The organism is Gracilibacillus sp. Marseille-QA3620 (assembly GCF_054950035.1).
Window position 1 is genome coordinate 1,880,344 of record NZ_CM143102.1, and the last position, 57,671, is coordinate 1,938,014.

Annotated in this window: 52 protein-coding genes and 16 tRNA genes (2 of these 68 only partly in view); 58 read left to right on the plus strand and 10 right to left on the minus strand. The window is 40.6% G+C overall.

The genetic code is table 11. From position 1 onward, the window contains the following. Nucleotides 1–737 carry the 5' portion of a hypothetical protein gene (locus tag ACY8DX_RS09515; RefSeq protein ID WP_462406692.1) on the minus strand. The gene continues 238 nt to the left of window position 1, outside the view, so only the first 737 of its 975 coding nucleotides appear in the window; the start codon lies at nt 735–737; the stop codon falls past the left edge of the window. A 418-nt stretch (nt 738–1,155) separates the two neighbouring features. Here ACY8DX_RS09515 and ACY8DX_RS09520 point away from each other — a divergent pair, with 418 nt between their 5' ends. The 25 genes from ACY8DX_RS09520 (at nt 1,156) to ACY8DX_RS09640 (ending at nt 15,789) form a co-directional block, all read left to right on the plus strand. After that, nucleotides 1,156–1,965 carry a hypothetical protein gene (locus tag ACY8DX_RS09520; RefSeq protein WP_462406693.1) on the plus strand — a complete coding sequence of 270 codons (810 nt, stop codon included), beginning with the start codon at nt 1,156–1,158 and terminating at the stop codon, nt 1,963–1,965. A 338-nt stretch (nt 1,966–2,303) separates the two neighbouring features. Continuing rightward, nucleotides 2,304–3,317, plus strand: a complete 1,014-nt coding sequence (locus tag ACY8DX_RS09525) for a hypothetical protein (protein WP_462406694.1) — start codon at nt 2,304–2,306, stop codon at nt 3,315–3,317. 70 nt (nt 3,318–3,387) lie between these two features. Then, nucleotides 3,388–4,482 carry a S8 family serine peptidase gene (locus ACY8DX_RS09530; protein ID WP_462406695.1) on the plus strand — a complete coding sequence of 365 codons (1,095 nt, stop codon included), beginning with the start codon at nt 3,388–3,390 and terminating at the stop codon, nt 4,480–4,482. Between the two features lie 813 nt (nt 4,483–5,295). Continuing rightward, nucleotides 5,296–5,377 (plus strand) — tRNA-Leu (locus ACY8DX_RS09535). Between the two features lie 8 nt (nt 5,378–5,385). Further along, a tRNA-Gly gene (locus tag ACY8DX_RS09540) sits at nt 5,386–5,460 on the plus strand. Nucleotides 5,461–5,474: 14 nt separating this feature from the next. Continuing rightward, nucleotides 5,475–5,560, plus strand: a tRNA-Leu gene (locus tag ACY8DX_RS09545). Nucleotides 5,561–5,581: 21 nt separating this feature from the next. After that, nucleotides 5,582–5,658: transfer RNA gene (locus ACY8DX_RS09550), tRNA-Arg, on the plus strand. A gap of 7 nt (nt 5,659–5,665) precedes the next feature. Continuing rightward, nucleotides 5,666–5,742: transfer RNA gene (locus ACY8DX_RS09555), tRNA-Pro, on the plus strand. 15 nt (nt 5,743–5,757) lie between these two features. After that, nucleotides 5,758–5,833 (plus strand) — tRNA-Ala (locus tag ACY8DX_RS09560). Nucleotides 5,834–5,840: 7 nt separating this feature from the next. Continuing rightward, nucleotides 5,841–5,933, plus strand: a tRNA-Ser gene (locus ACY8DX_RS09565). Nucleotides 5,934–5,948: 15 nt separating this feature from the next. Then, nucleotides 5,949–6,025: transfer RNA gene (locus ACY8DX_RS09570), tRNA-Asp, on the plus strand. A gap of 47 nt (nt 6,026–6,072) precedes the next feature. After that, nucleotides 6,073–6,145: transfer RNA gene (locus ACY8DX_RS09575), tRNA-Thr, on the plus strand. A gap of 11 nt (nt 6,146–6,156) precedes the next feature. Then, nucleotides 6,157–6,240: transfer RNA gene (locus tag ACY8DX_RS09580), tRNA-Tyr, on the plus strand. A gap of 7 nt (nt 6,241–6,247) precedes the next feature. Continuing rightward, nucleotides 6,248–6,321 (plus strand) — tRNA-Trp (locus tag ACY8DX_RS09585). A gap of 5 nt (nt 6,322–6,326) precedes the next feature. Continuing rightward, nucleotides 6,327–6,402: transfer RNA gene (locus ACY8DX_RS09590), tRNA-His, on the plus strand. A 5-nt stretch (nt 6,403–6,407) separates the two neighbouring features. Next, a tRNA-Gly gene (locus ACY8DX_RS09595) sits at nt 6,408–6,481 on the plus strand. 15 nt (nt 6,482–6,496) lie between these two features. Then, nucleotides 6,497–6,570, plus strand: a tRNA-Ile gene (locus ACY8DX_RS09600). 9 nt (nt 6,571–6,579) lie between these two features. Beyond that, nucleotides 6,580–6,654 (plus strand) — tRNA-Asn (locus ACY8DX_RS09605). Between the two features lie 3 nt (nt 6,655–6,657). Further along, nucleotides 6,658–6,729: transfer RNA gene (locus tag ACY8DX_RS09610), tRNA-Glu, on the plus strand. Nucleotides 6,730–7,077: 348 nt separating this feature from the next. Further along, entirely contained in the window at nt 7,078–11,373 is a 4,296-nt protein-coding gene (locus ACY8DX_RS09615) for an AAA domain-containing protein (RefSeq protein WP_462406696.1), read from the plus strand. A gap of 233 nt (nt 11,374–11,606) precedes the next feature. Further along, the gene (locus tag ACY8DX_RS09620; RefSeq protein WP_462406697.1) at nt 11,607–12,626 is read left to right on the plus strand and encodes a restriction endonuclease; all 1,020 of its coding nucleotides are present in this window, start codon (nt 11,607–11,609) and stop codon (nt 12,624–12,626) included. A gap of 196 nt (nt 12,627–12,822) precedes the next feature. After that, entirely contained in the window at nt 12,823–13,026 is a 204-nt protein-coding gene (locus tag ACY8DX_RS09625; protein ID WP_462406698.1) for a DUF7695 domain-containing protein, read from the plus strand. 976 nt (nt 13,027–14,002) lie between these two features. Beyond that, on the plus strand, nt 14,003–14,245 hold the full coding sequence (locus ACY8DX_RS09630) for a hypothetical protein (RefSeq protein ID WP_462406699.1): 243 nt from the start codon (nt 14,003–14,005) through the stop codon (nt 14,243–14,245). A 65-nt stretch (nt 14,246–14,310) separates the two neighbouring features. Then, entirely contained in the window at nt 14,311–14,805 is a 495-nt protein-coding gene (locus tag ACY8DX_RS09635; protein ID WP_462406700.1) for a hypothetical protein, read from the plus strand. Between the two features lie 87 nt (nt 14,806–14,892). Then, a complete protein-coding gene (locus ACY8DX_RS09640) occupies nt 14,893–15,789 on the plus strand; it encodes an HD domain-containing protein (RefSeq protein WP_462406701.1) in 897 nt (298 codons plus the stop codon). Between the two features lie 366 nt (nt 15,790–16,155). On the opposite strand, the gene ACY8DX_RS09645 is transcribed toward ACY8DX_RS09640, so the two are convergent. Next, entirely contained in the window at nt 16,156–16,653 is a 498-nt protein-coding gene (locus ACY8DX_RS09645) for a hypothetical protein (RefSeq protein WP_462406702.1), read from the minus strand. Nucleotides 16,654–16,838: 185 nt separating this feature from the next. Between ACY8DX_RS09645 and ACY8DX_RS09650 the strand changes: the two genes are divergently transcribed. The 11 genes from ACY8DX_RS09650 to ACY8DX_RS09700 all read left to right on the plus strand — a co-directional run bounded on the left by ACY8DX_RS09650 (nt 16,839) and on the right by ACY8DX_RS09700 (nt 26,925). Next, the gene (locus ACY8DX_RS09650; protein WP_049671118.1) at nt 16,839–17,138 is read left to right on the plus strand and encodes a DUF2089 family protein; all 300 of its coding nucleotides are present in this window, start codon (nt 16,839–16,841) and stop codon (nt 17,136–17,138) included. Beyond that, the gene (locus ACY8DX_RS09655) at nt 17,135–17,419 is read left to right on the plus strand and encodes a hypothetical protein (protein WP_049671117.1); all 285 of its coding nucleotides are present in this window, start codon (nt 17,135–17,137) and stop codon (nt 17,417–17,419) included. Before ACY8DX_RS09650 ends, ACY8DX_RS09655 begins: the two co-directional genes overlap by 4 nt. 23 nt (nt 17,420–17,442) lie before the next feature. Further along, the gene (locus ACY8DX_RS09660) at nt 17,443–18,624 is read left to right on the plus strand and encodes a DUF418 domain-containing protein (RefSeq protein WP_462406703.1); all 1,182 of its coding nucleotides are present in this window, start codon (nt 17,443–17,445) and stop codon (nt 18,622–18,624) included. 877 nt (nt 18,625–19,501) lie between these two features. Beyond that, the gene (locus ACY8DX_RS09665) at nt 19,502–20,482 is read left to right on the plus strand and encodes a LacI family DNA-binding transcriptional regulator (RefSeq protein ID WP_462406704.1); all 981 of its coding nucleotides are present in this window, start codon (nt 19,502–19,504) and stop codon (nt 20,480–20,482) included. Then, complete coding sequence (gene rbsK / locus ACY8DX_RS09670; protein WP_462406705.1) at nt 20,479–21,360, plus strand: ribokinase; 882 nt, start codon at nt 20,479–20,481, stop codon at nt 21,358–21,360. Before ACY8DX_RS09665 ends, rbsK begins: the two co-directional genes overlap by 4 nt. Then, a complete protein-coding gene (gene rbsD / locus ACY8DX_RS09675; RefSeq protein WP_462406706.1) occupies nt 21,357–21,746 on the plus strand; it encodes a D-ribose pyranase in 390 nt (129 codons plus the stop codon). The genes rbsK and rbsD overlap by 4 nt, the downstream gene beginning before the upstream one ends. 21 nt (nt 21,747–21,767) lie before the next feature. After that, nucleotides 21,768–23,267, plus strand: a complete 1,500-nt coding sequence (locus ACY8DX_RS09680; protein ID WP_462406707.1) for a sugar ABC transporter ATP-binding protein — start codon at nt 21,768–21,770, stop codon at nt 23,265–23,267. Continuing rightward, a complete protein-coding gene (locus ACY8DX_RS09685; protein WP_462406708.1) occupies nt 23,248–24,189 on the plus strand; it encodes an ABC transporter permease subunit in 942 nt (313 codons plus the stop codon). The genes ACY8DX_RS09680 and ACY8DX_RS09685 overlap by 20 nt, the downstream gene beginning before the upstream one ends. Before the next feature lie 19 nt (nt 24,190–24,208). Continuing rightward, nucleotides 24,209–25,132 carry a D-ribose ABC transporter substrate-binding protein gene (locus tag ACY8DX_RS09690; RefSeq protein ID WP_462406709.1) on the plus strand — a complete coding sequence of 308 codons (924 nt, stop codon included), beginning with the start codon at nt 24,209–24,211 and terminating at the stop codon, nt 25,130–25,132. Between the two features lie 418 nt (nt 25,133–25,550). Further along, a complete protein-coding gene (locus ACY8DX_RS09695; protein WP_462406710.1) occupies nt 25,551–26,300 on the plus strand; it encodes a GNAT family N-acetyltransferase in 750 nt (249 codons plus the stop codon). 88 nt (nt 26,301–26,388) lie between these two features. After that, nucleotides 26,389–26,925 (plus strand): hypothetical protein, encoded by a 537-nt coding sequence (locus ACY8DX_RS09700; protein WP_462406711.1) that lies wholly within the window; start codon nt 26,389–26,391, stop codon nt 26,923–26,925. Nucleotides 26,926–27,037: 112 nt separating this feature from the next. Here the strand turns inward: ACY8DX_RS09700 and ACY8DX_RS09705 are convergent, their stop codons facing one another. Further along, the gene (locus ACY8DX_RS09705) at nt 27,038–28,192 is read right to left on the minus strand and encodes a S1C family serine protease (RefSeq protein ID WP_462406712.1); all 1,155 of its coding nucleotides are present in this window, start codon (nt 28,190–28,192) and stop codon (nt 27,038–27,040) included. A gap of 402 nt (nt 28,193–28,594) precedes the next feature. Between ACY8DX_RS09705 and ACY8DX_RS09710 the strand changes: the two genes are divergently transcribed. From ACY8DX_RS09710 to ACY8DX_RS09745, 8 genes are all read left to right on the plus strand, one after another. Next, on the plus strand, nt 28,595–28,783 hold the full coding sequence (locus tag ACY8DX_RS09710) for a hypothetical protein (RefSeq protein WP_462406713.1): 189 nt from the start codon (nt 28,595–28,597) through the stop codon (nt 28,781–28,783). Between the two features lie 470 nt (nt 28,784–29,253). Continuing rightward, nucleotides 29,254–29,802 (plus strand): HD domain-containing protein, encoded by a 549-nt coding sequence (locus ACY8DX_RS09715; RefSeq protein WP_462406714.1) that lies wholly within the window; start codon nt 29,254–29,256, stop codon nt 29,800–29,802. 379 nt (nt 29,803–30,181) lie between these two features. Continuing rightward, nucleotides 30,182–31,471 carry an ABC transporter substrate-binding protein gene (locus ACY8DX_RS09720; protein WP_462406715.1) on the plus strand — a complete coding sequence of 430 codons (1,290 nt, stop codon included), beginning with the start codon at nt 30,182–30,184 and terminating at the stop codon, nt 31,469–31,471. Nucleotides 31,472–31,590: 119 nt separating this feature from the next. Continuing rightward, nucleotides 31,591–32,451: a carbohydrate ABC transporter permease gene (locus ACY8DX_RS09725; RefSeq protein WP_439802709.1), complete on the plus strand. Its 861-nt coding sequence runs from the start codon at nt 31,591–31,593 to the stop codon at nt 32,449–32,451. Then, nucleotides 32,451–33,266, plus strand: coding sequence for a carbohydrate ABC transporter permease (locus ACY8DX_RS09730; RefSeq protein ID WP_049671102.1), 816 nt, complete (start codon nt 32,451–32,453; stop codon nt 33,264–33,266). The genes ACY8DX_RS09725 and ACY8DX_RS09730 overlap by 1 nt, the downstream gene beginning before the upstream one ends. 24 nt (nt 33,267–33,290) lie before the next feature. Further along, nucleotides 33,291–34,316 (plus strand): LacI family DNA-binding transcriptional regulator, encoded by a 1,026-nt coding sequence (locus ACY8DX_RS09735; protein ID WP_462406716.1) that lies wholly within the window; start codon nt 33,291–33,293, stop codon nt 34,314–34,316. A 446-nt stretch (nt 34,317–34,762) separates the two neighbouring features. After that, on the plus strand, nt 34,763–37,156 hold the full coding sequence (locus ACY8DX_RS09740) for a M14 family metallopeptidase (RefSeq protein ID WP_462406717.1): 2,394 nt from the start codon (nt 34,763–34,765) through the stop codon (nt 37,154–37,156). 254 nt (nt 37,157–37,410) lie between these two features. Then, nucleotides 37,411–37,707 (plus strand): hypothetical protein, encoded by a 297-nt coding sequence (locus ACY8DX_RS09745; RefSeq protein WP_462406718.1) that lies wholly within the window; start codon nt 37,411–37,413, stop codon nt 37,705–37,707. Between the two features lie 142 nt (nt 37,708–37,849). On the opposite strand, the gene ACY8DX_RS09750 is transcribed toward ACY8DX_RS09745, so the two are convergent. After that, complete coding sequence (locus ACY8DX_RS09750) at nt 37,850–38,455, minus strand: CAP domain-containing protein (RefSeq protein WP_049671098.1); 606 nt, start codon at nt 38,453–38,455, stop codon at nt 37,850–37,852. Between the two features lie 1,072 nt (nt 38,456–39,527). After that, on the minus strand, nt 39,528–40,097 hold the full coding sequence (locus ACY8DX_RS09755; RefSeq protein WP_462406719.1) for a hypothetical protein: 570 nt from the start codon (nt 40,095–40,097) through the stop codon (nt 39,528–39,530). A 386-nt stretch (nt 40,098–40,483) separates the two neighbouring features. Here ACY8DX_RS09755 and ACY8DX_RS09760 point away from each other — a divergent pair, with 386 nt between their 5' ends. The 9 genes from ACY8DX_RS09760 (at nt 40,484) to ACY8DX_RS09800 (ending at nt 51,370) form a co-directional block, all read left to right on the plus strand. Next, nucleotides 40,484–42,460, plus strand: coding sequence for a helix-turn-helix domain-containing protein (locus tag ACY8DX_RS09760; protein ID WP_462406720.1), 1,977 nt, complete (start codon nt 40,484–40,486; stop codon nt 42,458–42,460). Between the two features lie 281 nt (nt 42,461–42,741). Then, a complete protein-coding gene (locus ACY8DX_RS09765) occupies nt 42,742–44,916 on the plus strand; it encodes an acetate--CoA ligase family protein (RefSeq protein WP_462406721.1) in 2,175 nt (724 codons plus the stop codon). A 6-nt stretch (nt 44,917–44,922) separates the two neighbouring features. Next, complete coding sequence (locus ACY8DX_RS09770) at nt 44,923–45,393, plus strand: MaoC family dehydratase N-terminal domain-containing protein (protein ID WP_462406722.1); 471 nt, start codon at nt 44,923–44,925, stop codon at nt 45,391–45,393. Next, nucleotides 45,390–45,848, plus strand: a complete 459-nt coding sequence (locus ACY8DX_RS09775) for a MaoC/PaaZ C-terminal domain-containing protein (RefSeq protein WP_462406723.1) — start codon at nt 45,390–45,392, stop codon at nt 45,846–45,848. The genes ACY8DX_RS09770 and ACY8DX_RS09775 overlap by 4 nt, the downstream gene beginning before the upstream one ends. A 29-nt stretch (nt 45,849–45,877) precedes the next feature. After that, nucleotides 45,878–47,041, plus strand: coding sequence for a thiolase C-terminal domain-containing protein (locus tag ACY8DX_RS09780; protein WP_462406724.1), 1,164 nt, complete (start codon nt 45,878–45,880; stop codon nt 47,039–47,041). A 14-nt stretch (nt 47,042–47,055) separates the two neighbouring features. Beyond that, complete coding sequence (locus ACY8DX_RS09785) at nt 47,056–47,472, plus strand: Zn-ribbon domain-containing OB-fold protein (RefSeq protein ID WP_049671093.1); 417 nt, start codon at nt 47,056–47,058, stop codon at nt 47,470–47,472. Between the two features lie 19 nt (nt 47,473–47,491). Next, on the plus strand, nt 47,492–48,682 hold the full coding sequence (locus ACY8DX_RS09790) for an acyl-CoA dehydrogenase family protein (protein WP_462406725.1): 1,191 nt from the start codon (nt 47,492–47,494) through the stop codon (nt 48,680–48,682). A gap of 24 nt (nt 48,683–48,706) precedes the next feature. After that, nucleotides 48,707–49,864: an acyl-CoA dehydrogenase family protein gene (locus ACY8DX_RS09795; RefSeq protein WP_462406726.1), complete on the plus strand. Its 1,158-nt coding sequence runs from the start codon at nt 48,707–48,709 to the stop codon at nt 49,862–49,864. Nucleotides 49,865–49,891: 27 nt separating this feature from the next. Next, nucleotides 49,892–51,370, plus strand: a complete 1,479-nt coding sequence (locus ACY8DX_RS09800) for an aldehyde dehydrogenase family protein (protein ID WP_462406727.1) — start codon at nt 49,892–49,894, stop codon at nt 51,368–51,370. A gap of 288 nt (nt 51,371–51,658) precedes the next feature. Here ACY8DX_RS09800 and ACY8DX_RS09805 read toward each other — a convergent pair whose 3' ends face one another. The 3 genes from ACY8DX_RS09805 to ACY8DX_RS09815 all read right to left on the minus strand — a co-directional run bounded on the left by ACY8DX_RS09805 (nt 51,659) and on the right by ACY8DX_RS09815 (nt 53,409). Further along, a complete protein-coding gene (locus tag ACY8DX_RS09805; protein ID WP_462406728.1) occupies nt 51,659–52,105 on the minus strand; it encodes an OmpH/Skp family outer membrane protein in 447 nt (148 codons plus the stop codon). A gap of 65 nt (nt 52,106–52,170) precedes the next feature. Next, nucleotides 52,171–52,941 (minus strand): hypothetical protein, encoded by a 771-nt coding sequence (locus ACY8DX_RS09810; protein WP_462406729.1) that lies wholly within the window; start codon nt 52,939–52,941, stop codon nt 52,171–52,173. A gap of 57 nt (nt 52,942–52,998) precedes the next feature. After that, entirely contained in the window at nt 52,999–53,409 is a 411-nt protein-coding gene (locus tag ACY8DX_RS09815) for a hypothetical protein (RefSeq protein ID WP_462406730.1), read from the minus strand. Between the two features lie 185 nt (nt 53,410–53,594). On the opposite strand from ACY8DX_RS09815, the gene ACY8DX_RS09820 reads away from it, so the two are divergent. Then, entirely contained in the window at nt 53,595–53,888 is a 294-nt protein-coding gene (locus tag ACY8DX_RS09820; protein WP_049671086.1) for a hypothetical protein, read from the plus strand. 149 nt (nt 53,889–54,037) lie between these two features. On the opposite strand, the gene ACY8DX_RS09825 is transcribed toward ACY8DX_RS09820, so the two are convergent. Together ACY8DX_RS09825 and ACY8DX_RS09830 are read right to left on the minus strand one after the other, a co-directional pair. After that, on the minus strand, nt 54,038–54,931 hold the full coding sequence (locus ACY8DX_RS09825; protein ID WP_462406731.1) for an SMI1/KNR4 family protein: 894 nt from the start codon (nt 54,929–54,931) through the stop codon (nt 54,038–54,040). Further along, on the minus strand, nt 54,888–54,995 hold the full coding sequence (locus ACY8DX_RS09830; protein ID WP_442853816.1) for an SMI1/KNR4 family protein: 108 nt from the start codon (nt 54,993–54,995) through the stop codon (nt 54,888–54,890). Before ACY8DX_RS09830 ends, ACY8DX_RS09825 begins: the two co-directional genes overlap by 44 nt. 304 nt (nt 54,996–55,299) lie before the next feature. Between ACY8DX_RS09830 and ACY8DX_RS09835 the strand changes: the two genes are divergently transcribed. The 4 genes from ACY8DX_RS09835 to ACY8DX_RS09850 form a co-directional block, all read left to right on the plus strand. Next, complete coding sequence (locus tag ACY8DX_RS09835) at nt 55,300–55,710, plus strand: hypothetical protein (protein ID WP_462406732.1); 411 nt, start codon at nt 55,300–55,302, stop codon at nt 55,708–55,710. Nucleotides 55,711–55,806: 96 nt separating this feature from the next. Continuing rightward, nucleotides 55,807–56,676, plus strand: coding sequence for a GNAT family N-acetyltransferase (locus tag ACY8DX_RS09840; protein WP_462406733.1), 870 nt, complete (start codon nt 55,807–55,809; stop codon nt 56,674–56,676). A gap of 146 nt (nt 56,677–56,822) precedes the next feature. Next, nucleotides 56,823–57,053: a DUF3953 domain-containing protein gene (locus ACY8DX_RS09845; RefSeq protein WP_462406734.1), complete on the plus strand. Its 231-nt coding sequence runs from the start codon at nt 56,823–56,825 to the stop codon at nt 57,051–57,053. A gap of 215 nt (nt 57,054–57,268) precedes the next feature. Beyond that, on the plus strand, nt 57,269–57,671 hold the 5' portion of the coding sequence (locus tag ACY8DX_RS09850; RefSeq protein WP_462406735.1) for a DUF4261 domain-containing protein. Its footprint extends 314 nt past the window's final position; only the first 403 of its 717 coding nucleotides appear in the window; it begins with the start codon at nt 57,269–57,271; its stop codon lies off the right edge, out of view.

Genomic DNA, 57,671 nt, shown 5'->3' on the forward strand with positions numbered 1-57,671 from the left:
TCTTTCACATAGGGTTTTACTAATTTAAAAGAATAGTATGTTCTACCTTTTGTATCTGTCTTACACTCATAGCCCTTTACTACTCCTTCTATACAAACAGGGTGTTTCGGTTTTGGATTACTCCTAAAATATTTTGATAGTTCTAGGAAATCAACGTGTTCTGGACCATAGTAGAATTTATCCCAACTAATCATCTTGTTATTATATTCTAATTTTAGATATTTTTTGATATCGCTATTTTTTTCCATACTAGAACGCAGTATCATGATATCCTTCATTCGGCTGAGATAAGGAGCCATTGTTCCTACATTTTTATATTCTATTTCTGGGGTATCTTTTTTATCTTTTGGTTTTGAATTTATGTTCTCTTCCTCTTCTACAGGTGCTTCTGCCATTGCATCCTTAACTACTTGCAGCCTTATCGCATATTGATTTGGTTTCTTTTTTTTCATAAATTCTTTCAATGTCATTGGTTTACGTGCGATAATTTCTATCTGTCCAAATGTATTGTACTTACAATTTTCTCCGTGTTCTCTTCCCTTAACTAAATAAAAATAAGGAGATATATCTATTGTCCTATCTTCTAATCTTCTCTTTCCTGATACTCTAAATTTTAGTTCTTTCTCACAATCAACGCAGGTGAACTTTTCTTTGTTTAGTTCTCGCTTATCTGCTTCAATATGTGTTATCTCTTCTTTTGTTTTAGTGTAAATTGCTTTATCTATTTTAACACCCATATAAATAATTCCTTTCTATTATTATATTATTTACATTTTATTCCATCGCAACTCGTTTTTCAATCTAATCTGATTACCGATAAAAATAGTAATGTAAACACTGGAATAAAGTGGTTCTTGCGCTACTTTGGTGAAATGTACTAAATAACCGATACTAAACTAGCTGGAGCAAACCATAAAATTAATTTTTTATGGTCCCGCTGATATTGAAAACTCGTATATGGCTATTAGAGGCTAAGGTTCGGAATTATCTACAGGAGGGAATGTTAATTTCCTCTATGGGGAAATGGTTAGAAGAGCAGGCAAGAAATCTTATTCGCTTAAACCTGCCATTCTAGAAATGGTTCCGAAAACTCACAAGGAATTTTTCTTATGTGTTATTAAGAAGTTTTCTTGTATGACAAGGAGGAGGTTTACGGTGTTAGTTAACGGCAGACCAGAAGAGTTGGTTAAGTACAGTAAAGGTACATATAACAAAGAGAAATTTGTCCAAGCTGTTAAGGACAGGTGGGAACTGACAGACTTGCAAATAAGAATGACGTATCTTGTATCCGATCTAGCCGTCAATGCGGAAGGCGTATTTTCGATTACGTATCACAACTTCTTACGAATGTTTGAGGAGCGGTTTAGGATGGAAGTCAGCTTATCATCTGTGAGAAGATTCTTTGGACTCTTGTCCAAAATAGGGGTCTTGTCTGTTAATCATGCTAAAAGGAAAAATAATCAGCAATCAGCCAATATCTATATCGTGAATGTCACTCAAGAAGGTGAACAGCCGAATGAGCATCCTTCTGATACTCTTACTGAGCAGCCGGTAGAGCAGCATAATAAAACGATAAATAAACCCTTTAATAAACCTTTAACTGATTTCAATTGTAATTTCAAGGAACCTATATCACCTGCTAGATTCAAAGCCTTATTAATCGATGCCTGTCATCAGTTTTATCGCGAATTCTCTATTGGGAGATACTCCAAAAAACAATGGGTCACATTGATTGATAAATTTGCGACAGATACGATTGAAAGTGAACGGTATCGGAAAGTGCCCATACAAAATGTGAAAAGCTATGCTTATCAATCGTTAAAAATCATCACCGCTAATTCTGATTATAAACATTCAGATGACTTTGATGACTATCGAAAGGTCATGTATGAACTTGGACAGGATAAAAACGATCACTATATGTTGGATTCGAATTCAACATTATATAATTGGCTCAATAATTAATTAGTTTTACATAAATTAGAGGTTTATGCGATTTATGTCTGTCATTCCTCGAAAATAGCCAATCCTCTTCCATTTCTACCTGGAGATTCGCTTTAAATAGTTTTGTATAGTAATAATTATCTCTGTTAAATTTATTACAAAATTGAAACTATTATTACAATAGTGTGAATAAAATGTTGGAAATAAATTCAAATACTGATATAATTTGCTTATTGTGACTATGTCTACTGGTATAATTTATTAATCTGGGCTTTATTCGGAACATTTTTTTATTAATTAAGAATGGAGGTATATGGGATTGGTCACAAAATAATATTTAAAGAGGTTAGGAGAATAAAATGAATAAATTCGTTTGTATGATGACTGTAGTTGCTTTGACAAGTGGCGTATTGGTCAACTCTACTTTTGCTGAAAGTCAAGCATCTTCTAATGATTTATTATCAGATATTAAAGTTGATCAAGTGTTAGAACAATCAGGGTATGATGCTGACACATTAGAAGAAATGGAAAGTAAAGATAAAAGGGAAATAGCAGAAGCAATCAATAAAAATCCGGATTTAGTAGATGTTAATTTTTCAATAATGGATATAGATAATTTATCAATGCTTGAATACTTTACAAATACTGATGATAGCTTACTTTTTGAGGATGGGTTTAGTGCAGATGATGTAAAACAAATTAGAAATAATTTAAAACAAATAAATTCATTAAATGAAAAAGAAATGAAGGAGAGATATCATGTAAGTTCACCCGAGTACAAAATGATTAAGAAATCATTAGAAAAGAACCCAAATTATAAAGTCAAAAAAGATAATGGTGATAAAGAAGTAACAACTTCTGGGAGTATTGCTACTTCAAAAATGTCTTTCGCTATGACAAAGGTGAATAATTCTACAAGTAGTGCGCCGTCATATAGTATGACTGTTACATATAACTGGAAAACGCCATATTTTGTAGATACGTTTAGTGATTATATTGGTGTTTCTTGGGGTGGAGGATTAAATTCAAAAAGTATTTCTTCTACGGCTAAGTATTATTCAGGTAATTGGTACACGGGTAAGTATACTACATTAAAAAATACAAAAAGTTGGTCAAAAACAGAGACACCTAATAAAGGTATAGTATTTTCTACAAAGCAATCAAATACCTCAGCTACGCAACAAAATAAAACAGGTACAATAAAATTTACACTTTATCAAACAAAATTCAAAGGTTATGATACAAAAGTTCTCTCACAATTTGCTCATAAGATTCTTGCAGTAAGTGGAATAACAATTTCTGGTTCGCCGTCAATTACTATTGGTACAGGTTATGATAAGAGTGCACAAAAAAGCTCAACAATAAGATACTAAAATTGAAAAGGTTTGAAGCACTCATTTTTCTTAAAGAAATGAGTGCTTATTTACCATTGAAGGTGTAAATATGCAAAAATTGAAGACAAAATCAAGAATTATAATCATGATTAGCACCGCTTTTTTATTATTATTATTTATATATGGAGGTAATCATAAAACAGAGTTAGTAACGGAATTGGAAGAAAAATCGATTTCCAACAAACAATGGGCATTATTAAATAAAGCTCAAATGATAGAAGGTGTTAATGGAATTGAAAACTATGATATTAATGCTGTTAGTGCCTGGGAAATTTCAAAAGGAGATAGTGATATAATAGTAGGTGTACTTGATACAGGAATTGATATTTCAAATCCTATGATTTCTGAGAGTATCTTTGTGAATAGATATGAAATTGCAAACAATGATTTAGATGACGATAATAATGGCTTCGTGGATGATGTTAACGGCTGGGATTTTTATAACAACGACAACTCTGTTTATGATGATTATCTAGGGGATTATCATGGAACATTTATTACTTCTTTAATTGTGGGGGCTCATAAAAAGAGTAATGAAGTATGGGGGATAGCGCCAAACGTGAAAATTTTACCTCTGAAATTCATGAGAGGATCCTCGGGAAATCTTGACGATGCAATAAAAGCTTTGGATTATGCATATAGTTTGGGTGTTAGAATAATTAATTGTAGCTGGGATAACACTACTTATGATTATAATTTGTATGAAGTAATGAGGAAATATGATGATATACTATTCGTATGTTCATCTGGAAATGCAGGGAATGATTTAAAAAAAACACCTGCATATCCTTGTAATTTTGATTTAGATAATGTTTTATGTGTTGCAGCTGTAGATAATAAAGGTGAAATGTATGAATTTTCTGGGTACGGAACATCTAATTTAGTGGCAGCCCCTGGAAAAGATGTGTTAGGAATGTTACCAGAGGGAGATTATTTATACTCTGATGGCACATCATTTGCTACTGCTTATGTAACAGGGATTGCAGCATTGGTGAAAAGTACATACAAAGATATTAGTAGTGAAGACCTGGCTAAAATAATAAGAACTAGTCAAAGATCTATATATGATAATACAAATAGTAAAATGGAGAATAAAATAGTTGATGCTAAGTTAGCAATTGAAAAAGTTTTAAATCTCGATTAACTCAACTTTAAGGAAGGTCTTTATAACAGAATTATAGTAGAATTTATTATTCATATATAAAAAGACTAACTGTATACAGATTTCTGTTTTGTTATATCATGGAATTGATTTGTGTTAAAATATATTTAGCTTTAATATTCAATTTTTATGAGAAAGAGCTGATGTCATGACTTACTTAATGATTTTAATATTATTGGGCTTTTTGATTGTACAATTTGTATGGCTTAAACCTGCCACAAAAACAAAAACACTAATTTTACCGATTATATTTAGCGTAATTATTATTATATTTATAATATTTAAGTTGGATTTTGGGAATATGTTGTTTCCTTTCGTGATAACTGGAATTCTTCTTTGGGCATTATTTATTTGGAAGCTTTTTAAGTATAATTAAAGATTATAGAATGAGGTTGGCTAACTTTGATTTATCTTTATCCCGGAGATATGTGTCTGTCACGACCCAGTTTTTCTTGTTTCACAGAATGTTCCACAGGTGGTAAGTTTGTTTGAGTGAAAGGCTCTGTTTATGTATGGGGCCTTTTTTTAATTTCAAATTAATTTTAAATCTTTGGCATATAAAAAAGGTGCCAACATCAGATGAGAAACCTATACTCCTGTGTATGATAGCAGTATTCATGGGCTATTAATTTCTTTTATATAGGAAGAAAAACAAAATATCATTTCCATAATTTCCATATTGCAATCTAGTTGAATCCAGATTAAAATAAAAAAGCAGTCAACGAGAGAGCCTGAAAGAGAGAAGCACGAGGGCTGCAGGGGCGAGTTCTTCATGGCTCACCATTTATAAAACATGCGGGTGTGGCGGAATTGGCAGACGCACCAGACTTAGGATCTGGCGCCTTACGGCGTGGGGGTTCGACTCCCTTCACCCGCACTTAATATGCGGAAGTAGTTCAGTGGTAGAACACCACCTTGCCAAGGTGGGGGTCGCGGGTTCGAATCCCGTCTTCCGCTCCAATGCCAAGTACTATGCCGGGGTGGCGGAATTGGCAGACGCACAGGACTTAAAATCCTGCGGTAGGTGACTACCGTGCCGGTTCGAGACCGGCCCTCGGCACTCTCGAAATTTACCAAGTATGCGCCCGTAGCTCAATTGGATAGAGCGTTTGACTACGGATCAAAAGGTTAGGGGTTCGACTCCTCTCGGGCGCGCCATTATTTACGGGAAGTAGCTCAGCTTGGTAGAGCACTTGGTTTGGGACCAAGGGGTCGCAGGTTCGAATCCTGTCTTCCCGACCACTCTAACAATCATATGGGGCCTTAGCTCAGCTGGGAGAGCGCCTGCTTTGCACGCAGGAGGTCAGCGGTTCGATCCCGCTAGGCTCCACCACTTATACGGAGGAATACCCAAGTCTGGCTGAAGGGATCGGTCTTGAAAACCGAGAGGCGGGTCAAACCGCGCGGGGGTTCGAATCCCTCTTCCTCCTCCATCATAATTTCATAATGGTCCGGTAGTTCAGTTGGTTAGAATGCCTGCCTGTCACGCAGGAGGTCGCGGGTTCGAGTCCCGTCCGGACCGCCATTCATGATTAAATTAATGATCTATGATAACGAAAACTAATATGTCATGCCGGTGTAGCTCAATTGGTAGAGCAACTGACTTGTAATCAGTAGGTTGGGGGTTCAAGTCCTCTTGCCGGCACTCTTCATGACGGAGGGGTAGCGAAGTGGCTAAACGCGGCGGACTGTAAATCCGCTCCTTCGGGTTCGGCAGTTCGAATCTGTCCCCCTCCACCATCCAAATAGGGGCATAGTTTAAAGGTAGAACAGAGGTCTCCAAAACCTCCAGTGTGGGTTCAATTCCTACTGCCCCTGCCAAAATGGCGGCTGTGGCGAAGTGGTTAACGCATCGGATTGTGGTTCCGACATTCGTGGGTTCGATTCCCATCAGCCGCCCCATAGATGCGGGTGTAGTTTAGTGGTAAAACCTCAGCCTTCCAAGCTGATGATGAGGGTTCGATTCCCTTCACCCGCTCCAAAAAAGAATCATAACGGGCCTATAGCTCAGCTGGTTAGAGCGCACGCCTGATAAGCGTGAGGTCGATGGTTCGAGTCCATTTAGGCCCATATCATTATTCCGCAGTAGCTCAGTGGTAGAGCATTCGGCTGTTAACCGAACGGTCGTAGGTTCGAATCCTACCTGCGGAGCCATTTGGCCCCTTGGTCAAGCGGTTAAGACACCGCCCTTTCACGGCGGTAACACGGGTTCGAATCCCGTAGGGGTCATAAAACCATGTACAAGTTGTACATGGTTTTTTTCTATTTGCCGCCAATTTTCTAATAATAAAAGCTGAGAGAAAGATGGTCAAATTCCTTTTGTCTAAAACATAATACATTTTGAAAAGGCTTATATGTATCTAAATGAAAAAATAGATGAAACTTTAGTAATGCAGATAGTATAAAGTTAATCAATTTGAAAACAGTGCACACCATCATTCATGTGCACTGTTTTTATTATTCCCTCAATTCATTCCATTACTAATAAGCTCATTTACCCTACTATATTTTACAGTTATTCCTCTCTATGACATTGTGATATATTTACTATATGAAAATATAAAGAGGTGCTTTTGATTGAGTGACAAAGCAAAGCAGTTATTTGAATATTTATTAGCTGTGAATAACCTGCGTTTTAAGGTTATCCGTGAATATAAAGAGTATGAAAAAACGTGGACTAAGTCGGCCCTTGAAGAATACGGGGAAGGCGTGTTTTTAATGGGGGAGGGAGAAGATAGTGATGCTATTCTAGAAATACATCGGCAAACCGTGAGTGATGCCGATAGCACACCTCCCGATCCTGATGAGTCCATTAGGGAGTGGATTACCTACTCATATGATAACGAGAAGCATTCTCCGAAAATCCCTGATTCAAAGGTAATGACGGAAGGGGACACGCAGGTAGAAGTCCGCTTCGATGAAGATCCGAATCGGGTTAAACTTTTTAACGAATGGAAAGCAGCCTGGAGCGATTGGGCGGCTAATATGACAAGGATGAAAAGCGTTCAGGCTCTGTATGAACGTTTCTTTAAGCTGCATCAAGAATTCCAGGTGGAGGGTGAAGGACTGGAGCTGCTGTTAGGGCAGACCATTTTTACATGGAAACATGAAGTGGGGACCATTTCTCATCCTTTGTTCACGACCAAACTGGATATTGAGCTTGATGCTGATAAGGGAATCGTTATTGTGAAGCCAACGAATCAGGGTTATAAGCTTGAATTGAATATCTTGAGCGGGATTCCGCTTCCGAACAATGATGAAATCCAATTGATTAGTCAAACCGCACACTATCGAGATGTGTTCGAGGAAGATGTCCGTGATTTATCAAATCAATTTATGAACATCATTGATGCGAGTGGCCGTGTGGCGATGGGGGATGAACCAATCAATCCTTCCAAAGATCCTGTCGGCCATGTGGATGAATATGTCCTGATTCTTCGGAAAAAGGATAATCAAGTCCTCAAAAATGATTTAGAACAGATTATCGAATTGATGCAGCAGGAGGATTTTCAGGATCCAGCCACGATTGCCTCCATTGTCGGGGATGAAGTGAATTTTGATCAGAAAGAGAACAGCCTGAAGTGGGATAAGGTGGCGACGGATTTATATTTCCCATTGCCAGCCAATGAAGAGCAGAAGGAAATCGCGCGTCGCTTGGCAACGAATTACGGTCTGACGGTTCAAGGACCTCCTGGGACAGGGAAAACCCATACGATTGCGAATATCGTCTCTCACCTATTGGCCCATGGGAAGAAGATTCTCATCACGAGCCAAAAGGAAAATCCGCTGAAAGTGTTGAAGGAGAAAATCCCGGCGGAAATTCGGGATTTATGTGTGCCGGTTCTCGGTGGAGGAAGAGACTCTCTTAGAGAAATCGAGAACTCCATCCGGACCATCTCCGAACAACTCGGGAATCTATCGACCGAAAAGCTGGAAACGGAAATTGCGTGCGACAAGGAAGAGCTGGATAAGAGTCGACGAAAGGAAGCCAAGCTCAAACACCAGCTGCTTGAATACAGCAAAAGCGAGAAGCTGGGCATCGAGTATAAAGGGAATCCTGTCACGAAAGCAGATGTCGCGCAAATGCTTACGGAGGAATCCGTAGATTATCAGTGGATTCTCGATAAGGTTGCCATGGGTACGGAATTTCCTTTATCCAAACAGGAATTCAATCAGTTATGGGAACTGAGAGGTACACTAAATGAAAAGGAACTTGGCTTGAAGGATTCCGTTCTCCCTGAATCAAATCTGCTAAAAAGCATAGAGGAAATGCAAAGCTGGCTTACGACAGGAAGAGAACTCCAAGAAAAGCATGATCAAGCCATCACGTATACCGACAAAGTTCAATTCCCTCCTGACCAGGCCTATGCCGAGCAAGTAAAGCAGGAGCTTGCGGAGATTTTGGTCTATGAAAACGATTTCGAGGAAGGTTCCTCCTCACAGAAAATCCTCGAAGACTATCTGGCAGGAGGCTCACGCAAAGAACGGTGGACGTCCTTCTTCCGTGACATGAAGGCATTGAATGAAGAAATGACGGTTATGAATCGGACGATCATTCAACATAAAATCATCCTTCCAAATAAGTCGGATTATGAGTTAGAGTCAGATATTCTAATTTTTGGAGAACGCCTGCGAGAGAATAAGAAACCGAATTTTATTTTTACGATGACGAAGGGGAAAAACGCGAAATACCTTTGGGAAACGCCTGTCCTTAACGGCCAGCCCGTACGGACAGTTGAGGAGATAGACATCCTGCAGAAGCACCTACTTTTGAAAAAGAAAAAAGATGAGGCAGTCCGCACGTGGAATGCGAATATCGATGAAATTGGCGGAACCCATATCGACATCGATGACAAACGTCTCTTTAGTGTTATTGATCAAGAAATTACCCTCTATGAAAAGACCATGCAGCTAGGTCAATTAATCGAAGGCTTTAGAGAAACAGCTAATCGTCTATCGTTGAACCAGCCGAATTGGCTTAGCTATGCCTTTTATGTGGAGCTGCAAACAGCTGTTGAGCATGTCTATGATGTCATCAGCTATCAAGAGTGGGAAACAGGTTATCATGCCTACATCGGGCAGCTGAACGAGCTTTCAAAGGAGCAACATGTTCACCCGATTGTGCATTCGTTTATGGCTATCTTAGAGGAGAAGGATGCCTCAAGGTGGCATGAGAATCTGGATGAACTAACGGGTTTAAGGAAGAAGAGAGAGGAAGTCATTGTATTCTTTAATCTTCATGCTAAATTCAAAGCCCTAGCACCTAAGACGGCGGAATGGATGATGAGCACGTTATCGAAGGATATGCCAATGCCTGAAGAGGTGCACAAGGCATGGGAGCTTAAAGCTCTGTATGATTGGATGACCATCAATGAGGAATTCGAGGCCGAGCGCATCGAAAATAGCATCAAGGCCGAGCAGGACTATCAAAAGAAATTGATCACCAGCATCGTGTCCAATTCAACCTGGTTGAATCAAATCAACCGGATTACCGATGAACAAAAGCGCGCCCTCGTTGCGTGGAAAAACTTCATCAAGCGCTATGGGAAGGGAACCGGGAACAATAAGCGCTTCTTAGCGGATGCCCGCAAGGAAATGGAAACAGCGCAATCTGCCATTCCGGTCTGGATCATGCCGGTCAATCAGGTGCTTGAAAACTTCCCAATTAGCAATGAGAAATTCGATGTCATTATTTTTGACGAGAGCAGTCAATGTGACATCATGTCCGTCCCTGTGCTTCTGCGCGGGGGAAAGGTGGTCGTTGTCGGGGATGACGAGCAAATCAGTCCATATGGAATTGGAACGAAGGATGCAGAGATTGAAGAGCTGATTAATCGTTATTTAGACGGCGTTCCGAACAAACGCTTGTTTGACCATAAGATTTCACTTTACGAGATTGCCGATCAAATCTTCCCTAAGAACGGCCGATTAATGCTGAAGGAGCATTTCCGCTGCGTTCCGGAGATTATTCAATTCTCGAATGATTTAAGCTATGGTGGTCAAATGATTCCGTTAAGGCTGCCGTTTGATAATGAGAAAATAGAGCCGCCAGTGGTGGCGATAAGGGTAGAGGACGGATATGCCTCAGAAGGAACGAATATGGTCAACGAACCGGAAGCGGATAGAATCGTCGAAGATATCGAAAGCATCCTCGCTGACCCGAAATATGATGGGCAAACGATTGGGGTCATTGCCCTGCAAGGGAATAAACAGGCTGCGCTTATCGAGAATAAAATCCGGGCAACCATTCCGGAAAGTGAATTTGTAAACAGAAAGATCATCTGCGGAAATGCCTATAGTCTCCAAGGGGACGAGCGGGATATTATTCTCCTATCCATGGTGATTGCCGGCAACAGACGCTTCATGGCCATGACGAAGAAAGACCAGCAGCAAACCTTCAACGTCGCCGCCAGCCGTGCGCGAAATCAAATGAGGCTCTATCACTCAGTCGAGTTAGATGAGCTGAAGAAGGATTGCTACCGCTACAAATTATTGAGCTACTGCAAGAACCCGACAAGAGTCAACGACACACTAGAAAATCTAGAGGACAAATGTGATTCACCATTTGAAGTCGAAGTGCTTCGCATGATTGTGGCCAGAGGCTATAAAGTCCAGCCGCAGGTCAAAGTAGGCCAATACCGCATTGACCTCGTCATTGAAGGACTCAGAGACCGACTCGCGGTGGAATGTGACGGCGAAAGATGGCACGGACCAGAAAAATGGGAAGAGGACATGCAACGCCAATACAATCTAGAACGTGTAGGCTGGAAATTTTGGCGAGTCCGTGGCAGAGAGTTCTATTATGATAAGAAAAAGGCGATGGAGAGTTTATGGAGAAGGTTAGAGGAATTGGGGATTGAGGCTAACGCTTAGGTTGATTTTTATATGATAAAGTACACCGAATAGTTTAGGCGGTTTGAGTTCTTCATCTTGGAGAGCTTGGGCCGTTTTCTTTTTAGAATCTGTTAAAATCTGTAATGGTTAAAAGGTTTATATTGTACTTATATAAATTACTTTTCCGAGTCGCTGCATAACTTATTTTAAAAATGTTCTTATGTGTTTGATATACTATTAATATAAATTTGAAATCTTTGGAGGAAATACAATTGAGTATTTGGTTGTTCCGAGCAGGCTCTCATGGTGAATATGAAAATAAGTTTATACAGGATAAACGTGTATATTTGACATGGGATGATTTAGATGTAAATTTAAATAGATTTCAAAGAAAAGAAAATCTTTACTCATTTTTGGTTGAAAAGTATGACTTAGAGAAAGAAAAGACAGCAATAAATTGGGCTTCGCAAATCTATCCAATTGCTCATCGGATGGAAATAGGTGATTGGGTTGTATTACCTAGTAAACTTAATCGAACGATTCATTTTGGGAAAATTACTAGTGAATACCAATACAATCCTACATCAGAAAGTCCATATTATCATTATCGCGATGTAGAATGGTTCTCATTAGATGTTCCAAGAGATAGATTTGAACAGGATATTTTATATTCAATGGTTGCCTTCATGACTGTGTGCAAAATTCATAAAAATAATGCAGAAGAACGTCTCAAAGAGATGTATAAGAATAATTGGCAAGTAGCACATAAACCTATACCTGAAAGACTTGAAGATACTGAAGATGAGGGAATTCCTGATTTAGAAGAGTATATACAGGATAGAATTTCAGAGCATATCATTAGGAAATTTAAAGGTCACAAGATGGAAATGCTTATTGAGGAAATCTTAAAAGCAAAGGGATTTACCACCTATAAAAGTCCTGAAGGGTCTGATCAAGGAGTCGATATTTTAGCAGCGGCCGATACATTAGGGTTCGGATCTCCTAAAATATGCGTTCAAGTAAAAACAACAGATTTGCCTGTGGATCGCCCAACGATGGACCAACTAATTGGGACTATGAGTAATTTTAATGCAGATTATGGATTACTTGTATCGTGGAACGGCTTTAAGAATTCTGTAATAAAGGAAATACCAAAACAATTTTTCCGAGTTAGATTATGGGATTCAGCGAAAATAATAGAACAGCTTTTAGAAAACTATGATAACCTTAGCGATGATATTAAAGCAGAAATTCCTTTGAAAAAAGTATGGATGCTAAATATTGAAGAGTAATACATTGGAGCTTGAAAGTAAGTAATCAAAAACATATGCCTAGACTTTGTTTAGGAAAAGTATTGAATAAGTCAAACCTTATTGTGACTTACTTACTCATATTATTCAGCTTCTTCTTCAGCAAGCAAGTTATTACCCCCGCCATCTTTTTCACATATATAATGGAATTATCCTATCAAAGCGAGGTCATACAAACATGAACTCTATCATCAAGAATGCTGCCAAATGTAAAACGTGCGGAGATGTAATTGAGTCCACGTACCGACATGATTTTAAAACCTGTTCCTGCGGCAAAGTTTCAGTGGATGGCGGGAAAGATTACATTAGAAGAGGTTTCCCTAAGCATCCTCCCGAGGATTGGTTTGAAGAGCTTTCTATATTTGAAGACAAACAAGAATAAGTTCCTAAAGGATATTAAATGTATTTTTGATCTTGAAATGCACCACAAAACATATGCTCCCCTTACGACAAATAGATTGGATTTATTTTTCTATTTGCCGTTTGGGGAGTTTTCTTTTGAGAATATATTGTTTTTAAAAGAGATGAAATAAGAGTTCAAAAGTTACTGTGAAATGGTCAATTCACCAAGAGAGAAACGTCTATTATAGGGTGTTTAGGTCCAGGCAAATCTTAATCTTAAGAATGCGAGAATGTAATTAGGATGCTTATTCTTATAGCATTGCTTTCTAATCCTAATCTTTATGATGAAATTCCATTTTTACAGTTACTTCAATCTTTCTAATATATTGTTAGGTAGGACTTATTCTTATGTGGGAATAGTAAAAAGAGAGGGCTTTTAACTTTTCTAAACGATCACCGCAGGAGGAGACCAACATTGCTGTTAGAAATTTGTATAATTTACACCATATAGATGCAGGGAAGATTTTTCTTAAAACACAGGGAAATAATATTTGTAAATTTTTTTGATGATTTCTATGTAAGTCTTTTGGAGAAGTATCCCCTGTCGTTGAGAAGAAAAGCAAAAGCAGACAGGCTCTTTTTAAAATTGATACGATGCTTCTTGGGGAGTAGTAAAGCAAGCAGACATAATAGTGGAGAAAAGGAGAAATGAGGAGGCAACTCTACTAGCTGTAATCGTGAATGGGAAGAAAAATCTACAGTCGTGATTAATTATGTATATGGTTGGTCTAGTGTCCAAAACTTATACAAATGCAATACACAAGGAAAGTCTTGAAACATTGTCTTAAATTCGTGAAGAGTATATGGAACAAAAGGCAAAAGACAGTGTTGAATGATTGAATGGGTGTTTAAATTAATTTTATACAAGGAAATCATCTTTCGTAAATAGGAAATCAAATATGACTTATGGACTATAGGTAGATTGATATAATTTGATTAGAAAGGGGTAACTGATTATGACGATGATTTGTCCAGAAGGATATATAGAGATGCAGAATAATAAAAGTTATATAGACTTGATAGAAGAGCGTGAATCTCTTATTAGAAAAATCCGTGAATTTGAAGAGAATATAAGTTCAACAGATGATTTTATGATCAGTCTATCTCCTTCTCCGGAAGTAGTATATCAGATGAACCTATTATATCTAGGTAAGCTATGTGAATTGATAGCAGAGGTATATAATCGGGAAAATGTATAAAGACCTATTATGCTAAAAATATATTCGAGGTCTCTGAAATTTGAGTGGTAAAGGCACCATCCTATATGAAAAAAGTCGTTGATGCTTACATTCACTGCCATGGGCCTGAAGAAAATGACCAATTGGCCGTGGAAAACCACATTTTATATTATTCTATAAAAGTTTTTTGGAATATCAAAAAAGGGTATATAACTCCTAGTGTATCACTTTATAGATGGAAAATAGGAGGTCCTAGTATGACATACAGAGATGTTTATATTGGTTCACTTGAAGATCCACATTTCCATTGGGAAGGTGGCGACCCCAGCGGTAATGTTCCTTGTAGGGAAAGTCCGTTCATTGAAACGGATAATGGATTTTTTGCGTTGATTGATCTAATTGATAAGGGAACTTATGATGGAAAACAAACTGATTGGGGCGGTTGGGTAGCTAGGTTGACCCCTTTGGAAATCAAGAATTTTGTAGAAACATATGGAACAACGAATAAGCAAACCATCTTAAACTATATACGAGGTCTAGATCCAGAGAAAAAATATGCCTTAGTAGCTTGTGAATTATAAAGGCCTGCATGGATCTATGATTCTTAGAGGTTCTCTGCTAGATAGGTTTTATGACTGCCATTATGGTTAGGTAAGGGGCGATACTAGATGAGAAATAGACAAAAAGAGAAAAGTTATACATACGAATATTCTATTCATCCGGTTTGGCAAGATCCCGATGGACGATATTACTGCAGAGCCGCCAATGCAGTGTTTAAGCCTGATACAATCTTTTGTTGGAGCTGTCCGTTATTAGGTGGATTTACCCAAGGGGAACAACAGGGAAATCCAGAATGTCATTTCTACGAACTAGAACCCAGGGATTACCTCAATGCTAAAGAAGACAAAAAACGGACTGACGGATTAATTCAAGCAGGAATTGTCCCTGAATTCCCAGACTTTATGCGTGATGAAGATAGACTTGAAGGTAATTCCATTATAGAAGAGGCATTGCAGTTTGCTGCCGTTGCACATAAAGGCACATGTCGAAAAGGGACGAAGATTCCTTATATAACACACTGTATGGAAGTGGGTAGCATTGTATCGGGTTTAACAAACAATCCCCATGTAATAGCTGCAGCTATATTGCATGATGTTGTCGAAGATACAAAATACACACTCGATGATATAGAAAAGAATTTCGGGAAAGAAGTTTCCTATTTGGTGGATCTAGAAACAGAAAATAAACAAAAGCAAAAAGATCCAGTACTCACCTGGAAAATAAGAAAGAGAGAATTTTTGGACCATTTAAACAATGCACCAAAAGAGGCAAAAATGATTACTCTTGGCGATAAACTGTCTAATATGCGAGCTATAAAGCGAGACTATGATAGAATAGGAGATTCGCTATGGGAACGCTTCAATCAAAAAGATAAAGATGAACAGGGCTGGTATTATAAAAGCATTCGTGATAAATTAACCGAGTTTTCCGAAATGGATGCTTGGAAGGAATATGACAGGCTAGTTCGCGATGTGTTTGGTGAACAATCCTCATTGAATAGTTGATTCAAAATCTCGAGAACATTGCTCTAAATATTATACGGAGTAATGCTTTTAATGTTTTCTTGGTAACTTCTATTAAGCTGGTCTATCTCACCATTATTTATTCACCAATCAAATGTTAGATGGTTTATCAAGTGGAGTAAAACTTATTTGGACTTAAAAGTGGCAACCATTATACAAATACAAAGATTTTGTGATGAACAGGTAACTAATGCAGAAAAAAGGAATTTGAATCTACAACAAAAAGAGTCTCTCTTACATTGAATAGGAGAGGCTTTTTTCGTTTTCTTCTGAAAAGGCCTCAATATAATGAGGCCTATTACATCAACTGTGTTTCAAAGTCAAAAAGTGATTTGAAGCAGTATTATGTTAAAGTGATATGTTTTTTAAATCTTCAAAAATGCTGTTTACCCAGTCAACGATCTCTAACTGTTTTTCTGGGTTTTCTTGCATAAGAGCAGACGTATAATTCTCAGATATACGAGTAATCGCATCCAGAAACTCATCTAGTGTTGGACATTCCTCAACCATAGCAATTACCGGATTGATCATCCCTAAAATCATAAATGAATTTATGTAGTCCCCATTATATAATTCGATGACAAATGAGTCGTCAGAAGAGCGACAAAAAAGAGTTAACTCTGTGACCAATTGGTCGTCTTCTCCTAAATTAACTATACGTTCGATGACGATTTGCTTCTTCAATAAATCTTCTGTGAAGTAATATGTACTCCCGCCATCATCACTTACTATTGTTGCTGCATATACGTTACCTAATTTGAGCACTTCACTTGATGTAGTCATTTTACTCACTCCTAATACAGAAAATTTATTATTTAAAGATAATTTTATTCTATCATATTTCATACGAAATAAATGCTAGGAGAATGTTTTTTGCTCTAAGTGGACCGACAAAGAAGAAACTGAGATGGATTTTTCAATGACAAAATGATAATGTCTGCTGTTTGATAAATTTAATATTATTAAAAATATATTTAATATTATTAAAAATTATGTTAAGTTAAGAATAAATTATACAAAGGAGGATTAATTTGGACAGAAACGATATTCCCAACTGGCTTCTATCTTTAGAGAGGGAGGACATTGAGTTCATTAAAAATTTCGTCCTAAATTCAGGGTCCTTAAAGGATATAGCGAAGGTTTATGAAGTGTCTTATCCAACCGTTCGACTTCGATTAGATAAACTCATCCAAAAAATTAAAGTGTATGATAGTTTGGAAGAGGAAGAGTTTATCACTTTCATTAAAAAACTGTCTATCGATGATCGGATTAGCCTAGAGGATGCCAAACTGATTATTGATAAGTACAAAAAGGAGGTGGATGCTAAATGAATGGCTTGTTTAGATTTTTCATGGTTTTAGTTATTTTTGCTGCTCAGCAGTATTTATCGACTAGGGACAAATTGTATTTAGGTGCTGTTATCCCTGTCCTATATTTGGCGGCCTTAATTTATGCCCAATGGTCAGGGCAGGTTGAATGGTCAGCTTTGAAGCTTGGTCTATACATAATCATTGGAGAGCTTTTCCTAGTGGGGTATTGGTTTAGTGGCCGGAAGATGGCAGCGAATAAAAGGGAGAAGGAACTGGCAAGGATGAAAGCCTTAGATTTATAACTTAAATGGATGGGGGATACATAATGAGCAAAGGGCGGGTAACGCTGCTTGATTCACTGAGGGGATTTAGCTTGCTGGGGATTTTAATGGCGAATTTGTTGATATTCCAATTCGGCTTATGGGGCAAGGATTTGATAGATACAGATGAATTATCAAAGATGGATTGGTTTTCTGTTCATTTTGTCAAAATTGTTTTCGAGTATTCGTTTATGCCGATATTTTCACTATTATTCGGGTATTCATTGGTGAAGCTTGCGGAAGCGATCAATGAAAAACGAGATAAATCCAGATGGCATCTCGTTCGCAGAGCTTTTGGCTTAATGACGATTGGAATGCTGCATGCTACATTTATTTGGGATGGGGACATCTTGTTTTATTACGGAGTGATGGTGCTAGTGTTGCTTCCTTTCCTATATAGAAAGCCTAAAACAATATTGATATGGGCAGGGATAACATTTATTCTATTCACGGCCGGAAGTTATGGGGATACGACCAATCAATTCGAGACACCGGAAATGCTTGCATTCGTCCAAAAGACAGATGAGGTGTATGCTAACGGTTCTTACACAGAGATCCGAGAATATAACGAAAACGCCATTCCTCCTATTTTAGAAGAGAATCCATTGTTGTTACTTGGCGCTTTGTTGTTGTCCCCGTTTGTGATGATGCCCATGTTTCTGATAGGGATGGTCATGGCAAAACAGCAATGGTTTGCCGATCCATCGAGTCAAAAAAGCGCCTATCGTCATGGATGGTGGCTCATACCAATCGGTATAACATTGAAGCTATTGAGTCACCTGGAAGGTTTGGAAACGTTCAGCGGAGTCTTCTCTCAATCGGGCGGACAATTGCTTGCATTTGGGTATGTCCTCGCATTTGCTCATTTATATGCCCAATATCAAGGTGGCTTCCTGTTTAGAGCTTTTGAATCCATGGGGAAATTATCACTCACGAATTATTTGATGCAATCGGTCATCATGACGCTTGTTTTCTATGAATATGGTCTAGGGTACTATCAAGAAATCAGCTTCACAGCAAGCGTCCTATTAGGCATACTGGTCTTTTCGGTGCAATGTGCATGCAGTTTCTGGTACCTCCAATATGTAAAAAGAGGGCCTGTTGAATACCTTCTCCGTGTATGGACCAATCTTTCTTGGCGAGGGAAAGTGAAAGAAATAAAGTCTTCTGGTAGTGATGCTGCTTAAGAGAAATGAAGAATTGGCTTGTTTTTATACATATTGCTTTTAGAAGCTCATCTAATAGCCAATCGATTTCTGTTTTTGTGAAGACAAATAAAAAGACCATGATGCAAAAATTAATTTATTGTTCATTAAGGTCTTTTTAACGAGGATAAGTTAAACATAAGAAAGTAGATATTTATAAAGCAAAGGGTACAGTATGATACACAAGGGACATAAGTGATAGTGCCTGTCACCACCCGAAAAATCTTGTTGCCCGGGATGTTCCACAAGGGATTACGTATTGATTCCTATGGTAAAGGGTCACGGTGTTATCATGAATGACTCTTGTTAAACGGGTTATAATGAAATCTATCGATAACTAAGTACTAGGGACTTTTTGTAGGTGTTGCTCTATCCAAGCATGCGCTTCCAAAGGTCTCTTTTTGTGTTGTGATGGACTTTTAACACACATGCACTTTGCCAATCGATCAGGTAAGTTTCATCTTACACATTTCACCAGATGTTCATTTTTCTATGATTCATAATCAGACTTACTACATAGATAGCCCCTTAACCTGGCTTATCGGTGTTTTGGAAACAAAAAGATGGAGGAAATACAGGTTTTCCTCCATCTTTTTTTCCTGTCTCTCTTCAAGTTAAATAATTTTATTCCTCGTTGTTGACGCCTTATGTATGCAATAAAAATCAGCACAAAGCATTAATAAGATATTCCTTGTCTCCTATTATTGTAATCTTTAAAAACGAATTCATTATCCTCCAATAACTTATTAAGCTGAAAGATAAACATTATAGAAATATATTCTAAAATTGTTGACATTTATAAAATGAATCATGTACATTGTATGTAACCGGTTACACAAATTGGTTGATGAGGTGATATATGACTACGATAAGAGATGTTGCCAAACGAGCGGGTGTCTCGGTAGCTACTGTATCACGCTACTTTAATAATGGTTATGTCAGCGAGAAAGCACGTGAGAAGGTAGAAGAAGCGATTGCGAGCCTAGCTTACCAGCCAAGCCATATTGCGAGGTCGCTCAGTACGAAACAAACGAAGGCAATCGGGCTTATTATTCCTGATATTATGAACCCGTTCTTTCCTGAGCTGGCTAGAGCGGTAGAGGATGTGGCAGTGGCGAATGGATATGCACTTATCTTATGCAATTCAGATGAGCAGAGAGAGAAAGAAAAGAACTATATTGAAACCCTATCTAGGAAATATGTTGCTGGTATGATTCTGGCGACTAGTGAATTGGAGAAGACATATTATGAGCAGTTGAATGTGCCAATCGTCGCATTGGATCGGCCGATAGGGAGCGGGTTTCCGACCGTTATGACAAGGAATGAGGAAGGAGCGCAGCTTGGCACAGAGTTTCTAATCAATCAAAAGGTGCGCCATATAGCTTGCTTAAGAGGGCCGGAAGGATTAAGGCCGGCAGAAGACCGTTTAAAAGGATTTTTGAAAGCGATTTCAAATACTTCGGTCTCTATGACGGTTGTTCCTTGTCCCTTTGAATATATGGAATCAGAGAAAATCGTAAAAGATCTATTACAAAAAGATGAAACGATTGATGCCATCTTTGCCTGCAGTGATATATCCGCCATTGGCGCCATAAAAGCGGCTCATTCTTTAGGAATCTGTATTCCTGACCAAGTACAGATTATGGGCTTTGATGGGATTAGCTTGGGAGAAATGATGAATCCGAGCTTAGCTACAGTCGCCCAAAATATATATGAGCTTGGATCAAGAGCAACGGAAATGCTGATCAAAAAAATAGATGGAAACACAATCGATCGGTTAGATGAATATGTTTCCCCGCAATTAATCATACGAGAATCAGTCAAGGGGGCTAGAAAATGATTACGGTTATCGGAAGTATCAATATGGATTTAGTTTGTGAAACAAATAATCTCCCGAAACATGGAGAAACCGTCCTAGGCCGGCGATTTGAAACCGTTCCGGGAGGCAAGGGAGCCAATCAAGCGGTTGCTGCGGCGCGCTTAGGAAGTTCAGTCACAATGATAGGCGCAGTCGGACATGACAGCTTTGGCTCAGTGCTAAAGCAAAAGCTGGAGGATGAGAAGGTAGATACAAGCTACATAGAATGTGTAAGCACGAATACGGGGATTGCCAATATTATTGTCTACAATGGCGACAATCAAATCATTGTCGTTCCCGGAGCTAACTTTCAGGTGACTCCATCTATGGTAAAAAAACACAGGGAGCTGATTAGTCAATCAGCGATGGTCATCATGCAGCTGGAAATCCCGCCTGATACGGTGGAGTACATCTTGGGATTATGCAGGGAATCAGAAGTACCAGTCATAGTAAATCCGGCTCCGGCAGAGAATTTCCAGATTGAGTGGATGGACAAGATTACGTATCTTACTCCGAATGAAACAGAGGTAACAGAGATATTCGGCACTTCGCCTGAACAAGCTGTTCGTAACTATCCGAATCAATTAATTGTGACTCTTGGTGAAAGCGGAGCGATGTACTTTGATGGCCAAGACATCATCAAAGTAGAGGGCTACCCAGTTGTACCTGTTGATACAACTGGGGCAGGGGACACATTTAATGGAGCGTTTGCTCATGCGATGACAGAAGGGAAATCCATTAAGGAAGCTGTCCGTTTTGCGAATATTGCCGGGTCCTTATCCGTTGAGAAATTTGGGGCTCAAGGCGGCATGCCTACCGAAGCGGAAGTGGCAGCCAGGATGAAGGGGAGAGCGCTATGAAGAAGAATGGAATGTTGAACCGTGAGCTGGCGGGGATTTTTGGCAAGCTAGGCCATACGGATCAAATTGTTATTGCCGATTGCGGTCTGCCTGTACCAGACGGAACAACGTGTATCGACCTAAGCTACAAAATAGGGGAGCCTGGTTTTTTGCCAGTGGTTGAAGCCGTGTTGGAGGATGTAGAAGTGGAACAGGCGGTTATCGCCGAAGAAATGGAAGAGAATAATCAATCTCTTCATACATGGATTAATAAGCGCTTTGAAGATATACAGGTGGTTTCTCATGAAGATTTTAAGGAGCGGACAAAATCAGCCAAGGTGATTATTCGTACAGGCGAAGCAACTCCATATGCCAACATCATCTTACAAAGCGGAGTTATCTTCTAAAAGAAAGCTGGTGACACTTCAATGATACAAATGTCAGGGATTTCGAAAGCGTTCAATGGAAATGTCGTTCTGAACAATGCCCAGTTTGAATTAAAGCAGGGTGAGATTCATGCCCTAATGGGGGAAAATGGTGCTGGGAAGTCCACCTTGATGAAAATTCTGGCGGGAATCTATACAAAGGATAGCGGCGAAGTAAGAGTGAACGGGAAACTGATGGACTTTAAGTCAACGAAGGATTCCGAGAAAGAGGGTATTCATGTCATCCATCAGGAGCTAAACATCCTGCCTGATCTCTCTGTTGCCGATAACTTATTCCTTGGAAAAGAATACACGTACAAGCTAGGATTCTTGAAACAAAAGAAAATGGAAAAAGAAGCGAAGGAATTGCTGGCAAAGCTTGGCCTGCACATCAATCCGAAAAAAAGAGCAGGTGATCTATCCGTCGGTAAACAGCAAATCATCGAAATCGCAAAGGCCATTGCTTCAGATGCGAAATATATTGTCATGGATGAACCGACAGCTGCGTTGACTGATCGTGAAATCACGACTCTATTCCAAACCATAAGAGAATTGAAAAGCAAAGGAATATCCTTTGTCTATATATCTCACCGGATGGAGGAAATCTTTTCGATATGTGACCGGATTACCGTTTTAAGGGACGGGCAGTATGTTGGGGTGAAACGAATTCAGGAAACAAGCTTTGATGAGATTGTCTCCATGATGGTCGGGCGAGCGCTTGGTAATCGGTTTCCGATAAGGGAATCTAGTATTGGGGATATAAAGCTTGAGGTGCGTGGTTTAAGTGCTGATGTAGCTTTTGAAGATGTATCATTCACACTGAGAAAGGGCGAGGTGCTAGCGCTGGCTGGACTAATGGGAGCGGGGCGTACCGAGGTTGCTGAAACATTATTTGGCTATCGGAAGGCTACCGGGGGTGAGATTTTACTAGATAATCAGCCCGTTAGAATAAAAGATTCGATTGAGGCCATGAAGTATGGTATTGGTTTTGTCACAGAGGACAGAAAATCAAAAGGATTAGTCCTGGATTTTTCGATAAAGGAAAATATCATGCTGGCTAATTTGGAAAAAGGTTCGAAGGGCGGGTTTATTCAGCCCAAAAAGGAAGAAAAACTGGTTGACCATCATATGAAACAATTACGCATCCGGGCCTCCAGCGCAGAACAGCTCGTGAAATCCCTGTCAGGGGGGAACCAGCAAAAGGTGGTTATCGCAAAATGGCTTGAAACAAAGCCTGAGATATTAATACTCGATGAGCCTACGCGTGGGGTTGATATCGGAGCCAAAAAAGAAATCTATCAGATTATCAATCAATTAGCTGAATCAGGTGTAGCGATATTGATGATTTCCTCAGAGCTGCCTGAGGTGATCGGAATGGCTGATAGAGTCATCGTCATGCAGGAAGGCAAATTAACGGGTGTAGTAGAAAAACATGAAATGACACAAGAGCGGATCATGCATTTTGCGACAGGAGGAGAGAAAGTTGTCCAAAATAAATTATAAAGAATTACTGCCAAAGCTCGGACCTCTATTTGGATTGTTATTGCTAATCGTAGTCTTAACATTGCTTAATCCCAATTTCTTAACGGTATCGAATCTATTAAATGTACTCAGGCAGGTGTCCATTAGCGGATTGATCGCATTCGGCATGACCTTTGTTATTCTGACTGGCGGCATTGATCTATCCGTTGGTTCCACGCTGGCGTTAACCGGAGCTGTAGCTGCTAGTCTTATAGCAAGCGGGACAGACCCCATTATTGCCATGGGGGTAGCCCTCGTTCTCGGTTTAATCCTGGGAGCCATCAATGGAATTATCATCACAAAGGGCAGGGTTGCACCATTTATCGCCACACTCGCCACCATGACCGTTTATCGTGGATTTACGCTTGTTTATACAGAAGGTAAACCAGTCTCCGGACTAGGTGATTCAGTCACATTCCAGATGTTTGGGAAAGGATACTTCCTCGGAATCCCTGTACCTGTCATCACCACAATCCTGGCATTTATTGTCCTTTATCTCATTCTTCATAAAACAAACTTCGGCCGCCGCGTATATGCCGTTGGCGGAAATGAAGAAGCATCTAAATTATCGGGTATCAACACAGATCGTGTGAAGATTTGGGTCTATGCCATCACGGGGCTTTTAGCTTCTGTGTCTGCTCTAATCCTGACCTCCAGATTGAATTCTGCCCAGCCAACGGCAGGGGAGTCGTATGAGCTTGATGCCATCGCGGCTGTTGTACTTGGCGGCACTTCGCTGACGGGAGGAAGAGGATGGATATTTGGCACATTGGTTGGGGTCTTAATTATAGGTGTTTTAAATAATGGGATGAACTTAATTGGGGTATCTTCATTCTTCCAACAAGTTGTGAAGGGTGTAGTTATATTACTAGCCGTAATGCTAGATAGAAAGAAACAAGCATAATATGAAGGAGTGTTTAGGAATGAAAAAGTTTTCAATTCTTGTACTGGCTGTATTGATGTCGATTGTAATGGCTGCTTGTTCGATGGAATCAGGTGGAGGCTCTTCATCTAAATCTGATTCCTCCAAGAATGATGAGGTTGTCATTGGCTTCTCTGTATCTACATTAAATAACCCATTCTTTGTTTCTTTAAGTGATGCTGCTAAAGAAAAAGCAAAAAGTGAAGAAGCAAAAATCACCGTTGTAGACGCTCAGGATGATGCTTCTAAACAAGCATCTGATATCGAGGACTTAATTCAGCAAAAGGTTGACTTGATCATGATTAACCCAGTGGATTCCTCTGCCGTTGCCTCTGCGGTTGAATCAGCTAATAGTGCTGGCATTCCAGTTATCACGGTAGACCGTTCCTCTGAAGGCGGAGAAGTCGTTTCTCATATTGCCTCTGATAATAAAGCTGGCGGTGAAATGGCAGGAGAATACTTACTTTCTCAAGTCGATAAAGGGGCCAAGATAGCTGTGTTAGAAGGAGTAGCGGGTTCCTCAGCAGCTATTGACCGCGGCGAAGGTTTTGTGAAAGCGGTTGATGGTCAAGTGGATATCGTAGCAAGCCTTACAGCCAACTTCGATCGTTCCGAAGGATTAACCGTTATGGAGAATATTCTTCAAGCTAACCCGGATGTAAAAGCCGTATTTGCCCAAAATGATGAAATGGCATTAGGCGCTCTTGAAGCAATTCAAGCGGAAGGAAAAGATATTGTTGTCGTTGGCTTTGACGCGACAGATGATGCGGTAGCAAAGGTAGAGGCTGGTGAAATGGCCGCAACCGTTGCCCAACAGCCAGGATTGATCGGTGAAACGGCCGTGAAAACAGCGGTAGAATATTTAAATGGTGACGAACCAGAAGACTTCATTCCAGTAGAATTGGAATTGGTAACGAAAAAGTAAAAGGTACAGTATGATACGTAAGGGACAGAGTGAGAATGAATCGATTCTTACTCTGTCCCTTTTATTGCTCATGAATGGTACATTGTTATTTGTATAAATGACTAGGATCAGGCAGGGATGATTTGGTCTCCTTTTAATTTAAGCCTAATCATTCTCACATACATATATTTGAAGAGTTCCAACATAGTGTCAGGTAAGTGGCAATCATAAGCGGGAATAGAGGGAAAGGAAGGTTCAAACTTTGTAAAAGCTTTGTATAGGCGCATCAGGCAAGTTGTTGAATGATCTGCATATCGCGTCCGATTTTGCCAGGCAGCTTTCCTATATTGATTTCTTGTGCGCAACATATGCCCATAAAAGCTTACTATTCCGAGTAAGATTAGTTCGTCCATTCAAAAAATCGAAAGGGAGGAGCCACATGGAAACTGAATTCATAAACGTAACAACAGAAAACCTTGCTAATGAGCACTTATGCTGCATTATCCGAAGCAGAAAGCCTCATCCAGGGGTTGAAGCAAAACGACAATGGCTATCAGACCGGCTGAATGAAGGTCATGTTTTTCGAAAGTTAAAGGCAAAGGCGGCGGTTTTTATCGAATATGCTCCTCTTGAGACAGCATGGGTTCCGGTCATGGGTGACAACTATTATTATATCTATTGTTTATGGGTTTCTGGCAGCTACAAAGGAAAAGGGTATGGAAAGGCACTGATGGATTATTGCTTGGCCGATGCGATAGAAAAGGGGAAATCCGGCGTTTGTATGCTCGGAGCCAAAAAACAAAAAGGATGGCTTTCTGACCAATCATTTGCAAAGAAGTTCGGCTTTGAGGTTGTTGATACAACCGATCGTGGATATGAATTGTTAGCCCTTTCTTTTGATGGAAAGGCGCCAAAGTTTGCACCAAATGCAAAAACCGAAACAATCGACAGTCAAGAGCTGACCATTTATTATGATAAGCAGTGCCCATATATCTATCAAAGCATCGAGAAAATTAAACAGTATGGTGAAATGAATGGCATTCCTCTGAGATTAATAGAAGTCAATACACTGCAAAAAGCAAAGGGATTGCCATGCGTTTTCAATAACTGGGCTGTGTTTTATAAAGGGAAGTTTGAGACGGTGAATTTGTTAGATGCTGCTTATTTAAAAAGGATACTTAATAAATAGGATGACGTAGCAAAGTCAATAGAGAAAATATGATATGGTTAACAAAAGACTGGTCGTACACCGATCCATATAAGGAGTTACTGATCATATGACATTAAAAATAGTCTCTTACATTAGCAACTACATCCCTGAGTTTGGTTATTCTACTGCTGAAGAAAGGGAGTTCTTACCGATTAATCATCCTGATGCGAAGAAGGCTGCACAAAAAGCACTAGACTACGACAATCACATCTATCTGCCCGGTTATATAGAAATGACTTATGAAGATAAAGTATTTCTCAGCAGCTCAGAGCGGACAGAAGATATGCTTTTTACATGGTGGGATATCATTTGGTATTTACATAATTTTGATGAGGAAATTGAATATGATATAACCCTCCTAGACAATATATCGACACTTAACATAATGAAGAAAGAAACGGATTTTTATATCGTATTAGATTCCTATCATATAGAGGCTCCCAATAATATTAGTACTTTGGTCATTCCGCAAAGGATCTTAATTGACGTTATGATCAGTGCTTTTAAGGAGTTTTTGATCTTTTGTAAAAGCGGATTGATTTTTAATGAAGAATCACAGTTTAAAAGTGTCATTGAGTTAGAAGGGAAATTGAATAGTATATAGAGATAAAGGGTACTGGATGTCTTGATTTATTGTGTATCGATAATTGTGAATCGCATATTTATAAGTCAGGTTTGTAAATTAAAATACCCCCATCCGATGGGGGTATTTATGATTATTGATCCAAGTAATCATCGGAAACATCAGAATCTACATCCTCCTCATCACCATAAGGATCCATTTCGATTTCATCCTCATCAGTTTCTTCTTCTAAATCAGATTCCTCTACTAAAGTATCATCATAAGCATCCTCTGCATCTTCCTCTATCAGTAGGCTTTCATCTTCTTCGAGGTCTTCCTCATAATAATCGGGGTCATCATACATGTCATCGTAACCTTCATCATGATCGTATTCATAGTCATCATATTCACTATAATCTTCTTCAAATTCAGAGTCATCATAATCATATTCGTAATCTTCATAATAGCTATCGTATTCTTCTTCGTATGAACCACCGTCAAAATAACCTTCATTCCCATAGAGATCCTCATAATAAAAGACGCCTGCTTCATTGTAAAAGAGTTGATTTATCTCCTGTTCGCTCATTGGGGCAGAGGACCATTGAGTGACTGTGTTCATAATCTTGTAGAGCGGGATGCTGAAGCCGATATTGTCTTCGCCATTCATTTTGGCAGAGTTTATGGCAATCACTTTTTCCGTTTTTCTATCTAACAAGGGACCGCCGCTGCTGCCGGGCGCGAGGGGAGCTGATATTTGGTAAATGCCGTCATATAAATGGGGCTCGATAACAAAGGTTCTATCTACGCCGCTTATATTTCCTAAAGTTGCTGAATTCTCTAGTCCTCTTGGGCTTCCGAGTGCAATGATTTCGTCACCTAATTGGGACTTATCAGTTGTTTCAATAGACAGGGGTGTTTGATTAGCCAGGTTGGGGACACGGATCAAAGCGATATCGACTTCATTGCTGTAGCCGATGACAGTTCCTTGATGTTCCGTACCATTATGATCTTTTACGATGGCCAATGTATTTCCTTCCACGACATGTGCATTGGTGAGAATATCTCCGTTCTTATTGATAAGAAAGCCGGAGCCTTGAGAGGTTCCATTCGAAATCGTAAATACTTTTGAGAGTGATTCTTCAATTATTTGAGATACATCTTTAGGAGCGGTACTTGTTTTCTGTAAGGCAGGTTTGGGTGCTTCCTTTTTTGTCTTTTTTACAACTTCTTTTACTTGTTCTGGTTTATCCTGGATAGATTGTTCTGCTTCCTTTTTTTCATTGAAAAGATAGAAACCGTAAGAAGCCATTACGCATAGGCATAATGTCGTGATAAGTGCTAATCCCCATATGATTATTTTCTTAGATTTTCTTTCTGTCTTATTTCCACAAGCCGAGCAATATCTAGGCTGACGCGAGAAGGGTTCACCGCATTTTGAACAATATATTTGAATCACTCCTTATAGGGTCTTATGTACTATGATAATAGTTTAATACATTTGGACATCATTTACAATAATTGGAATTTAAGTTTGGCGGATTTATTTTATTCGTTAGGGGTTAAGGGATATTCGCAACGTCCTTTTTATGGTACTGACAATTACTTCAAGCTCACCAATATATTGTGAGGTAGGTCATATTCCTTAGCGGGAATAGTAGAAAGAGGGGGTCTTCAGCTTTTGCTTTAACTATTTCTAAAGGAGGAAATGAACATGACCATTAGTAGTTTGTTAAAGCACGAATTCGTTGGAGAAGACAAGGAACATGTTTGCGACTTGATGAATGTCTTTGTAGAGAACACAGAGAACAGGCATCAACTGGTTAAGATTCATGAGGTCACTTTTTCAAAAAGAGAGGGAAAAACAGTAGCGGTGATGGAGTATTATTTAGGCGATGATTAAGCTGTTAGTATCCACTTTTACCAGGATGATCATTTTTAGATTACTGTCTGGATAGGTGGGATGATGAGGGGAATTCTATTACTTATGATGAAAAAGCTAATGAAGATACTGTTGTCATTCCGGATATATCACAAATTTGTGACCCGTCCGGTTTTGACAATTGGTGTTATTGGGGTGTCCCTGACTTAATGCCAGGCGCATGATATGATGTTAAAATCTATTCTTAGTAAGCTTTTTATGTAAGAGTGGGGTTCTGCCTGATTTTTTGTGAATGTGGATGAGAATTTTGCGTATGCATCATCGGGCCTTTAAAGGCTCTTTTTTGTCGTCCTAGTGTATTTGAATTTAAACGAAAAAGGCAAGGCAATCGGGCGATAAGGTGGCTGAAGTAAATCCATTTGAAGAAATTGAGGAAATAATAGAAGTAAAATTCACTGAGGATATGAAAGAGGAAGATAGGAGGATTTAGTATGAATCTAACCGAAAAAGCCAAGATATTTGCTACCAAAGCACATGATGGACAAACGAGAAAACTCACGGGGAAACCGATGATTGGCCATCCTATCCGTGTTGCGGAAACCTTAAGAAAAGCGGGATTTTCAGAGGAAGTCATTGCAGCGGGCTATCTGCATGACACGGTGGAAGATACTCCTGTCACCATGGAGGAGATTAAACGCGAATTTGGGGAGAGAGTGGCAGAGGTGGTGGCCGGAAATACGGAAAACAAAGCCCATTCCTGGCATGATCGTAAGCAGCATACCATTGAAGCTATTAAAACCGCTCCTCTTGAAGTGAAAGCGTTAGTGGTGGCCGATAAGCTGGATAACTTGCGCTCACTTGCTGAAGACATCAACGATGCGGGAGAGGGGATATGGGCAAAATTCAAAAAAGGCCGAGACGAGCAGAAATGGTATTTCACGGGTGTGGCGAAGCATATGCGTGATGGTCTTGATACTGAGGAAATCCCAGCCTTTTTCGATGAGTATGAACAGCTGGTCCATACATTTTTTAATCAATAAGCGGCTTTTGTCGCTTTTTTTGTTTGCTCAGGAGTTGCATACCTAGCACTTCCTGAGCACGGGTAGAATGAATATGGAAATTTGAGATTGCTAGAGATGTTACTGGAATTTTATTGAATAAACAACATTAATATAGTAAAAACCTATGCAATCACTTATTGATTTCAGTAAAGTTTGAATTTTTAAACATAATAAAATAATAAAAAAAGCTTTGAACTTCCTATATTATTATGATAAATTTTAAATGTAAGGTTTATGCAAACGTTTTCGTTATGTGCAAGCATTTTAGTATTTTGAAAGAGTAATATTCTTTTTATTTACATATTGTTGAAAGCGTTTTCTTAAACCTAAAACATCATAGAAAAGAGAGGGTAAAAGTATGAAACGTAAAAAGTGGTATGCAGGTGCTTTATCAGCTTCGCTATTAGCAACAGCTATCTTAACGGGATGTTCATCGGATAGCTCCTCATCTAGCAGCGGAGACAAGGTTACTATTGATGTTTTCCAATTTAAAGTAGAGTTTAAAGATCAATTTGAAGCAGTGGCAGAAAAGTATGAAAAGGAAAATCCAAATGTAGATATTAATATTACGACAGTCGGCGGCGGAGAGGATTATGGTGCAGCATTGAAATCGAAATTCGCTTCCGGTAAGGAACCGGCTATCTATAATGTTGGCGGTCCGCAGGATGTGGAGGACTGGAAGGATAAATTAGCGGATTTATCGGATACAGAAGCCTCTAAAGCAGCGTTAGAGGGAACTCTTGACGGTGTCACAACAGATGATAAAGTACTTGGCCTTCCATATAACCAAGAAGGATACGGCCTGCTTTATAACAAAGAAATCTTCGAAAAAGCCGGTATTAAGGCAGAGGAAATCACCACAACGGAAGCGCTTGAAAAAGCCGTTAAAACCATTGACAGCAAAAAAGATGAACTTGGTATTAAAGCGGTTTTCGCTTTGCCAGGTAAAGAAAAGTGGGTAACAGGCTTGCATTCCTCCAACGTGTTCCTTTCTCCTGAATTTGACGAGAACATCATGAATGCATATAACGCTGACAGTGTTGATTTCAAATATGGCGATCAATTCAAATGGTATATTGATCTCTCCAATAAATATTCCATTCAGCCAACAGTCAGTCTTGACTATTCTCAACAAGTTGAAGAAAACTTCTCTCTTGGTAAAGTAGCCATGATTCAACAAGGTAACTGGGTATACAGCTCCATCGAAGGAATTGACGAGGAATTCGCTCAAGAAAACGTTGGTATCCTGCCAATTCCTGTAGAAGGCTATAAAGAAGATTCTCTTCCAGTTGGCATTCCAATGTACTGGGGCGTAAACAGCAACAAGGATGAAAAAGTGATTGAAGCATCCAAAGATTTCTTAGATTGGTTGTACACATCTGATGAAGGTAAGAAGACCGTTCTTGAAGACTTCAGCTTTATCCCTGCTTATGAAGGCTATGATTCCAGCAAAATCGCGGATCCAATCTCCAGAGAAGTCTATGAATATGCGACTGAGGGCAAAACAATTGGTTGGGTATTCATGGGCTATCCAACTGGTTGGGGCGAGAACAAATTGGGTGTAAACATCCAAAAATATTTAAGTGATGAAATGACTTGGGATGAATTAGTCAAAGAATCACAAAAATCTTGGACAGAAGCTCGATAATATTCGGATAACGAAAAACGGCAAAACAAAGTAGAACATCTTGGGCTACTTTGTTTTGCTGGATACATTGTTTAATGAATATTAGAAGGCATTCCTGTCATGAATTTGGAGGGGTAATAATGCGTACTCGCAGTTTTTCCTACTGGCTATTTCTAACACCTGTTCTCGTATCGCTATTTTTGGTCGTCCTTTTACCGCTAGGACTCGGAATCTTTTATTCATTTACAGACTGGAATGGAATTCAGACAACTGCTTTTGTAGGGTTCCAAAACTATATCGGTATTTTCCAGGAGAAAGAATTCGTAGATGCCTTGTGGTTCACCGTGAAATTCTCCCTCGTATCGATCATTTTAATTAACGTGATTGGTTTAGTATTGGCCTTAATTGTTACTTCAAGAATCAAATCAAGTAATTTCCTTCGGACTATATTCTTTATGCCGAACCTAATTGGCGGGTTAATTTTAGGATTTATTTGGCAGTTCATTTTCACGAAAGCCTTTGACGCGGTGGGTGTAGCCTTGGGTTATGAAGGGCTGCAAGGTTGGTTATCTACTTCTTCTACAGGATTTTGGGGATTAGTGATCCTGATGAGCTGGCAAATGGCTGGCTATATTATGATTATTTACATTTCCTATCTTGAAAGCGTTCCAGAAGAATTAACTGAAGCTGCCGAGATTGATGGAGCAAACTATTTTCAAAAGCTTCGTGCAATTATTTTCCCTCTCGTTGCACCGGCATTTACAGTTAGTATGTTCTTGACGCTGTCCAATACATTTAAGCTATATGATCAGAACTTAAGTTTAACAGGCGGCGGTCCTTATAATTCCACACAAATGGTGGCGATGGAAATCTTCCAGACAGCGTTTAAAGAAAGTGATATGGCCTATGCATCAGCAAAAGCCGTTGTCTTCTTCTTAATTGTCGCATCCATCAGCTTGACACAGGTGTACATCAACAAGAAAAGGGAGGTTGAGTTGTAATGCGCAGAAAGCATAACTGGCCTTTAGAAATCATCGGGATTATGTTGGCTTTACTTTGGCTCTCCCCATTTTATATCATGATTGTCAACTCCTTTAAAACGAAGAAGGAAATGTTTACAGATGTCTTAAATCTTCCGGAAGCCCTTAATTTCGACAACTATGTAGAAGCCTTTAAACAATTGGATTTCCTGAAGACACTCTTTAATTCCGTCTTCATTACCGTTGTGAGTGTCGTGTTGATTATTCTCTTTTCTTCCATGGCAGCGTATGCTCTTTCACGGAATAAAAGTAAGGTGAGTACAGTTTTATTCTTTGTATTCGTGGCAGCGATGCTGATCCCTTTCCAAACCGTTATGATTCCATTAATCTCGGTTTTTGGTAAGTTTGAAATGCTGAACCGTGCAGGGTTAATCTTTATGTACGTTGGTTTTGGCGCCAGCTTGTCCATCTTTCTGTACCATGGATCGTTAAAGGGGATATCCCAATCATTGGATGAAGCAGCAACGATTGATGGGGCCAACAGATGGCAAATCTTTTGGCATATTATCTTCCCAATATTGAAGCCTATTACGGTTACGGTTGCTATCTTGAATACGATTTGGATTTGGAATGACTATTTGCTGCCTTCCCTTGTTATTAATCAGGATGGTATGCAGACTCTACCGCTTAAGATGTTCTTCTTCTTTGGGGAGTATACAAAACAATGGCATCTTGCCCTTGCTGGATTAACTCTGGCCATTCTTCCGGTCATTATCGGCTACTTCTTTGCGCAAAAACAAATTATTAAAGGTGTATCCGAGGGTGCCGTGAAATAAGGATACAGGAACGGAGGTAGGGCATTGGCGGATGTAACGATTAAAGATGTTGCCAGAGAAGCGAATGTAGCACCATCCACTGTATCAAGGGTACTCAAGGATAGCCCGCATATCAGCAGTCAAACAAAACGCAGAGTCCGGAAAGTGATGGAACGGTTGGGGTATACCCCTAATTTCCAGGCTCAAAGCTTAGTCGGGAAAAGCACACAGACCATTGGTGTTATTATGCCTGACACAGCGTATCACGCATTTAAGAATCCGTTCTTCTCGGTCGTTCTTCGCGGGATTAGCCGTAGAGCCAATGAGCAGAAATATGGACTATATTTATCGACCAGTTATACACGAGAAGGAATCTATGAAGAAGTGGTTTCGATGGTACAAGGAAAAAGGGTAGACGGGCTCATCCTCTTGTATTCTCGTAAAAATGATGAGGTCATTGAGTTCCTGAAAGAGGTTGATTTTCCTTTTACGGTGATAGGCAGACCGCTCATGCATGAAAACAGCATTACGTATGTCGATAATGATAATGTGACCGTCGCCAAAGACGTGACAAATTATCTCATCAAGCTTGGGCATAAACACATTGCCTTTATTGGCGGAAACGAAAACTTTGCCGTAACCGTTGACCGCTTAAAGGGATACCGGGATGCCTTAGAGGAGAGTGGAATTCCATTCTGCGAAGATTATTTGATTGATGAACAGCTATTTAATGATCATGGGTTCGAATCGATTAAAAGCCTAATGGAACTGAAACCTATCCCAACAGCCATCATTGCCCAGGATGATTTGACTGGGTATGAGATCTTAAGCTATCTGGAAAAACTGACTATTCGTGTACCAGAGGATGTCTCCATCATCGGGTTTAATAATCAAACACTCTCTCAGCATTCAAAACCACCTTTGACGTCTGTGGAAATCAATATTCCTCGACTAGGTATTGAAGCAACGAATTGTTTAATCGAAAAGATTAAGAACCCGAATACTTTCGCAAAGCGGGTTACGATTCCAACTGAGTTTATGGAGCGGGAATCGTGCAGAAAGATAGAATAGGCATTCTTTTGGCCACCTTTCTTATGAAGGGTGGCTTTTATCATGTGCCGGATATGATTAATAGCTAGATGGAGCTTATAATCTACAAGCCAATAAATAACGGGACATGAACCTGGTTCAAAAGTCTATTCAGGAATCTATCAGTATCCTTCGTCAAGGAGATTCCAGCAATATGACAACTATTTTTCTGTTCTATTCTACATTAATCGCTACTCCGTTTGCTTATTGCTCTTTTAGGAAACTAGTATTCACCGGTTTACAGGGTGAAAAGGCGGGGGCTAAAGGGTGGTTTATTCACTCTGCGTGTATTGAAATGGACACTTTTATCCAGTGGTTATGTGTATAGTCTCATTTTTGCTATGACAGCAGATTGCGACACCGTATTCTACCAATTTTATATAGATTTTACTCTATATAGCGCAAAAAAAGTAGAATGGGGTGTATGTATGAAGAAGAAGCAGGCAAAGAAAGGCTTTGCCAAGTTATTAGTACTTTCTAGTTTCACATTGGCGTCCTTGTACCCGGTGGGGGCGATGGCGAATACGGCTGTGAATGATCAAGCCGTTGTACCAATCGCCAAGGAGGAAACTACATCCATCGTCAAATTGGTCATCCCGGATCGCAAAACATTCGATAAGATGCAGGAAATGGGGGTCGACCTGACGCATAGTGTGCATGAGCATGATGGCGTGATTGAAGCGGATGTCGTTGTGACTCCTACTGAGCTTGCAACACTAGAAATGTTGGGTGTGAAGAAGAAAGAGACCATTGTGACGGAATCCCAGTGGAGGGGGAATGTAGCGGAACGTAACACATCTCAGGCGCTGGAGCAGGAACTAGCCTCTGAAATAGATACATTAAAGGTTTTACGCGCCAATTATTTTACCAACCAGTCAGGGGATTTCCTTTACTTGGAGGTCAAATCTAGTGCGGGAGAAACAGCCAGCACCGCTTTGACGGCAAAATGGAAGGAAGGCGACAGTGAAAAATCGGCGACTCTTTCAAGGAAAGTGGATTATGGACAGTATCTCTACCACACCATTTTAATCGAAGTCGATGAGATTCCGAGGGAAGTAACCATTGAATCGAATTTGGGAGGAAAGACGTCCAAAAAGCTGACGGAATGGCTTGGCGACCTTCCTGATGAGCCGAACGACCATTACGTGAAGGACTTTGTTGATCATTATATGGATCCAAATGAATTATATGAGAGAGCAGAAAGCTTGGCGGAGGAATTTCCTGAGCTGATTGAAATTGTGGAGATGCCGTACAAAACGAATGGGTACCGCAGGCACGCCCAAGCCACAATCGGGGAGATGAGCAATAATGCCATCGTTCTGACGTCCAAGGCTTGGGGACATAAGGGAGGAAATGATCTTTCCGTCGAGCTGGTGAATCCGAATAAGAAGAACGCCAACCTGAAAGTAACGGTTAAAAAGAATGTCATTACCGTGCAATTAGCGACGAATAGAGACAAGGAAATAACAACGACAGCAGCTCAGGCAGTTGCGGCGATTAATAGCCAGGCAAAATCAGTGGTAAGCGCCACAACGTATCGAGGAAATGCGGGAGCGGGAGTCCTGTCTGCGGCATCAGCGCAGCTGACAGACGGATTGGATGCACCTGAATCTGTTTCACGCGAGCCGCAAACGATGAAGGTCATCCGCATCGGGAAACAGAAGAACGGCACGAAGCCTGGAGTACTCGCTTATTCCCAGGAACATGCCCGTGAATGGGTGACACCACTTGTGACAATCGAGACAGCAGAGCGCCTCGTCCGAAATTATGCGCATGATAAGCCAACGAGACAATTGGTCAATAACCTGGATATCTTCTTAGTTCCGACGATGAATCCGGATGGGGCCAATTACAGCTTTTATGACTATAATATGCAGCGGAAAAACATGAAAAATCATTGTGGCCCGACCCAAAGTGACCCGGGTTATCAGAACTCCTGGGGTGTTGACCTGAACCGAAACTATACAGCGGGATCCGTTTATGACGGCTTTATCGGAGCATCGACCTCCTGCACGAGCTCGACTTTTGCAGGGCCTGAAGAAGGATCTGAAGTGGAAATGAGGAATATGGCCTGGCTTGTCGATGAATACAGCAATATCAAATTTGCGATGAACGTTCATAGCTATGGGGGATATTTCATGTGGTCTCCAGGATCGTATGACGCTGAAAGGAACACATTGCCACGCCCGACTGCTGGAGAGGAAGCTTTTTATTGGTCCGCATCCAGTCATATTCTTAATAAAATCCAGGACCACCGCGGAACCGTCATCCTCCCTGGAAGGACTGGCCCGATTCCAGATGTATTGTACTCAGCAGCAGGTAACTCAGCTGATTATCTATGGTATGAAAAAGGCATCTTTGCCTGGAACTTCGAAGTTGGTGCTGACCTTTATAATAAATCCACAAAGAGATGGGAAGCTGTAGGCTTCCAGCCGACTTTTGAAGAAGGACATGAAGAAGCGATGGAATTCTCCAACGGTCTGATCGGATTGATGGAGGTTGCCCATAATCAGGCTAAGGACAAAACAAATCCACGCACAATCGCCGACCCAGGCAGCGGCACCTATAAGGATAAAGTGGATGTATCCTTCATTACGAGCGAACCAGCGACCATCTATTACACATTAGATGGCAGTCGACCAAACTTTGATTCTCCGAAATTGATGCTCTCTGGTGTGAGGGAATCAGCCGAATCGATTGAAATTACCGAGACAAGCACACTCAACTGGTTCTCTGTCGATATCGCCGGTAATATTGAAAATAACTACAACCCGTTCGGAAATGGCAAAAAGTATAATTCTGCTACATTTAAGATTAAATGATTTAGTGAATGAGGCAACCCAAGTGTTTATTGGGTTGCCTTCCATTGTTTTAGGCAAATCAAAGTTAGAGTGGCATCAGCATCTATTTTAATGTTGATGGCTGCGTACTTTAAAAATCTACAAGTTTTTAGTTGATCACAATAGAATTGTGGTGATATACCTTGATGCCAACAACCATAATTGAATTAGGTATACTGATTTTCATTTTTATAGGGTTGAATGTTTTGGCACTATTTCTTACTAGCTTCAAAAAAATGTTAAGAATCATATCATGGATTATTTTAATAGCCGGCATCACCTTTTACTCCATTAGACCGTTCCTAGTGGATTTGCAAACAAAATCTGCTATTGAGAAATTGGATACGCATTTAGAAAGAGTTTTTCCCGAAGATCATTGGGAAGTGACCGATTCAGATGATTATCGATTAACCAATGAAAAGAAACTCTTTGTTATATTCGAAAATGAACCTAATGTCACTTATCTATATAACATCAATAAGCAAACGGTTACTCAAGTAGATAGGTGGACGAAATCTGAGAAGTCACTATAATCAGAGAACATCATACCTACCCACAAGGAATAGGTTATTCCTTGATAGCAGCTGCTAAACTGTTCCCTTGCTTGCAGAACTATGTATGGATAAAAGATAGTAGGAATTTATTCATTCCTACTATCTTCAGTAGGAATATTCCTTACTTAGAAATAAATTGCTGTGTCCAAATATGTCCGTTTTTCGCGTAGCCTACGCCAATATGGGTGAACTTTGTGCTCAAAATATTGGCTCTGTGTCCGGAGCTATTCATCCATGCTTTAACCACTTGCTCTGGTGTGGATTGTCCTTTAGCGATATTTTCACCGGCAGCTTTATAATTAATGCCGAAGTTCTTCATCATATCAAATGGAGATCCGTATACAGGGCTGTTATGACTAAAGTAATTATTATCTCTCATGTCCTCTGACTTGTATCTGGCTACTCTAGCAAGCTCCCAATCATATTTCAATTCTTTGAGACCTTGTTTCGTTCTTTCTACATTGACGAGTCTAATAACTTCTTGCTCGTATTCTTTTATTTGATCCTGAGTCGGAATAGTAAGTTTTTGTCCTGGATAAATGAGGTTGATATTAGAGATCCTAGGATTGGCAGCAATCAATTCGCTAATGCCAGTCTCCGTTTTGTCGGCAACCTTCCACAAAGTATCTCCAGATACCACCGTATATTGATAGTCTGCAAACGCAGATGCGGTTGGAAGCAATAAAGCTCCAGTGAGTATGAATGTCGTGATCTTTTTCTTCATCATCTTTCCTCTCCTTATAAGTTTAGTAACATAGAAGATTATATCGAGAAATGGAAGGGAATTGGCATGTAAATAATTGGAGTGTGAGAAAACGGGTATTTACAGAGTAGTTGAAATAGAGAATTACTTTGATAAGAACCCTGTAGCCAAGGGGCTGAACAATCGTTAGTCAAATGAATTCATATGATTTGTTCTTGGTAACATCCTCCCGATTATGTTAAATGTTCCTATGAACAAGACGTGCCTAGGCACGGTTTTTCCTTTGGGAATAATGATTCACCCTGTTATCGTAAATTGATTAAATTGATAAGGACGATTGAACATTTATTGATACGGACATGCAAGGCTTGAAGTAGACATAATCTCTATGTAGAGCAACTTCCTCCAAGAAACCACTTCGAGCTATCATTTTGAAACATCAGGACAAAGACCATATTGGAGTTTTTTCAGGATTCATAGATGAATGGGGGAGGCGAGTTCGATGTCTATGCTCATGAAGACAATCGAGATATAATTGACGGGAAAGTAGCCCATTAAAGGCTAAAATGGTAGGGAAATAACTTGAAGATAAACACCACTCATCATTCTATTCTTACTTCCTTTATGATGTTTTTGCAGCGTGGTTTCTATTTCCTGCTTTCGATGGCATCAGGAAATACCACAGATTGATATCAAATAAATGTAAAAAATGGATATTTTATGGTATAATAGATGACTGAATACATCATCTAGGAGGACATTATTGTGAGTTTATTAGAGTCTATCCTGCTTGGCATAACGGCGATCATCTTTTTGATTATGTTGTTTAAACAAAGCAGGCTGCTACATTTTTTCATTTTATATACGATAAGTTGTGTTGCTCTCTTTCTAGTAAGGGTAATAGAACATACGGATGTGAAAACAGCGTTTTTTGATTCTTTTGGTCTGGCAAGTATTATTGTTTTAATCTATTTGCTAGTCACCTTATTTAAACGCTCTTCTTTATTAAAACAAAAATAGTTTTATCTAACATTAACAACGAAAAAGACCCATGTATCTACAAGGAAACAGGGTCTTTCTTTGTGCGTTCATCAATTTAGAATGTAAAAAGAAGCACAGTTTTAGCTAAAAATCTTGCTTTAGTTTTACTCAAGCCCATATTCCTAAATCCTTGAGTTAGCCCGTCTTCAAGTGTGCCCGTATAGTGATCAAGAACACCTACAGCACCCAAAAATAAAGCTTGACTGCCAATCTTATCTCTTACGGATTTCGGAAGTGATTTATATCCTGCTCTAAGAGCTTTAGCCGCCCAGCTTAATTTTCCGTATGTAACAAACTGAGAGTCGCTAACAATTTGATTACCATGAGTGTCATAAGCGACACCGTCAATCATCACAATGTCCTCATAACTAATGATTTCAGATTCTCTTATAATATCACCAGAGATTTCTGGTAAAGGGAGAGCGGGCTGATCTGGAAGAACATAGCTATCATAATCACCATTTAGATCATATGTAATGCCATCAATGACAATAATATCATTCTGATAACTACCTAATTCGTTATGTGTTGGTACTTCGTTTTCATTAGCAAAAGCATTGGCGACTGGCGTGAAACCTGTCCCAATTAAGGCTGCTAATGATGTGATAATAATAGTCTTTTTCATTTCTGTTTCTCCTCCATTTGTTCTGGTAATTTTGGCGCAAGGATAATATTAACATATTAGTTAATTTTTTCAAATATTTTTTTAAACTGGGAAGAAAAAAGTTGATGAAAAGGAATCCCAACCATTGTTTAATAGTTTTGAGAGAATTAAAGCTAAAGCATTAAATAATCCTTAAACAAAAATATTTTTCTTATTAAGGCATTAGTAACAATCCTCATGATAGTCTTAAATTTTTTACCACTTCCTTTAGATCTCAGATGCCAAGTAAATCCACCCACTAATTTCCCATAAATAAAAGGACTCAAGATGGCCGATGTAGAATTTATTTAGAGTAGTCGTCAATCATCCTTATATGCACATATCGATTAGGTTTCCGGGAGGTCTTTATGATTAGAAAAGAACGGAATGAACTGGGTCCTAAACATCCAAGGGATATGGCAAAGCTGCATAATCAAGATGCAGAGAAAAATCGTTTAGCCAATAAGATTGATCAATACTTAGTCGTTTGTATTTATGAGTCGGGCGTAAGGAATGAGGCCAACGCTGTTCATGCTCCTCAGTGGGAGCCGGCAAAAGCAAATTCCTTTGTCGTTTTTGAGAAGGTTTATCGGGAAAGCGAGGACATCTTTAAGAATTTACGTGTGGCTGCCCGTCATCAGATTATCACAAGTATAGCGGCCAACATCGTGGAGATTCTCGAGAAACAGCCTAGCCGGATGAGCGTCCATAAGGCGTCCGACCGAGCTAAACTCATCGAAAAGGTTAGCCATTTTATTAAGAATGAAACGTTTCTGGCAGAGGAGAATGTGTGGGAGGATTTCTGTGCTTGGTTTCGCTGTAGTTTAACCGAATGGGTACTGGATGAGATGATACAAGCCACCGGGCATGAACAAATAGCTGGATTGGAAAGCAAGGAGTTAAATCAATTATTCCATGAATATCTATCTCAGAGTCTTTCAAATGAGGAGTTTACAGCAAGGTTCAGCGAGTTGATTAGTCAGCATATTTCTGGTTGGATTGAGGAAATCTTCATTATTCTTGAGCCTGCCAATGGAAAACTAGAAAAGCTATATCCCCAGCAGGCGAACACGCAGCAAGAGCTCCGTCAACAACAGAGTCTAAGCGCAAAGTCTGCTGCCGATTATATTCATGTGATGAATAATGTTGCCTATCAAAATGTCAGAGAGGCCTTATATAAAAAGTCATTTCATAGCAATGAAACGAATCCTTGGCCAACAACGCCCTTATATAAAGGGAATATGGAAGGGATCATTCAGTTTAAGCCGCCTTTTTTTGCGGATGATTGGCTAACTGACCTGCCCATCAATCAAGCATGGCGTGAAGCGGAGAGTGTATCCGATTTAGATGTGGATGTATTTGATGCCTTATGCAGTGTATTCCTCTCAAAGGCAAGCCATTCGAAGGACGTGGTTGAGGTGTATTTCGACGAATTACTGCAAATGAGGGGACTGAAGGCAAAGCTGGGAGGGGAAGGGCGTCGGGGTGGTTATGAACAGAAACAGCGCCGGCAAGTTTTGGAATCGCTTTCACGCATACAAAGCCTTTGGCTTGAGATTGAGAAGGCGGTCATTTATGAAAAAGGCAGACCGGTCGAAATGAAGCTTCAAGGCCGTACTTTCCTCTTTAAGGACAGTGCTGGCAAGGAATGCAGGGTTTCAGAGTATACGGACAAAAAACATGTCTACTTCACGATTGATGACGTGTTTGCCAGATATCTGTACGGCTCCGGCAGACAAATAGCGATACTGCCAATCAAGGCGCTGCACTATCACCCTCACCACCGTACATGGGAGAAACGGTTAGCCAGATATGTCAGCTGGAGATGGCGAACGCAAGCAAGAAAAGGGGACTATTGGCAGCCGAATAAGATTGCGACGCTCTTACATGCCATAGGCGAGGATGTAAATGAACGGACACCGTCCAGGACGAGAGACCGCTTAGAAAAAGCCCTCGATACTTTACAGGATGACGGGCTTATTGGCGGCTGGTACTATGATAACAAGTGGGATGAGGCGGTTGCTGAGACGAGAGGCTGGTACCGGATATGGGAGAATGCCGCCATCATTATTGAGCCGCCTGCCGTGATTACGGAACAATATCAATCCATTCAAAAAAGGAAGAAAACGAAGTCTAGCCAAGAAGCGCTGATGCCGTTGTCGTCATTGAATCTATTAGGTCAACAGCTGCGATTGGTTCGAAGTCATCATGGTTTGACGTTAAACCAGGTAGCAGAGGTAATCGGGATTTCCCCATCTTATTTAAGCCACATTGAATGTGGAAGGAAACATCCGTCCGATAAGATTCAAATGAGCATGACGAAATGGATTCAGCGCTATATGTAAGGGAGCTGCCTGAAGAGGCGGCTCTTTTTTTTGTCGCGCGAATGGAGGACGAAGTTTCCTGTAAGTCGAGGCTTTGTCTCAGATTGTCGGGGCCATTTCGTACATAAAGAAATTCTGCCTTATTTAACCCCTTGCGTATCTAGGGATAGGAGATTTGTTTCCTCGCTTGACTCCCTAATTATTGTATGATTTAAGATTGACCACTTTACTCGGTTCCATTCTTCCCTTCGATAAAATAATGAACAGGATTCGTCCTTATCAATAGAAGCAGAGGTGAAGAAATGCGAGAAGAAAAAAAGTCGATTGAAACGTTAGAGCCGCTATTCAATGCGAAATCGGTGGCAATCTTAGGGGCTTCTGAGAATCCATACAAAATCGGGCATATTCAATTGAAGGCGTTAATAGACGGGAAATTTGGCGGAGCCATTTATCCGATCAACCCAAAGGCTGATGCCATTGCCGGACTCCCGTGTTATTCAAGCATCAGCGAGATTTCAGCGCCAATTGATGTAGCCATCCTTTGTGTAGGGGCTAATCAGATCCAAGATAGTCTTACCCAATGCGGCAAGAAAGGGGTAAAAGCGGCGATTATTTTTGCTTCTGGCTTTTCAGAGGTCGGAGGGGAAGGCGAAGAGGCACAAAGGGCTCTGGCTGAGGTTGCGAAGGAAAATGGCATCCGAGTGATTGGCCCCAATTGCGTGGGCTTAGTCAATACGATGAATGGCTTCATTGGAACATTCTCTCCAGCGATTTTGGCCGTTCCTTTTCATGAGGAGAGAGCAGTGGGCTATGTCTCCCAAAGTGGTGCCTATGGCGTACTGACGTATATGGCAGCTGCCCAAAATGGCCTGACCTTCAATTATTTTGTCAGTGTGGGCAATGAGATGGATGTGGAGTTTTCTGACGTGGTCGAATACATGATCCATGACGACAAGACAAAGGTCATCACAGGATACTTAGAAGGGGAAAAAAACCCTGACAAGCTACGAGCCTTGGCCAAGGAGGCGCTTGAGCGCAAGAAACCGATTGTGCTGATGAAGACGGGCCGCAGTGAAGCCGGAAGCCGAGCCGCCTCCTCCCATACAGGTTCACTAGCTGGTTCTGATGCCATTTATGATGCTTTCTTTAAACAGACCGGAATCGTACGGGTGGATGATTACGAGGATATCATCACTTTTTCGAAACTATTCCTATCCAATAAGCTGCCTAAGGGCAAGAACACGGTGATTATCACCAGTTCAGGCGGAAGGGGAATCAATGAAGCCGATCGCAGTGAGTCATTCGGATTGAAGGTCATTCCGCTCGGCGACAAGACACAAACAGAAATCAAGCGTGTCATTCCTAATTATGGAAGCGCTTCAAATCCGATTGATTTAACCGCCGCAGCCTCTGTCACAAATCCTGAGTTATTCATCGCTCCTCTGAAGGCTCTTGTGGAAGATCCTGAGGTGCACAATATTATCTTGACTGAATTCCCATTAGGGTGGGATAGCGATAACCAATTCCTGCAAGAGTTCATCCAGATTTGCAAGAACTCCGATAAGTTCGTTCTCGTCACGACCTTCCCGCTTGAGGGCATGTCTATCCCGAAAGGAACGAAAGCATTAGAGGAAAACGGCATTCCTGTTATCCCGGGCAATTTGAATCCGGTTAAAGGATTATCCTATTTAGTTGCTTATAGTGAATATGTGCAAAAGCATGAGGACAGGAAGCTTCTTGAAGAAGCAGCACCACAGCCCGTTTCCGTTGTTAGCGCTTCTTTCCAAACAGGTAGCCAGCTGAGCGAATCAGCCGCCGCCGAAATCCTGCAAGCCCAAGGGATTGCCACGCCGAAAAGATGGGTCGCTAAAACCGAGGAGGAAGCAGTGAGTTATGCCAATGAAATTGGCTATCCGGTTGTGCTGAAAGTGGACTCACCAGATATCCCGCATAAGACTGAGGCGAATGGGATTTGTTTAAATCTCCAAAATGAGCAGGAAGTGAGAGAGGCGTTCAAGAGCATTGAGCATCATTCATTTATGTACAAGCCAGATGCCCGAATAAACGGGATTTCTGTTCAAGAAATGCTCCCAGAAGGTATCGAAGTGATTATCGGATCGACGAAGGATTCCGTGTTTGGTCCCGTCATTATGTTTGGGCTTGGCGGCATATTTGTTGAGGTCTTTCAGGATGTTTCATTCCGGGTCGCTCCTTTAACAAGGGCGGACGCATTGGAGATGGTTAAAGAGATTAAGGGCTATGCCATTTTGGATGGGGCACGCGGCAAAGCAAGGATGAATATAGACGCCATCATCGATACCTTGCTGAAGGTTTCGGCGCTTGTGACGAGTGAGGCAGCCGGTATTAAGGAATTAGACATTAATCCATTAATGGTTTATCCAGATGGTGTGAAAGCAGCGGATGCCATGATTGTCCTTAGTGAAGATTCAAAAGAAAAGACCGTGATAAAGGGGTGAGGAAGAATGGAATTAGATAAAAGCTTGATCGGATTGACAGGGAAACCGTTTGTGTTTGAGGTAGAAAAGCGGCATATCCGCCAATTTGCCGAAGCAATCGGTGACAACAACCCTTTGTATGTTGACGAGGAATATGCAGCCAGTACCATTTATGGCGGCATTATCGCCCCTCCTAGTTTTCCAGTTGTGATTGGCCAGGATAGCGGCGGAGCAATTGACCTTCCGCTCGATTATACAAGAGTGCTGCACGGGGAACAGGAATTTATCTATCAGCGTCCCATACGACCAGGTGACCGCCTCGTCTGTCAAATGAAAGTAACCGATCTTTACGACAGGGAAGGCAAATCAGGGACGATGCAATTTTTGGTGTTAGATACAGAGATGAAGGATGAGAGCGGAGAATTGGTGGCTGTCAGCCGGACGAATATGATTTATCGCCCAGCGAGTAAGAAGGCAAAAGAGGAAGCAAAGAAATGATGATTCCAAGTGATAGAGGGGAGGCAGCATACATGCCGCAAATGGAGTTTGAAACCATTCAGGAGGGTCAAAAGCTAGAACCCTATGTAAAGCCAGCAGTGACGAAGGTTCAGTTAGTGAAGTATGCGGGCGCATCGGGTGATTATAATCCGCTCCATACAGATGATGAATTTGCCCAAAAGGTGGGAATGCCGGGCGTAATTGCCCACGGGATGCTTGTCATGGGCTTCTTAGGTGAATATGTCATGAAGCTCGCGGGAACGAAATCTATCCCCGTCAATTTCAAAATGAGGTTTGGTGCTGTGACGAGACCGGGGGATGCGATTACCAGTCATGCAATCGTGAAGAAGCTTTATGAGGAAGACGGAGAGCGTTTTGCGAAGCTTGAGCTGACAGCAGAAAAAGCACCGGGTCAAGTTGTCGGGTATGGGGAAGCAACGGTCAGATTTGTTTGATTTCATGAAATTGGAGGAGGTTATCAATCATGGCAGATATCAAGGACCGGTATGCCATTGTCGGTGTTGGGGAAAGTGAACGGTCAAAAAAGTCGGGGACAACGCCCTTGAATTTAGCACTTCATGCAGCACGAGCGGCATTAAGTGATGCGGGACTTCAAGCAACAGATATTGATGGATTCATGAGTTATTCGGAAGGTGACTCATGCACCTCTCATCAATTAGCTACCTATTTAGGGGTTCGCCCTAAATACGTGAAGGATATTAGCGGCGGCGGGAGCTCAACGGAAATGCTCATTGCCGATGCGATTGGGTTAATTGAAACAGGCCAAGTCAATACGGTCATGATCTACCGCTCGATGAATGGACGGTCAGGTGTGCGCATGGGCGGTGGTGGCTGGGATATCAATCTCTTACAATCCGTCATTGATGGGGGAAGCTTTCTCATTCCGTACGGTGCAGGCGGGCCTGGGCAATGGTTTGGCTTATTCGCGACTCGTCATATGCATGAAACAGGCCTTACTCAGGAGCATCTCGGCCATGTATGCGTCAGCTTTTATGAGCATGCCCAACGAAATCCAAAGGCGTTCTTTTATGGAAAACCTCTCTCGATGGAGACATACAAAGATACACCGTATTTGAGCTATCCCTTTAATCGCCATGATTTTTGCCTCGAGTCTGATGAAGCAAACGCGATTATCGTGACCAGTGCCGAGCGGGCAAGGGATTGTAAGTCGAAGCCGGTTTATATTATGGGGATTGAGGCGCGCCAATGTGTCTCGCATTCGCATTACTGGTCCAATTTAGATGAAGTGGCCTCTGATTATGTCGCTCCTGAACTATACAAAAAAGCCGGTGTGAAACCAGCGGATATCCAGGTAGCTTCGATCTATGATTGCTTTAGCTGGGTCGTGCTTAGGCAGCTCGAAGCATACGGGTTTGCGCCGCGGGGAGAGGTTGGCGATTTCGTCGCTGCAGGGAATTTGAAAATGGGCGGCAGCCTTCCTTCCAATACGGCGGGCGGCATGCTTTCTGAAGGCTATACACACGGGATGAATAATGTACTCGAAATTGTCCGTCAGGTTCGTCATGAATATAAAGGGACAGACCGTCAAGTGGAGGATTGCGAGATTGGCATTTGCACAGGCTGGGCCGGACCGGATATTGCCGGTGCGATGATTCTAAGAAATTAGAAGGAGGAAAACAGATGAGCTATCAGAAACCAATTCCATTAAAAAATGAAGATAATCACCCCTATTGGGATGCTGCCGACCGGCATGAACTCGTTTTGCAAAAATGTGATTCCTGTCAAACCCATTTACACCCGCCAGGTCCTGCTTGCGCAAAGTGTGGCAGTACCGAGCTGAGCTGGGAGAATAAAGGCAGTGATATTCTCGGAAGCGTCTATTCGTATATCGTATCTTATCGGCCGTTTTTACCAGGCTTTCAGGATGATCTGCCGCATATCATTGCAAGCATTGAATTGGCTGACGCCCGTGAAGTGAAACTGATTGGCAATGTATTGGAATGTTCCCCGGAGGACATAGAGATTGGCATGCCGGTCAAAATGATTTGGCAGGACATTACCGAGGAACGTGCGCTTCCTCAATGGACAAGAGCGTAAAGAAAGGGAGGGATATTGAATGGATTTTTCATTTTCCAAAAAGGAAGAAGCATTTCGCCAGGAACTGCGCGCATGGCTAGAAGCGAACTTGCCCGAAGGATGGCTTGAGGGCACCTTCAAAATGCCTGATGATGAGGCCGGATTCTTGAGAGATTGGCAGAGGAAGCTCTATGAGGGGGGCTATGCGGCGATTGCCTGGCCTAAAGAATATGGCGGCCGCAATGCCACATTGATGGAGGAAATTGTCTATCATCAAGAAATGGTTCGCGTGAAAGCACCACCACTGATCAATTATGTCGGAATTCACATGGTTGGGCCGACGCTCATGCAAATCGGTACGGAGGAGCAAAAGGAAACCTATATTCCGAAAATCTTAACGGGCGAAGAGGTTTGGTGCCAAGGCTATTCCGAGCCGAATGCCGGCTCAGATTTAGCCGCCCTTCAAACGAGCGCTGTCAAAGACGGAGAAAAGTGGGTCATTAACGGCCAAAAGGTATGGACAAGCTTTGGCCATGTGGCTGATCGATGCTTCCTATTGGCCCGTACGAACCGCTATGAGAAAAAGCATAAAGGCATTACCGCCTTCCTTCTTGATATGCATCAGGAAGGGGTTGAGACAAGGCCCATCATTCAGATGGATGGGAAGCATGATTTCAATGAAGTGTACCTGAACAATGCGGTGGCTTATGATGCCGATATTGTGGGCGAAGTCGATGAGGGCTGGAGAGTATCCATTGCCTTGCTGATGCATGAAAGGACCGGAATTGGTGCACAAGTATTTACGCTCGAACAGCAATTCAATGACTTGGTTGCGGTGACAAAGGAATTGGAAGCGGACGATGGTGAGCCATTAATGAATGATCCGTTTGTTCAAAGGACGATGGTTGATCTCTATGCGCGTTCAAGAGGATCGCTCCTGAATTATTATCGCAATCTAACGAAACAGCTGAAACAGGGACATCCTGGCGTGGAAGGCTCCATGGACAAATTAATCGTCAGTGAATTAACGAAGGACTTGTTTTCACAAGCGATTTCCCTGCAAGGTCATCAGGGGGTGCTATGGAAGGAAGATGCCGTGATCGGGAATTCTTACTGGCAGGATAATTATCTTTATTCCTTTGGTCAGACAATTGGCGGCGGGACAAGCGAAATTCAGAAGAATACGATAGCAGAGCGGATATTAGGCTTGCCAAAGGATATGGGACGCTAGACTAAAAACGGAGGTGAAAGGAGAATGGATTTTTCATTAAGTCAGGAGCAGGAAATGTTCCGCAATTATGTTCGCAAGTACTTGGATGATGTTGGACAGACGAAGATAGCGAGGGAAGTGACAAAAGGCGAATTAGGGTCCCTGCAAACCTTGCGTGAGGGGATGGCTGAGCTGGGCTGTACAGGCATTAATGTACCAGAGGAATATGGTGGAATGGGACTTGGATTGTTAGATATGGTGCCAATCTTAGAGGAAATGGGACGAGCGCTTATCCCAAGTCTCTATTTAGAGACAAATGCTCTCGTCGTACCGCTCTTAGAAAAGTACGGGACAAATCAGCAAAAAGAAACATACTTGCCGGCGATTGTGGAGGGAAGTCATACGTTCACACTTGCGTGGCTGGAGGAAAAGGGGAGCTATAAGCCTTCAGGCATTAAGATGAGAGGGGAACGCAAGGGTGATTCATTCGTGCTGAATGGAATGAAATCGTTCGTGCCAGATGCTAGATTGGCAGATAGCATGCTTGTATTAGTGCGGACAAATGATGGAGAAGAACAGCATGGAATCTCACTAGTCATCGTGGACCGTGAAGATGTTCAAATACAAAATCAAAAAAACTTCGATGAAACAAGATTACTGGCAAAGGTAGTTTTCGAGGATCTTTCTGTTTCTTCTAATCAAATTCTTGGCGATATCGATAATGGATGGGAAATCATCCAAGAAGGATTGCTTTCCATAAATGCCGCCCTCTGTGCAAATATCATTGGCAGCATGGATAGCATCGTCGAAACGGCAGCGGAATATGCAAATATCCGCGAACAGTTCGGCCAACCGATCGGACGTTTTCAGGCGATTAAGCATCGAATCGTCGATATGAAGCTTGACCTGGAGACAGCCCGTTCCTTGACCTACTATGCCAATTGGGCGATTGAGAGCAGGGCACCTGATCGGATTCAGGCGATAGCCAGCGCAAGATTATTTGTCACAGAAGCTTTTATACGAGTCGCTTCGCATAATATCCAGATTCATGGCGGCATCGGTTTCACCGAGGAAATGGACTGTCAATTATATGTGAAACGGGCGCGTTTCTATGAGAACTATCTAGGCACTAAACAGCAGTATTATGACCAAGCAGTCAAAGCGTTGGGCTGGCTTCAACAGGAGAAAGAAGTTCTCGTTTGATTTTAAAGCGATGAAAGGAGGATGAAGGTGGAAACTCGTAGCAGTGTAAAGGAATACGACAATCTGATTAACGGAAAAGTCACGCAAGCTCAATTTGGGAAAATAATTGACAGTATCGATCCATCTACCGGGCAGATTTGGGCTTCTGTCCCAAGAAGCACGGTAGAGGATGTAGAGGAAGCGGTCGCCTCAGCCCGCCAGGCACTTCCAGCCTGGTCGGCAGTCCCCGCATTAGAAAGGTCCAACTATCTTCGCCAAATTGGCGATGCCGTTGCCAGGCATGCGGAAGAGCTTGCTGAGCTAGAGACGCGTGATAATGGCTGGGTGATTAGGGAGACGATTTATGGCCTGATTCCGTCCTTAACAAGTATTTGGTATGATGCTGCTGGTGCGACATCCCTTGGAAGCAGGGGAGAAACAACGCAATTGGGACCAAGTACTGTAGGGTATACCTTGCGTGAGCCATTAGGGGTGGTCGTTGGAATCATCCCTTGGAACGCTCCATTGTTTACTTTCTCGATTAAGGCTGCCTATGCGTTGGCAGCTGGGAATACCGTTATTATCAAGCCATCTGAACTAGCGGCCGTCTCCTCTATGAGATTGGGAGAAATCATCCAAGAAATCCTGCCTCCTAGCGTGCTGAATGTGATTAGCGGGTACGGCTCAGAAATTGGGGAGGCTTTGGTCAGCCACAAAGGAGTTAATAAGGTAAGCTTAACAGGCTCTATGAACACTGCAAGAGCCATTGCGGAATCAACGGCTTCTAACCCGAAACCACTCACATTAGAATTGGGAGGAAAATCACCGAATATCGTCTTTGCTGACGCTGATCTGCAGAAAGCGGCTAACGGCGTAACCGTCAATGGCATATTTACCGGCAATGCAGGACAGATATGTGCAGCTGGATCCCGAATATTAATACAACGACCTGTCTTTGATGAGATGATTGCGCTCATGAAGCAGCAAATCGACAGCTATATCCAGTTAGGGGATACGATGAGCAGTGAGGTCTCCATGGGACCGATTGCCAACAAGGTTCAATATGATAAGGTCTGCTCCTATATTGAACTGGCTGAAAAAGAAGGCGGAGAAATCATTTACGGCGGCCGTGCTGGAGGTTCCTCTCTATTCCCGAATAAGCCTGAGCTGGCAGAAGGCTATTGGGTCGAACCGACACTTATTCAGGTCGAACGTAATTCCTATCGTGTATGTCAGGAAGAAATATTTGGCCCCATAGCCGTCGTCATGCCATTCGATACAGAAGAGGAAGCACTCGCCATGGCCAATGATTCCGCTTACGGCTTAGCTGCCGGCGTCTGGACATCCAGCCTCGACCGTGCCCATCGTATGATCCGCTCAATAGAAGCAGGGAATGTGTGGGTGAACACATACAGGCGAGTTGGCCCTGAATTACCGTTTGGCGGTCACAAGGAGAGCGGGATTGGCAATGATAGTGTGTTAGAGTTTACGCGAGAGAAATCCTGCTATATAGAGTTAGGTCAGTAGTTTATAAAAGGAAGAATGAAGGCTAAATGGTACCTGTAGTTAGGACACTTGAGAAGGAGTGTTTTACCTACAGGTTTTCTTTTATTATATATTCATCAATGAAAGATACTTGCAAAGCTATACGTACATTATGGAGTAGAGTGGGCTGATAGCTATGGTCATTTGAAAATCTTTATTCATATAAGATTTAATTATCTCAAACAAATTGAGAAGCATTACTAGAAAGAATAACGTCAAGATGGTCCTATAAATATGCTGAAACTCAAAATAAAAAGCCCACTATGTGAGCTACTTTTTTGCTGCCTGATCCAATTCATTTTTCGCTTTTTCGGTAATGGCATCTAACTTATTTTTCATTTCTTGTTTGGATTGGCTGTCTTGGCCATCCATCTTACTGATTAACTCATTTGTGTAACGCTGGATTTCCTCAACACTTCTTTGTTTTTCCTGCTGTGTAAATGTATCAAGGTCCTTTGCGGATTGTTTCATATCCTTTTGTAGCTCTTTCTGTAATCGTTGTAATGATTTTTCTTTTTCCTTCTGGATACTTTGATTAATTTCATTAATGGATTCATAAGCTTTCTGATCAAACCAGTTACTAAGCAATGAACTTGCATTTCCATCAGCCATAACGTGAGAACTTAATCCAATACCTATTATTAAGATGAAGACAGTAGCCATATATTTAAACCTTCGTATTTTTTTCTTCTTATTGTAGATTTCTTTTCTGCTCATGAATACACCTCCAAATACTGGAAGAAAAGGACACCAGTGTGATGTCCTTCCTATCTATTTCGTGATTACCTGTTTATGTCAGCGACAACTGAATCCATTTCAGCTTTAGCTTGGTTTTCTAATGCAATCGCTTTGTTTGCGATTATTTGTTTTTGAGCCGCTACTAGATTGTCACGTAATGTAGTGATTTCTCCGCGCATTACTTTTATCTTGGCATCAATGGCTTTCTTGATTTGTTCAGTAGTAGCAGTTGTATTAGAATCTAATGAAGCTTGGATCTCTGTTTTTGCTTGATTTATTGCTGTTTCTAATTCTTTTACAGCTGCTCCTTTCACAGCACCAAGATCAGTCTCAACTTGACTAGCAGCTTTTAAACCGTCTTTACCATACTGAGCAGTTAGATCTTGATTTGCCCATTTAGAGCCTTCTTTAGCTGTTTCATCAATAATTTTTTGTGCTGCAGCAAATAATCCGTCAAATTGTGATGTCATATAGTTTTGGATTTCAGTTTCTTTCGATTGTACGGAATTGATATGTTGATCCTTTGCGGAATTGATATTTGTTGTTCCTTCGGCAGTTTTTAGGCTACCAGCAGTACTAATATATCCAGATCCCTCTTTTTTCAGGTTGTCATATTCTTTATAAAGTGAACCAGCTTTGCCATTTGCATAATCAGTAGAGTCTTTAGCAACTTTAGCGGTTGATTTACCGAATTGTGCATCATACCAAGCTTTAAGGTTGCTGCCAGCATCTGTGCTAGCCATTACTGCTCCTCCAGAAATAAGTGCAAATGCTGTTACCCCTGTGATTACTTTGCCTTTTACTGTTTTGATCATGTCAAATTCCCCTTTTCAATAATAGTGTATTTTAAGGGTTATCCCCGTAAAATCAGTTTAATTTAAGATTTCGGCTAATATATCTGTTACTTCTTCATCTATTTCTTGGTTGTGTTGAGAGATACGTTCATCTACAAGTTGATTATAGCGAGTGGTTTTAAGTGTATTCGTCGTTGATTGAATTTGTTTGATGTATTCTTCGGAGTATTTGTTTATGTTGGCGCTTGATGCGGTAAAAGACTTAGTAGTTTGGTCATAAATCTGTGTTGATCCGTCATTCATAAGTGCGGTAGTAAATTTGTTGTAGTCATATATGGAGCGGGTCATGGTGTCTTCACTATCAGTTATTACATTTGTCATAGAAACACCCAGTTGTTGTTCGTACCATGTCTCTAAACTGAAATTTGCACTACTTACCGTAATGGTAGATAACGATAATAGACCTGTCATAAGAACAATTCTTTTCATATCACCACATCCAATCTACTAATAATTGGTTAAATATTACATTTCATATATTATAACTAATTCACGTACAAATCAAGTACAATATAAAATACTGTTCACCCGATATAAAATACATTTGTATGAAACTGGTCAAAAAGCTGGTATTTTTAGTATAATTATGGAAGTAAAGTGTAGGAGGAAACCCTATGGAACTAATAAGAGTAGATATTCGAATGCCAAATATTTTATTAAGAGAAATAGAAGACTATCAGTTGAACAATGGTATTTCTACTCGAACGGCTGCAATTTTAGAATTGGTGAGGATTGGACTAGATAAAAAGGAGGACTTAGAGGTCTATATTGAGAGAGGAGATTCTCAACGGATCGATATAAGAATACCAGCAATGATTATAGACAAAGTGGAGGAGTACCAGAATAAAAATGATATTCGTACACGTGCGGCAGCAATGAAACGATTAATCTTATTAGGACTGATGTGATTGTTAAACCAACTAGGTGACAAATCTACCCATCATTACGTGAAGGCAGGGAGGGTTATGCGGAAATGGCAAATATGCAAAAAGACCTTGATAGGAAAATACAGTGATTCTCCATCAAGGTCTATTTTTATAACCTTCTTTATCTGTGATTATCGTTTCTTCACATCATCCCATGCTTCAGTAAGCGGAATACCATCCAGCTTAGCCTCTTTAAAAAACTCTTCAATTGAATTGAACTGCTGCTTCGTGCCGTCCTCGCTTACAAGGACCCATTTGCCTTCTATCTGTATAACAAGGCGGCTATTACCTTTATACGTAAATTTAAATATGACATTATGTCCATAATCGCTCTCATACTTATGCATCATATTCTTTAGATCCTCTAAAGAGGAATTCATTGTTTCTACAATCCAGTCAGCATAGTCCCTAACATCGGAATTTTTATCAGCCTTGAATAGGTTGATGAATTTGTCCAGTCGTGTATCATCTAATATTAAAGTATACCAATACAGTATAAGGTCAGCGACTGCTTTTCTTATATCTTCATTAGGGTGTTTGCTTAAATGCAAGAGTTTTTCAACATACCAATCATCTTCTGCTTCCACTTCATATTCATGAACAGTAAGAATATCATAAAGGCTATCAACATCATTCTCTTCAATCAGTGCTTCAAACTCTTCTTTGCTATAGGTGACAGGGGAATACTCTTCATCATCCAATTCGATTTCAACGGTATATAGATTCTCCAGAAATTCGTCAAAGCTTTTGGCAATTTCAAATACCTGTGAAGTCTCCTCATGATTGTCTACATAGACGATGGGGGGATTCGCTGAGGTGTGCCGGTAATCAAATGCAAGCCAAGTGTGACCATCACCGTGAAACAATACCAGCCCCTTTGGCATTTCCCATTCTTCGCATAATTCTTCACTTTCTAGTATGGAGCTATCTTCGTCAATCCCATCGATGTATTCAACCTCTATGAAGGGCTCGTCAAACTTTTCATGCTGCGGAGCGGGGTAGGCATTGTGTAAAACGACCGCCATTTTGTTGTTTTAATAGCTCTATGTAGGAGGCTGGAAGGGTTACTTTCAGCTTAGCTTCTGCCATTTGAATCACCGCATCGCTGACTGGCTGCGGCTTGTATAGATCATTCTTTTCCCATATGTTCGTTCCAATGAGTATCACCTGACTTCATTTAGTATTTTTATATACTTAATTCGACTGTTTTCTACTTTTTCCTCCTTTTTGCAGAGTGTTTTTATAGACAGTTACTATAAAAAAGATTCTTTATATCAGGAGTTGTTAGGATTGTAGTAATGTACTGAACAAACGGCCGGGTTAGTGGATGCAGGATATTTTCCTTTCTTGAAGAAATACATACGTATCCTTTGTAAAGAGAAGTGATTTTTAAATGAAGTTTCAACAAAATGATTTCACCGATGACTTGAAAATAACTATTCAACATACTGAAAGAGTATTGAAAGATTATATCGAAGAATTACGGGCAGATTATCAAGCTCTTTTAGCAAAGGGGAATCTTGCATTAGAAGTGAATTTTCGTAAGGAAGGTGACGATTATTTTAAGCCGGGATCTATTTCTTCAGTGACGATTGGTCTATCAGAGAAAACGGACACATACGGTGACCTTATTGACATCCATACGATTACATTATGGGAATGTGAACGGTTTTTCTTAGGAATACCAATCAATAAACATGTACCTGGAAGTAAGATTCTAGGTGAACTTGTTGATGAATCAGTAGATGAAATAAAAGAGGAATTAAAGGAATATCTTGAGGAATTTATTAAAGAGGAAGCTTAACGGGAAATGGATCTAGCAGGAAAGTTGGAGAAGAGTTTTATCCTACCTATGAGAGCTGTGCGATATTCAAATTAGAATGAAGTGTGGGGAAATGATATGAATGTGACATTCGAAAAAGCAATAGACCTTGAAGAATTATCCCTTTTTTTATCTGAAATAAATAAACATAAGAAATCAAATATAGGTTATTGTGGCGAGAAGGTTGAGGAAATCTACCAAACATTAAAGGAAGATTTTGTCTCTGGTGATCATGGAGATATCAACTTTATCCTTGCAAGAAACAGCGAGGAAATCATAGCAGCCATTGGTTTTGATATAGATGAAACGAGTGCAGAAGTATGGGGACCCTTTAATCAAACATCTTCTGTTAACCTGCAATATCCATTATGGGAAGAGTTGAAAAATGAAAATCCAACTGTTCAAACCTTCTCTTTTTTTATCAACAAAGAAAACCTCCAGCAACAACAGTTTATGAAGGAAATAAAGGCAAAAAAGACAGGTGAACACCTTATCCTGGAAATGAAAGAACGAAACTTTGAGCGAGTCAGCAAAATGAACAGTGTTCCGTTTATAGAAAGTGATTTTAAAGCCTTTGAAGAATTACATAACGAAACCTTCCCAAATACTTACTATGATGCAAGAACGATTACAGAAAGGCTTGGTGCTGGAAATACCTTACGAGTGCTTAAAACTGAATCTAATGTGTTACAAGGTTATGCCTATTATGAAGTGAATCCTGAAATGTCAGAAGCGTCGCTTGAATATATCGGTATATCAGCAAAAGCCCAAAATCAAGGCTTAGGCACAATAATGTTAAAAGAAGCCCTTACAGATATGTTTTCATACCCACAAATAAAAGAAATTACATTAACGGTTAATCATACAAACAGCCTAGCGAATCACTTATATATGAATACTGGATTCGAACAGAAAGATAGTTTAATAAGTTATCTTCTTGAACTTTAAATGTCCTTGTTTCTATGCCAATGGCTGTTGTTCCGCTCTTTTTAAGGATGGCTAAGGAAGGTATTCTATTATAAGACATATTATTGAATTCAAAGTACTAAAATGAATGAACAACTTGAAAAGAGAATAGAGGATGGGGGGCTGGGATGCTAAAAATATTGGGATCTATCTTAGCGGTTAGTGTTATTGCATTATCAGGATATGGTGTGATTAGCCAAAACTTTGAATTTATGTCCTATTTAATGCTGCTTCTTGGTGCACTTATGTTGGTATCTGGATTAATTGAACTTCAAGAAGACAGGAAGAGAAGTATTGGATATCTGTTTATTGTAGTTTCCTTATTTATTTTCACCGTTTCTATAATGGATCTCTTATAGAATGTAGCTAAGGGCATGACCTAGAGAAGATAGAGGATTAAATCCCTTATATCTTGGACTCCTTCTTATTGTAGAAATGATGGAGGTTAGTCCAAGAAGGGGATAGTAAAAGGAAATGATTGTTTCATTGAAATAGAGGGTTTTACCAATTCAATAAAAAATTTAAAACATACGATGGTACATCTTGTTTGTATCCCATTCAGAGGAGTGTTTTTATGGAAGAAGTCCAAATCATTATTGGGGTTCCTGGAAAGTGGAAAAATCGAACAGAGTTAATACAGGCAGTTACATCTAACGGCGATGGGTATTTAATGGCTGGTTACATTATTCATAACACAAAAAAAGACGTATGTTTTGAAGTAGAAGTTTATGAACATGACCCCCATTTAAAGGAAGCATTCTCATATGCAGGTTTCTTTGAAGATGGCCTTTTAGATGAAATCGAACATCATACCCTTACCGTCTATGTAATAGCCAATATAAATGGGTTTGAAGAGCTTAAGGAACTGGTAGATGTCGGAGCATCTTTATTAAAGTCTGGTGGTTTAGCAGTAAAAGTTGAAACAGCCGGAATTGCCCATACCAAAGATGATTGGTATCAGCTTTTAGCAAACAAAG

Coding starts and splice junctions, on each gene's coding strand:
- ACY8DX_RS09845 (WP_462406734.1), top strand. CDS start 56,823: ATGCTAAAAATATTGGGATCTATCTTAGCGGTTAGTGTTATTGCATTA.
- ACY8DX_RS09705 (WP_462406712.1), bottom strand. CDS start 28,192: ATGGCTTCTTACGGTTTCTATCTTTTCAATGAAAAAAAGGAAGCAGAA.
- ACY8DX_RS09665 (WP_462406704.1), top strand. CDS start 19,502: ATGACTACGATAAGAGATGTTGCCAAACGAGCGGGTGTCTCGGTAGCT.
- ACY8DX_RS09780 (WP_462406724.1), top strand. CDS start 45,878: ATGGCAGATATCAAGGACCGGTATGCCATTGTCGGTGTTGGGGAAAGT.
- ACY8DX_RS09830 (WP_442853816.1), bottom strand. CDS start 54,995: ATGGCAGAAGCTAAGCTGAAAGTAACCCTTCCAGCCTCCTACATAGAG.
- ACY8DX_RS09680 (WP_462406707.1), top strand. CDS start 21,768: ATGATACAAATGTCAGGGATTTCGAAAGCGTTCAATGGAAATGTCGTT.
- ACY8DX_RS09645 (WP_462406702.1), bottom strand. CDS start 16,653: ATGAAATATGATAGAATAAAATTATCTTTAAATAATAAATTTTCTGTA.
- ACY8DX_RS09840 (WP_462406733.1), top strand. CDS start 55,807: ATGAATGTGACATTCGAAAAAGCAATAGACCTTGAAGAATTATCCCTT.
- ACY8DX_RS09630 (WP_462406699.1), top strand. CDS start 14,003: ATGACGATGATTTGTCCAGAAGGATATATAGAGATGCAGAATAATAAA.
- ACY8DX_RS09525 (WP_462406694.1), top strand. CDS start 2,304: ATGAATAAATTCGTTTGTATGATGACTGTAGTTGCTTTGACAAGTGGC.
- rbsD (WP_462406706.1), top strand. CDS start 21,357: ATGAAGAAGAATGGAATGTTGAACCGTGAGCTGGCGGGGATTTTTGGC.
- ACY8DX_RS09785 (WP_049671093.1), top strand. CDS start 47,056: ATGAGCTATCAGAAACCAATTCCATTAAAAAATGAAGATAATCACCCC.
- ACY8DX_RS09730 (WP_049671102.1), top strand. CDS start 32,451: ATGCGCAGAAAGCATAACTGGCCTTTAGAAATCATCGGGATTATGTTG.
- ACY8DX_RS09755 (WP_462406719.1), bottom strand. CDS start 40,097: ATGAAAAAGACTATTATTATCACATCATTAGCAGCCTTAATTGGGACA.
- ACY8DX_RS09725 (WP_439802709.1), top strand. CDS start 31,591: ATGCGTACTCGCAGTTTTTCCTACTGGCTATTTCTAACACCTGTTCTC.
- ACY8DX_RS09820 (WP_049671086.1), top strand. CDS start 53,595: ATGGAACTAATAAGAGTAGATATTCGAATGCCAAATATTTTATTAAGA.
- ACY8DX_RS09635 (WP_462406700.1), top strand. CDS start 14,311: ATGAAAAAAGTCGTTGATGCTTACATTCACTGCCATGGGCCTGAAGAA.
- ACY8DX_RS09825 (WP_462406731.1), bottom strand. CDS start 54,931: ATGGCGGTCGTTTTACACAATGCCTACCCCGCTCCGCAGCATGAAAAG.
- ACY8DX_RS09715 (WP_462406714.1), top strand. CDS start 29,254: ATGAATCTAACCGAAAAAGCCAAGATATTTGCTACCAAAGCACATGAT.
- ACY8DX_RS09640 (WP_462406701.1), top strand. CDS start 14,893: ATGAGAAATAGACAAAAAGAGAAAAGTTATACATACGAATATTCTATT.
- ACY8DX_RS09700 (WP_462406711.1), top strand. CDS start 26,389: ATGACATTAAAAATAGTCTCTTACATTAGCAACTACATCCCTGAGTTT.
- ACY8DX_RS09790 (WP_462406725.1), top strand. CDS start 47,492: ATGGATTTTTCATTTTCCAAAAAGGAAGAAGCATTTCGCCAGGAACTG.
- ACY8DX_RS09775 (WP_462406723.1), top strand. CDS start 45,390: ATGATGATTCCAAGTGATAGAGGGGAGGCAGCATACATGCCGCAAATG.
- ACY8DX_RS09835 (WP_462406732.1), top strand. CDS start 55,300: ATGAAGTTTCAACAAAATGATTTCACCGATGACTTGAAAATAACTATT.
- ACY8DX_RS09530 (WP_462406695.1), top strand. CDS start 3,388: ATGCAAAAATTGAAGACAAAATCAAGAATTATAATCATGATTAGCACC.
- ACY8DX_RS09625 (WP_462406698.1), top strand. CDS start 12,823: ATGAACTCTATCATCAAGAATGCTGCCAAATGTAAAACGTGCGGAGAT.
- ACY8DX_RS09655 (WP_049671117.1), top strand. CDS start 17,135: ATGAATGGCTTGTTTAGATTTTTCATGGTTTTAGTTATTTTTGCTGCT.
- ACY8DX_RS09810 (WP_462406729.1), bottom strand. CDS start 52,941: ATGATCAAAACAGTAAAAGGCAAAGTAATCACAGGGGTAACAGCATTT.
- ACY8DX_RS09770 (WP_462406722.1), top strand. CDS start 44,923: ATGGAATTAGATAAAAGCTTGATCGGATTGACAGGGAAACCGTTTGTG.
- ACY8DX_RS09710 (WP_462406713.1), top strand. CDS start 28,595: ATGACCATTAGTAGTTTGTTAAAGCACGAATTCGTTGGAGAAGACAAG.
- ACY8DX_RS09805 (WP_462406728.1), bottom strand. CDS start 52,105: ATGAGCAGAAAAGAAATCTACAATAAGAAGAAAAAAATACGAAGGTTT.
- ACY8DX_RS09660 (WP_462406703.1), top strand. CDS start 17,443: ATGAGCAAAGGGCGGGTAACGCTGCTTGATTCACTGAGGGGATTTAGC.
- ACY8DX_RS09745 (WP_462406718.1), top strand. CDS start 37,411: ATGTTAAGAATCATATCATGGATTATTTTAATAGCCGGCATCACCTTT.
- ACY8DX_RS09740 (WP_462406717.1), top strand. CDS start 34,763: ATGAAGAAGAAGCAGGCAAAGAAAGGCTTTGCCAAGTTATTAGTACTT.
- ACY8DX_RS09750 (WP_049671098.1), bottom strand. CDS start 38,455: ATGATGAAGAAAAAGATCACGACATTCATACTCACTGGAGCTTTATTG.
- ACY8DX_RS09815 (WP_462406730.1), bottom strand. CDS start 53,409: ATGAAAAGAATTGTTCTTATGACAGGTCTATTATCGTTATCTACCATT.
- ACY8DX_RS09690 (WP_462406709.1), top strand. CDS start 24,209: ATGAAAAAGTTTTCAATTCTTGTACTGGCTGTATTGATGTCGATTGTA.
- ACY8DX_RS09795 (WP_462406726.1), top strand. CDS start 48,707: ATGGATTTTTCATTAAGTCAGGAGCAGGAAATGTTCCGCAATTATGTT.
- ACY8DX_RS09720 (WP_462406715.1), top strand. CDS start 30,182: ATGAAACGTAAAAAGTGGTATGCAGGTGCTTTATCAGCTTCGCTATTA.
- ACY8DX_RS09760 (WP_462406720.1), top strand. CDS start 40,484: ATGATTAGAAAAGAACGGAATGAACTGGGTCCTAAACATCCAAGGGAT.
- ACY8DX_RS09765 (WP_462406721.1), top strand. CDS start 42,742: ATGCGAGAAGAAAAAAAGTCGATTGAAACGTTAGAGCCGCTATTCAAT.
- ACY8DX_RS09695 (WP_462406710.1), top strand. CDS start 25,551: ATGGAAACTGAATTCATAAACGTAACAACAGAAAACCTTGCTAATGAG.
- rbsK (WP_462406705.1), top strand. CDS start 20,479: ATGATTACGGTTATCGGAAGTATCAATATGGATTTAGTTTGTGAAACA.